At 33.2% G+C, this 57,671-nt stretch carries 69 protein-coding genes and 1 riboswitch (1 of these 70 running past the window's edge); of the genes, 4 read left to right on the top strand and 65 right to left on the bottom strand.

Going from position 1 to position 57,671, the window contains the following annotated elements; all coding sequences use genetic code 11:
* The 32 genes from BW929_RS10460 to BW929_RS10315 form a co-directional block, all read right to left on the bottom strand.
* Positions 1-210, bottom strand: the 5' portion of a protein-coding gene (locus tag BW929_RS10460) for a FecCD family ABC transporter permease (protein WP_076545437.1). 798 nt of this gene lie to the left of the window's left edge; 210 of the gene's 1,008 nt are visible here — the first part of the coding sequence; its start codon is at positions 208-210; its stop codon lies off the left edge, out of view.
* On the bottom strand, positions 210-1,214 hold the full coding sequence (locus tag BW929_RS10455; protein ID WP_076545436.1) for a FecCD family ABC transporter permease: 1,005 nt from the start codon (positions 1,212-1,214) through the stop codon (positions 210-212). The genes BW929_RS10460 and BW929_RS10455 overlap by 1 nt, the downstream gene beginning before the upstream one ends.
* Before the next feature lie 29 nt (positions 1,215-1,243).
* Positions 1,244-2,125: an iron-hydroxamate ABC transporter substrate-binding protein gene (locus tag BW929_RS10450; RefSeq protein WP_076545435.1), complete on the bottom strand. Its 882-nt coding sequence runs from the start codon at positions 2,123-2,125 to the stop codon at positions 1,244-1,246.
* Positions 2,076-2,918 carry an ABC transporter ATP-binding protein gene (locus tag BW929_RS10445; RefSeq protein WP_076545434.1) on the bottom strand — a complete coding sequence of 281 codons (843 nt, stop codon included), beginning with the start codon at positions 2,916-2,918 and terminating at the stop codon, positions 2,076-2,078. Before BW929_RS10445 ends, BW929_RS10450 begins: the two co-directional genes overlap by 50 nt.
* Positions 2,919-3,275: 357 nt before the next feature.
* Positions 3,276-3,614, bottom strand: a complete 339-nt coding sequence (locus tag BW929_RS10440) for a cytoplasmic protein (RefSeq protein WP_076545433.1) — start codon at positions 3,612-3,614, stop codon at positions 3,276-3,278.
* Positions 3,615-3,650: 36 nt separating this feature from the next.
* A complete protein-coding gene (locus BW929_RS10435) occupies positions 3,651-5,075 on the bottom strand; it encodes an aspartate ammonia-lyase (RefSeq protein WP_076545432.1) in 1,425 nt (474 codons plus the stop codon).
* A gap of 64 nt (positions 5,076-5,139) precedes the next feature.
* Entirely contained in the window at positions 5,140-6,378 is a 1,239-nt protein-coding gene (gene hydF / locus BW929_RS10430) for a [FeFe] hydrogenase H-cluster maturation GTPase HydF (RefSeq protein WP_076545431.1), read from the bottom strand.
* A gap of 45 nt (positions 6,379-6,423) precedes the next feature.
* Positions 6,424-7,410, bottom strand: a complete 987-nt coding sequence (locus BW929_RS10425; RefSeq protein WP_076545430.1) for a YhdH/YhfP family quinone oxidoreductase — start codon at positions 7,408-7,410, stop codon at positions 6,424-6,426.
* 118 nt (positions 7,411-7,528) lie between these two features.
* Positions 7,529-8,638: a chorismate synthase gene (gene aroC / locus BW929_RS10420; RefSeq protein ID WP_076545429.1), complete on the bottom strand. Its 1,110-nt coding sequence runs from the start codon at positions 8,636-8,638 to the stop codon at positions 7,529-7,531.
* Between the two features lie 65 nt (positions 8,639-8,703).
* Positions 8,704-9,168 carry a pyridoxamine 5'-phosphate oxidase family protein gene (locus tag BW929_RS10415; protein WP_076545428.1) on the bottom strand — a complete coding sequence of 155 codons (465 nt, stop codon included), beginning with the start codon at positions 9,166-9,168 and terminating at the stop codon, positions 8,704-8,706.
* A 130-nt stretch (positions 9,169-9,298) separates the two neighbouring features.
* Positions 9,299-10,336: a S66 family peptidase gene (locus BW929_RS10410; RefSeq protein ID WP_076545427.1), complete on the bottom strand. Its 1,038-nt coding sequence runs from the start codon at positions 10,334-10,336 to the stop codon at positions 9,299-9,301.
* A 102-nt stretch (positions 10,337-10,438) separates the two neighbouring features.
* Positions 10,439-10,879: an NUDIX domain-containing protein gene (locus BW929_RS10405; RefSeq protein ID WP_076545426.1), complete on the bottom strand. Its 441-nt coding sequence runs from the start codon at positions 10,877-10,879 to the stop codon at positions 10,439-10,441.
* Between the two features lie 210 nt (positions 10,880-11,089).
* Positions 11,090-12,157 carry a serine hydrolase domain-containing protein gene (locus tag BW929_RS10400; protein WP_076545425.1) on the bottom strand — a complete coding sequence of 356 codons (1,068 nt, stop codon included), beginning with the start codon at positions 12,155-12,157 and terminating at the stop codon, positions 11,090-11,092.
* Position 12,158: 1 nt separating this feature from the next.
* On the bottom strand, positions 12,159-12,563 hold the full coding sequence (locus BW929_RS10395; protein WP_076545424.1) for a class I SAM-dependent methyltransferase: 405 nt from the start codon (positions 12,561-12,563) through the stop codon (positions 12,159-12,161).
* Positions 12,535-12,672: a hypothetical protein gene (locus BW929_RS15270; RefSeq protein ID WP_159437161.1), complete on the bottom strand. Its 138-nt coding sequence runs from the start codon at positions 12,670-12,672 to the stop codon at positions 12,535-12,537. The genes BW929_RS10395 and BW929_RS15270 overlap by 29 nt, the downstream gene beginning before the upstream one ends.
* A 211-nt stretch (positions 12,673-12,883) precedes the next feature.
* A complete protein-coding gene (gene rsgA / locus BW929_RS10390) occupies positions 12,884-13,915 on the bottom strand; it encodes a ribosome small subunit-dependent GTPase A (RefSeq protein WP_076545423.1) in 1,032 nt (343 codons plus the stop codon).
* Between the two features lie 51 nt (positions 13,916-13,966).
* On the bottom strand, positions 13,967-14,365 hold the full coding sequence (gene speD / locus BW929_RS10385) for an adenosylmethionine decarboxylase (RefSeq protein WP_076545422.1): 399 nt from the start codon (positions 14,363-14,365) through the stop codon (positions 13,967-13,969).
* Between the two features lie 769 nt (positions 14,366-15,134).
* Positions 15,135-15,632 (bottom strand): GNAT family N-acetyltransferase, encoded by a 498-nt coding sequence (locus BW929_RS10380; RefSeq protein ID WP_076545421.1) that lies wholly within the window; start codon positions 15,630-15,632, stop codon positions 15,135-15,137.
* A gap of 68 nt (positions 15,633-15,700) precedes the next feature.
* Complete coding sequence (locus tag BW929_RS10375) at positions 15,701-16,147, bottom strand: GNAT family N-acetyltransferase (RefSeq protein ID WP_076545420.1); 447 nt, start codon at positions 16,145-16,147, stop codon at positions 15,701-15,703.
* Positions 16,148-16,173: 26 nt separating this feature from the next.
* Positions 16,174-16,431: a DUF2164 family protein gene (locus BW929_RS10370; protein ID WP_084566170.1), complete on the bottom strand. Its 258-nt coding sequence runs from the start codon at positions 16,429-16,431 to the stop codon at positions 16,174-16,176.
* Between the two features lie 211 nt (positions 16,432-16,642).
* A complete protein-coding gene (locus BW929_RS10365; RefSeq protein ID WP_159437160.1) occupies positions 16,643-17,320 on the bottom strand; it encodes an MBL fold metallo-hydrolase in 678 nt (225 codons plus the stop codon).
* A 17-nt stretch (positions 17,321-17,337) separates the two neighbouring features.
* Complete coding sequence (locus BW929_RS10360; RefSeq protein ID WP_076545419.1) at positions 17,338-18,357, bottom strand: C45 family autoproteolytic acyltransferase/hydrolase; 1,020 nt, start codon at positions 18,355-18,357, stop codon at positions 17,338-17,340.
* A 100-nt stretch (positions 18,358-18,457) separates the two neighbouring features.
* On the bottom strand, positions 18,458-19,249 hold the full coding sequence (locus tag BW929_RS10355; RefSeq protein ID WP_076545418.1) for a GNAT family N-acetyltransferase: 792 nt from the start codon (positions 19,247-19,249) through the stop codon (positions 18,458-18,460).
* Between the two features lie 5 nt (positions 19,250-19,254).
* Complete coding sequence (locus BW929_RS10350) at positions 19,255-20,109, bottom strand: aminoglycoside 6-adenylyltransferase (protein WP_076545417.1); 855 nt, start codon at positions 20,107-20,109, stop codon at positions 19,255-19,257.
* Positions 20,110-20,170: 61 nt separating this feature from the next.
* Positions 20,171-20,536 carry a RidA family protein gene (locus BW929_RS10345; protein WP_076545416.1) on the bottom strand — a complete coding sequence of 122 codons (366 nt, stop codon included), beginning with the start codon at positions 20,534-20,536 and terminating at the stop codon, positions 20,171-20,173.
* A 105-nt stretch (positions 20,537-20,641) separates the two neighbouring features.
* Positions 20,642-20,947, bottom strand: coding sequence for a hypothetical protein (locus BW929_RS10340; protein ID WP_076545415.1), 306 nt, complete (start codon positions 20,945-20,947; stop codon positions 20,642-20,644).
* Positions 20,948-21,265: 318 nt separating this feature from the next.
* Complete coding sequence (locus tag BW929_RS10335; RefSeq protein ID WP_076545414.1) at positions 21,266-22,750, bottom strand: S41 family peptidase; 1,485 nt, start codon at positions 22,748-22,750, stop codon at positions 21,266-21,268.
* Between the two features lie 228 nt (positions 22,751-22,978).
* A complete protein-coding gene (locus tag BW929_RS10330; RefSeq protein WP_076545413.1) occupies positions 22,979-23,392 on the bottom strand; it encodes a pyridoxamine 5'-phosphate oxidase family protein in 414 nt (137 codons plus the stop codon).
* Between the two features lie 35 nt (positions 23,393-23,427).
* Complete coding sequence (locus BW929_RS10325; protein ID WP_234978093.1) at positions 23,428-24,012, bottom strand: GNAT family N-acetyltransferase; 585 nt, start codon at positions 24,010-24,012, stop codon at positions 23,428-23,430.
* 61 nt (positions 24,013-24,073) lie between these two features.
* A complete protein-coding gene (locus BW929_RS15265; RefSeq protein WP_159437159.1) occupies positions 24,074-24,244 on the bottom strand; it encodes a hypothetical protein in 171 nt (56 codons plus the stop codon).
* A gap of 20 nt (positions 24,245-24,264) precedes the next feature.
* On the bottom strand, positions 24,265-25,056 hold the full coding sequence (locus BW929_RS10320) for a thymidylate synthase (protein WP_076545412.1): 792 nt from the start codon (positions 25,054-25,056) through the stop codon (positions 24,265-24,267).
* The gene (locus BW929_RS10315) at positions 25,056-25,568 is read right to left on the bottom strand and encodes a dihydrofolate reductase (RefSeq protein WP_076545411.1); all 513 of its coding nucleotides are present in this window, start codon (positions 25,566-25,568) and stop codon (positions 25,056-25,058) included. The genes BW929_RS10320 and BW929_RS10315 overlap by 1 nt, the downstream gene beginning before the upstream one ends.
* Before the next feature lie 195 nt (positions 25,569-25,763).
* Between BW929_RS10315 and BW929_RS10310 the strand changes: the two genes are divergently transcribed.
* Positions 25,764-26,273 (top strand): nitroreductase family protein, encoded by a 510-nt coding sequence (locus tag BW929_RS10310; RefSeq protein WP_076545410.1) that lies wholly within the window; start codon positions 25,764-25,766, stop codon positions 26,271-26,273.
* A 9-nt stretch (positions 26,274-26,282) separates the two neighbouring features.
* On the opposite strand, the gene BW929_RS15260 is transcribed toward BW929_RS10310, so the two are convergent.
* From BW929_RS15260 to BW929_RS10245, 15 genes are all read right to left on the bottom strand, one after another.
* Positions 26,283-26,441 (bottom strand): hypothetical protein, encoded by a 159-nt coding sequence (locus tag BW929_RS15260; RefSeq protein WP_159437158.1) that lies wholly within the window; start codon positions 26,439-26,441, stop codon positions 26,283-26,285.
* A gap of 64 nt (positions 26,442-26,505) precedes the next feature.
* Positions 26,506-27,228, bottom strand: coding sequence for a class I SAM-dependent methyltransferase (locus BW929_RS10305; RefSeq protein WP_076545409.1), 723 nt, complete (start codon positions 27,226-27,228; stop codon positions 26,506-26,508).
* Between the two features lie 154 nt (positions 27,229-27,382).
* Positions 27,383-27,679 (bottom strand): YciI family protein, encoded by a 297-nt coding sequence (locus BW929_RS10300; protein ID WP_076545408.1) that lies wholly within the window; start codon positions 27,677-27,679, stop codon positions 27,383-27,385.
* A gap of 5 nt (positions 27,680-27,684) precedes the next feature.
* Positions 27,685-28,251 carry a flavodoxin family protein gene (locus BW929_RS10295; RefSeq protein ID WP_159437157.1) on the bottom strand — a complete coding sequence of 189 codons (567 nt, stop codon included), beginning with the start codon at positions 28,249-28,251 and terminating at the stop codon, positions 27,685-27,687.
* A 23-nt stretch (positions 28,252-28,274) separates the two neighbouring features.
* Positions 28,275-29,183, bottom strand: coding sequence for a cation diffusion facilitator family transporter (locus BW929_RS10290; protein WP_076545407.1), 909 nt, complete (start codon positions 29,181-29,183; stop codon positions 28,275-28,277).
* A gap of 316 nt (positions 29,184-29,499) precedes the next feature.
* The gene (locus BW929_RS10285; RefSeq protein WP_076545406.1) at positions 29,500-30,612 is read right to left on the bottom strand and encodes a methylated-DNA--[protein]-cysteine S-methyltransferase; all 1,113 of its coding nucleotides are present in this window, start codon (positions 30,610-30,612) and stop codon (positions 29,500-29,502) included.
* Positions 30,613-30,696: 84 nt separating this feature from the next.
* Positions 30,697-31,416: an HD family phosphohydrolase gene (locus BW929_RS10280; protein WP_076545405.1), complete on the bottom strand. Its 720-nt coding sequence runs from the start codon at positions 31,414-31,416 to the stop codon at positions 30,697-30,699.
* A gap of 155 nt (positions 31,417-31,571) precedes the next feature.
* The gene (locus tag BW929_RS10275) at positions 31,572-32,672 is read right to left on the bottom strand and encodes an iron-containing alcohol dehydrogenase family protein (RefSeq protein ID WP_076545404.1); all 1,101 of its coding nucleotides are present in this window, start codon (positions 32,670-32,672) and stop codon (positions 31,572-31,574) included.
* Between the two features lie 35 nt (positions 32,673-32,707).
* Entirely contained in the window at positions 32,708-33,880 is a 1,173-nt protein-coding gene (locus BW929_RS10270) for a pyridoxal phosphate-dependent aminotransferase (RefSeq protein WP_076545403.1), read from the bottom strand.
* 67 nt (positions 33,881-33,947) lie between these two features.
* Complete coding sequence (locus tag BW929_RS10265) at positions 33,948-34,763, bottom strand: MetQ/NlpA family ABC transporter substrate-binding protein (RefSeq protein WP_076545402.1); 816 nt, start codon at positions 34,761-34,763, stop codon at positions 33,948-33,950.
* Between the two features lie 246 nt (positions 34,764-35,009).
* Positions 35,010-35,111: riboswitch (SAM riboswitch) on the bottom strand.
* 80 nt (positions 35,112-35,191) lie between these two features.
* The gene (locus tag BW929_RS10260) at positions 35,192-35,578 is read right to left on the bottom strand and encodes a DUF302 domain-containing protein (protein WP_076545401.1); all 387 of its coding nucleotides are present in this window, start codon (positions 35,576-35,578) and stop codon (positions 35,192-35,194) included.
* A 42-nt stretch (positions 35,579-35,620) separates the two neighbouring features.
* Positions 35,621-35,902: an SHOCT domain-containing protein gene (locus BW929_RS10255; protein WP_200805234.1), complete on the bottom strand. Its 282-nt coding sequence runs from the start codon at positions 35,900-35,902 to the stop codon at positions 35,621-35,623.
* A 79-nt stretch (positions 35,903-35,981) separates the two neighbouring features.
* Positions 35,982-36,533, bottom strand: coding sequence for a DUF305 domain-containing protein (locus BW929_RS10250; protein ID WP_076545399.1), 552 nt, complete (start codon positions 36,531-36,533; stop codon positions 35,982-35,984).
* Between the two features lie 383 nt (positions 36,534-36,916).
* Positions 36,917-37,042: a hypothetical protein gene (locus tag BW929_RS15545; RefSeq protein ID WP_268762634.1), complete on the bottom strand. Its 126-nt coding sequence runs from the start codon at positions 37,040-37,042 to the stop codon at positions 36,917-36,919.
* Positions 37,043-37,140: 98 nt separating this feature from the next.
* Positions 37,141-38,160, bottom strand: a complete 1,020-nt coding sequence (locus BW929_RS10245; protein WP_076545398.1) for a YeiH family protein — start codon at positions 38,158-38,160, stop codon at positions 37,141-37,143.
* A 107-nt stretch (positions 38,161-38,267) separates the two neighbouring features.
* Here BW929_RS10245 and BW929_RS10240 point away from each other — a divergent pair, with 107 nt between their 5' ends.
* On the top strand, positions 38,268-39,155 hold the full coding sequence (locus BW929_RS10240; RefSeq protein WP_076545397.1) for a LysR family transcriptional regulator: 888 nt from the start codon (positions 38,268-38,270) through the stop codon (positions 39,153-39,155).
* 65 nt (positions 39,156-39,220) lie between these two features.
* Here BW929_RS10240 and BW929_RS10235 read toward each other — a convergent pair whose 3' ends face one another.
* Genes BW929_RS10235 through BW929_RS10210 form a run of 6 tightly spaced genes read right to left on the bottom strand, consistent with a single transcriptional unit; the run spans position 39,221 to position 44,567 of the window.
* Positions 39,221-40,300, bottom strand: a complete 1,080-nt coding sequence (locus BW929_RS10235; RefSeq protein WP_076545396.1) for an ADP-ribosylglycohydrolase family protein — start codon at positions 40,298-40,300, stop codon at positions 39,221-39,223.
* A 49-nt stretch (positions 40,301-40,349) separates the two neighbouring features.
* Positions 40,350-41,786, bottom strand: coding sequence for a nicotinate phosphoribosyltransferase (locus BW929_RS10230; protein ID WP_143414034.1), 1,437 nt, complete (start codon positions 41,784-41,786; stop codon positions 40,350-40,352).
* 56 nt (positions 41,787-41,842) lie between these two features.
* On the bottom strand, positions 41,843-42,808 hold the full coding sequence (locus BW929_RS10225) for a zinc transporter ZntB (protein ID WP_076545394.1): 966 nt from the start codon (positions 42,806-42,808) through the stop codon (positions 41,843-41,845).
* 14 nt (positions 42,809-42,822) lie between these two features.
* Positions 42,823-43,161, bottom strand: coding sequence for a phenylpyruvate tautomerase MIF-related protein (locus BW929_RS10220; protein ID WP_076545393.1), 339 nt, complete (start codon positions 43,159-43,161; stop codon positions 42,823-42,825).
* A 35-nt stretch (positions 43,162-43,196) separates the two neighbouring features.
* Positions 43,197-43,949: a hypothetical protein gene (locus tag BW929_RS10215; RefSeq protein ID WP_076545392.1), complete on the bottom strand. Its 753-nt coding sequence runs from the start codon at positions 43,947-43,949 to the stop codon at positions 43,197-43,199.
* 57 nt (positions 43,950-44,006) lie between these two features.
* Positions 44,007-44,567, bottom strand: coding sequence for a sugar O-acetyltransferase (locus BW929_RS10210; RefSeq protein ID WP_076545391.1), 561 nt, complete (start codon positions 44,565-44,567; stop codon positions 44,007-44,009).
* A gap of 172 nt (positions 44,568-44,739) precedes the next feature.
* Here BW929_RS10210 and htpX point away from each other — a divergent pair, with 172 nt between their 5' ends.
* Positions 44,740-45,576 carry a zinc metalloprotease HtpX gene (gene htpX, locus BW929_RS10205; protein WP_076545390.1) on the top strand — a complete coding sequence of 279 codons (837 nt, stop codon included), beginning with the start codon at positions 44,740-44,742 and terminating at the stop codon, positions 45,574-45,576.
* A gap of 62 nt (positions 45,577-45,638) precedes the next feature.
* Here the strand turns inward: htpX and BW929_RS10200 are convergent, their stop codons facing one another.
* From BW929_RS10200 to BW929_RS10150, 12 genes are all read right to left on the bottom strand, one after another.
* Positions 45,639-45,914 (bottom strand): metal-sensitive transcriptional regulator, encoded by a 276-nt coding sequence (locus BW929_RS10200; protein ID WP_076545389.1) that lies wholly within the window; start codon positions 45,912-45,914, stop codon positions 45,639-45,641.
* A gap of 102 nt (positions 45,915-46,016) precedes the next feature.
* Complete coding sequence (locus BW929_RS10195; RefSeq protein WP_076545388.1) at positions 46,017-48,503, bottom strand: heavy metal translocating P-type ATPase; 2,487 nt, start codon at positions 48,501-48,503, stop codon at positions 46,017-46,019.
* A gap of 74 nt (positions 48,504-48,577) precedes the next feature.
* On the bottom strand, positions 48,578-48,709 hold the full coding sequence (locus BW929_RS15540) for an LDCC motif putative metal-binding protein (RefSeq protein WP_255417023.1): 132 nt from the start codon (positions 48,707-48,709) through the stop codon (positions 48,578-48,580).
* Between the two features lie 29 nt (positions 48,710-48,738).
* Complete coding sequence (locus BW929_RS10190) at positions 48,739-49,173, bottom strand: SoxR reducing system RseC family protein (protein WP_076545387.1); 435 nt, start codon at positions 49,171-49,173, stop codon at positions 48,739-48,741.
* A gap of 66 nt (positions 49,174-49,239) precedes the next feature.
* Positions 49,240-49,449 carry a heavy-metal-associated domain-containing protein gene (locus BW929_RS10185; RefSeq protein WP_076545386.1) on the bottom strand — a complete coding sequence of 70 codons (210 nt, stop codon included), beginning with the start codon at positions 49,447-49,449 and terminating at the stop codon, positions 49,240-49,242.
* Positions 49,450-49,533: 84 nt separating this feature from the next.
* Complete coding sequence (locus tag BW929_RS10180) at positions 49,534-50,184, bottom strand: class I SAM-dependent methyltransferase (protein WP_076545385.1); 651 nt, start codon at positions 50,182-50,184, stop codon at positions 49,534-49,536.
* A gap of 137 nt (positions 50,185-50,321) precedes the next feature.
* The gene (locus BW929_RS10175) at positions 50,322-50,990 is read right to left on the bottom strand and encodes a Crp/Fnr family transcriptional regulator (RefSeq protein ID WP_076545384.1); all 669 of its coding nucleotides are present in this window, start codon (positions 50,988-50,990) and stop codon (positions 50,322-50,324) included.
* A gap of 93 nt (positions 50,991-51,083) precedes the next feature.
* Positions 51,084-51,299, bottom strand: a complete 216-nt coding sequence (locus BW929_RS10170) for a cation transporter (protein WP_076545383.1) — start codon at positions 51,297-51,299, stop codon at positions 51,084-51,086.
* A gap of 85 nt (positions 51,300-51,384) precedes the next feature.
* Positions 51,385-53,226: a heavy metal translocating P-type ATPase gene (locus BW929_RS10165; protein ID WP_076545382.1), complete on the bottom strand. Its 1,842-nt coding sequence runs from the start codon at positions 53,224-53,226 to the stop codon at positions 51,385-51,387.
* A 181-nt stretch (positions 53,227-53,407) separates the two neighbouring features.
* The gene (locus BW929_RS10160) at positions 53,408-55,342 is read right to left on the bottom strand and encodes a copper-translocating P-type ATPase (protein WP_076545381.1); all 1,935 of its coding nucleotides are present in this window, start codon (positions 55,340-55,342) and stop codon (positions 53,408-53,410) included.
* A gap of 105 nt (positions 55,343-55,447) precedes the next feature.
* A complete protein-coding gene (locus BW929_RS10155) occupies positions 55,448-56,656 on the bottom strand; it encodes a permease (RefSeq protein WP_076545380.1) in 1,209 nt (402 codons plus the stop codon).
* Positions 56,657-56,754: 98 nt separating this feature from the next.
* On the bottom strand, positions 56,755-57,204 hold the full coding sequence (locus BW929_RS10150) for an RrF2 family transcriptional regulator (RefSeq protein ID WP_076545379.1): 450 nt from the start codon (positions 57,202-57,204) through the stop codon (positions 56,755-56,757).
* A 190-nt stretch (positions 57,205-57,394) separates the two neighbouring features.
* On the opposite strand from BW929_RS10150, the gene BW929_RS10145 reads away from it, so the two are divergent.
* A partial coding sequence (locus BW929_RS10145; protein WP_143414031.1) for an ATP-binding cassette domain-containing protein occupies positions 57,395-57,671 on the top strand: 277 nt, incomplete at its 3' end.

The following is a 57,671-nucleotide window of genomic DNA, read 5'->3' as shown; positions in this document are numbered from 1 at the left end:
CAGAATTGTAATTATAAGCCTGGGAAGGCGAATAGAAAACAAAATAAAATTTTCATTAAAATTACCCTCCCCCATTAGAACTGGTAATATTCTATCAAGTGATAAGATAGAATTTCCTAATACCAGATTTAGGACTGAGGTCAAAATTATTAATGAAAACAAAATTAAAATTATTAAACGCTGTTTTTTTATAGTCTCTGGATGAATCATTAAAAATCGCTTCTCCTTCTGTTAACAATAATTAAAAAAAACGGCAGTCCAAGTATAGCAATAATTGCAACAACTGGGGTTTCGTAAGGTGCATTTATAGTACGTCCCAAAAGATCTGCCAGCAGCATAAAAGTGGAGCCAAAAACAGCAGAAAGTGGAAGAACATATCTATAATCTCTTCCTGCAGCAGCTCTTACAATATGTGGTATCATTAATCCTAAAAAGACAATATTACCCACTAAAGCAACAGCAGCGCCAGTTAAGATAATAATCACCAAAAATAAAATTACCTTTGTTTTTAAAACTTTCTGTCCCAGACCGATTGCAATTTCCTCTTTTAAACTTAAAATAGTCAGCTGTCGTGATAAAAAGAAAGCTGCAGTCAGACCCAGAATAATAAAAGGAGTTATTGTAAAAACTTGACTCCAGGATACTCCCACCAATCCTCCTGCTGTCCACATTGAAACATCTTTAGAAATCTGAAAATAAATTCCAACTCCTTCAGCTACAGCATAAAGAAAAGTAGAAACTGCTGATCCTGCCAGAACAATTCTAAAAGGTGAAAATCCCCGTTTATTAAGAGATGCTATTCCAAAAACCAGTCCAGCTCCTGCAGCTGCTCCGATAAAACTGGCAAGCATTGTTCCAAAATAATTAAGAGCTGGAAAAAGTGCAATAGCAAAAGCAAGAGCCGCATTTGCTCCTGCTGTCAATCCAAATAAACCAGGATCAGCCAGGGGATTTCTTGTCATTCCTTGCATTACAGCTCCAGAAACCGCAAGTGCTGCTCCAACAATAACTGCTGCTGTAATCCTGGGAAGCCTTATTTCCTGGATCATTAAAATATTATCTGAGCTGCCAGTAAAAGTGATTGCCTTCCAGACCTGAGAAAAAGGTATTTCAGCTGCTCCAAGTGCTGCTGCAGCAAAAAAGGATAAAATGAGCAGGACAAAACTACTCAATATAAGATATTTAAATTCCATTCTATTCTTTTCATTTTCCATTAAAAACCCTCATTATATAAAAATTAGTCTTAATTTAAAAAACTATCCTTGATAAATTCAAGCTGATATTCAAGTGTTATTGGATCATTAAAATAGAACTTTTTTGCATCTGCTTCAAAAACTCTGTCATTTTCAACAGCCGGAATATTTTCATATGTTTCAGTTTCCTGAAAAGATGTGTCAGAATCAGAGTTTTTTGAAATTATTAGATAGTCACCGGCAATTTCAGGTAAAACCTCAAATGAAAGTGCATGAAATCCAGTTTCTAAAGCAAGCTCTTTAACTCTATCCGGCATTTTCAGTTCCATTTCCTGATATAATATTTCAGTACCTCGGGCCCAATTTTCTCCAAAAACATATAATTCTTTATCAAAGTTTTCAATAACTGTTACAGTTGCATCTTCTCCAATTTTATCTTTAATTTTTTGACCAGCTTCTGCTGCTCTTGCTTTAAAATCGTTTATCCATTTTCTTGCCTCTTCTTCCTTATTAAGCAGTTTAGCTATTTCAAGATGCTGTTCTAGATAATCAAGCCTGCCATATGTAAAGGTTACAGTTGGTGCTATTTGCTTTAATCTACTGATGTTTTTTATATTTGACAGCCCAATAATTAGGTCAGGATTTAATTCCAATATTTTTTCCAGATTATCATCACTTACTGCTGGAATTCCCTCCAGATCATAATTTGGATTATTTTTAGACCAGGAGTCCACTCCTACCAAGTTAACATCTAAAGCCAGAACATTTCCTGTAAAAGTGGACAGCACTATAACTCTTTCCGGATTTGCAGGCACCTCTATCGGGCCATTTTCTGACTGATAAGTAATTGTATTTTTAGGCTCAGCTGCGAGCATTGTAAAACTAGAAACCAGAAGCAGTATCACCGTAATCGCTAAAATTCTCTTTTTCATCATTATTACCTCCATTTATAATATTATATGTTACACACATCGGTTTATCTGTTACAGGGTCTTTACCAATAAGAGCATCAATATTGAAAATTTCTTTTAATACCTCAGCTGAAATAACCTCTTCTGGACTTCCAGCTTTAACCACTTTACCGTCTTTCATTGCAATAATATAATCAGCAAAACGGGCCGCATGGTTTAAATCATGTAAGACCATAACAATCGTACGTCTTTCCTTTTGATTTAAACTATCAAGCAGTGTTAATACTTCCAATTGATGAGCTAAATCAAGATAGGTTGTTGGCTCATCTAAAAAAATTGTATCTGTCTCCTGCGCCAGTGCCATCGCTATCCATACTCTCTGCCGTTGACCACCGGATAAAGCCTGTAAAGATCGATATTTAAACTTTTCTGTACCTGTAACCTCAAGTGCCCAATTAATTGCCTCATAGTCTTCTTTTTTAAGCCGGCCAAATCCACTTTGATGTGGAAAACGTCCATAGGAAACAAGTTCCCCTACTGTAAGACCATCAGCAATCTCCTGAGTTTGAGGCAAAATTGATAATTTTTTTGCAAGTTCTTTTGTATCAATAGTAGAAATATCTTTGCCATTTAAAATAATATTTCCTGAACTATAGGGAATTATCCTGGTAATAGCTTTAAGTAAAGTTGATTTACCACTTCCATTTGCTCCAATAATAGCTGTAACTTTATGTTCAGGAATCTCTATATCTAAACCTTTAACAACAAGATTATCATCATATCCAACTTTTAAATTCTTTGTATTTAGTAATATATAAATGCACCTCCATAATTTTTCAATTCAGCGAAAATGAAATTCATTCTCAATGCAGAATAAAAAAAGACTACTTATTAACTTTAGCAGTCTTTTCTAGTATAAATTAATTCTGTTTCATTTTCAAATGGATTATCTAGCCAAAAATTTAAATATAAGTTGATTACTCTGATTTATTCTTTAATACTCTAAATTACTTCAAACCTTAAATTCTTTTTGACTCCACTTACACTCATAAAGCCTGTCACGATAATTCAACATCAATTAATGGAGTAGAATTTGTTATGGTTGAGATACTTCCCAGACCATTGTAAAAACAACTACCTGTTAATCTAATGGCAGATAGCTGTTTTTATCTTAAAGTGTAATGATTTCAAACCCAGCTTCTATGTAAGATTTCATCGAAGGATGACCGCTCATATCTCCTTTTAAGGGAATCTCAGTGCTTTGATTATATTTAAGAACTCCAAGTTTAGCAGAACAGGCCCTGCAAATACAATCAATAAGTCCTTTTTCTTTTGCTTCAAAATAAAGTTTGTTATTAGATTCTTCAAGTTTTTGAATTAAGGTTACAGCTTCCCCTTCAATTATCACCTTTGTTTCATGACCCTTTTCATCTAAATCAAGAACATTAAGGAGCACATGCTGAAAACACATTAAATTACCGTTAAACGCAAAAAAAGCAAATTTTTGCAATTAAATAACCTCCCTTTAATATTTTAAATCAAATTTTTATTTTTTTCTCCCTGGAGAAGTCATATTCTCTATTTTTAATATTTCTTCCAGTTCCGATTTGCTGAATATATTCTTTTCTACAATTAACTCCCGCAGTGTTTTATCACTTTCCCGTACTTCCCTGGCCAGAATACTCGCCTGATCATAACCTATGTAGGGAACAAGGCTGGTGATCACAGCCAGACTATTATCTAAAATTTGCTGGCATCTATCCTGGTTTACCTCAATCCCCTTAATACATTTATCAACAAACTTATCTATCCCATTTTTCATCATCTCTAAGCTTTTTAATATTTTACTGGCAATAAGAGGACCAAAAGCATTTAATTCTAACTGGCCATCTCTGGCTGCCATAGTTATAGCCTGATCACAGCAGATAACTTCAATAGAAAGCTGGTTGATCATCTCACAGATCACTGGATTTACTTTCCCCGGCATTATTGAAGAACCCGCCTGTACTGCAGGAAGTCTGATCTCTCCAATCCCACCAGCTGGACCTGAAGCAAGCAGCCTTAAATCACTGGCAATCTTATTTAAATTTACTGCAGCTGCCTTTAATAATCCTGAGACTTCAACAAAAATATCCATATTCTGAGTAATATCAATCATATTTTCAGAATGAGAAAGACTTAAGCCACTGAAATTTCTAAGCTGTTTGGCAATTTTAAAAATATAGGAATGAGATGTATTAAGTCCGGTACCAACAGCTGTACCGCCAAGATTTATTTTTTTCAACCTATCAGTAATCTTATAAAGACGCCAGCGATCTCTATTTACAGCTTCAGCATATGCTGAAAATTCCTGTCCTAAAGTAATAGGTACTGCATCCTGAAGTTGAGTTCTCCCAAGTTTAATTATTGAAGAAAATTCTTTTTCCTTTGCCTGTAAAGCACTCTGCAGTTTTGATACCGATTCTGTCAGAGGTACAAGCAGCTTTAGAACAGCAATTCTTAGTGCTGTTGGATAAACATCATTTGTAGACTGTCCTTTATTAAGATCATCATTGGGATGAATAATATGATAGTCACCTTTTTTATGCCCCAGTATTTCCAGAGCCCGATTGGCAGCTATCTCATTTACCAGCATATTTGTTGAAGTTCCTGCACCACCCTGAAAAGCATCAAGCTTTAATTCCTCAGCTACATTTGAATTTATTATCTCAGAACAGGCCTCTAAAATAGCATCCTTTTTTCCTTCTTCTAACAACCCCAGCTCATAGTTTGTTGCTGCTGCTGCCTGTTTAATAACAGCAATTGACCTAATCAGTTCAGGATGAACATTTTCCCTGCTAATATTAAAATTTTCCCGGGCTCTAATACTATTGATCCCATAATAAGAATCAGCTGCTATCTTCTTTTCACCAATACTATCTTTTTCTACCCGGGTAGAACCGTAATCTTCTTGATTTGTATCTTTAAACATCAATCCATCTCCTAAATTTTTATAATATAAAATATAAGCTTTCGCAATTTAACAGTATATTTTATTAAAATTCTTCTTTTTCAGCCAGCCACATTCTGTAAGCAGAAGTAAATGGTTTTAAAGCTCTATCTAAAATACCGTGCAGTTGAGCAATTGCCATCCCGTAATTAATAACTGGAACACCAAGCTCATCGGCCTCTTTAAGTCTGGACAGCACTTCTTTTTTATTTAACATACAGCTGCCGCAGTGAAGAATAAGATCATAATCTGTTAAGTTATCCGGATATTCTCTTCCCGAAACATGATCAAATTCTAGCTCTCCACCTACTCTTGATCTTAACCAGCGGGGAAGCTTAACTGTACCAATATCGTCTGCTTGCCGACGGTGAGTGCAGGCTTCTGCTATTAGAACTTTATCTCCTGGCTGTAAATTCTCCATTTTCTTTGCCCCTCTCAAAAAGATTTCAAGATCACCTTTATAGCGGGCAAATAAAATAGAAAATCCGGTTAAGAGTATATCATCTGGTACGTCAGCATCTACTTTCATAAAAGCCTGTGAGTCTGTAACAACAAGCTTGGGAGGTTCTTTTAATTTATCCAGAGTAAGTTTTAGTTCTCTTTCCTTACAGACCATTGTTATTCCGTCATGATCAAGAATGTCCCTGATTGTCTGCACCTGAGGTAAGATTAACCTCCCCTTGGGAGCAGCAAGATCAATAGGAGTAACCAGAACAATAGTATCACCTGGATTGACTAAATCACCAACAATAAAAGATTCTTCTGTATCTGCTGGCATTTTATTAACTATCTCTTCTCTTAAAGCTTCTATTCCTTCTTTGGCAACAGTGCTCACAAAAACAGGCTTAATTTCAGTTTCAGTTTCAACACTGCTGAATATCTCAGCCTGATTAAAATTAAGATCAGTCTTATTTACTACAGCTACAACAGGGGTATTTGCATCAGAAAATTTAGCTAATAAATCTTTCTCATAGTCTTCAATTCCATGTTCAGGATCTATAACCATAACAGCTAAATCAATTTTACGAATGACCTCCATGGTTTTTTTAACTCTCAGTTTGCCAAGTTCACCGCTATCATCAATACCGGCTGTATCTATCATCATTACCGGACCAAGCGGCTGCAGCTCCATTGCCTTATAGACCGGATCAGTTGTTGTCCCGGGAACTTCAGAAACAAGTGCCAGTTCCTGATTTGTTAAACTATTTATCAAACTTGACTTTCCTGCATTTCTTCTACCAAAGACGCCAATATGGGGACGATTCCCCTTTGGTGTTTCCTGCATTATATATTCCACCTCTTATAATATTTACAAATCTAAAACATCTATTTACAATTTAACAACAATTCTTCCTTTTGAATTTCCAGCAAGCATCTTATCAATATTCTTACTTAAATTATTTAAACCAACTTCCTTACCTATGGAAGCCAAACTTTCTATCTTCCAATCTGCTGCCAGCTTATCCCAAATTTCAGTTCTCAATTTTTTATCACATAAAACTGAATCAATACCATGTAAACTGACACCTCTTAAAATAAATGGATAGACATTAATCGGTAATTCTGCCGAAGCAACATTACCACAGCAGGTAACTGCTCCAGCATATTTAGTTGATTTAATAGCTGTTGCCAGCATATTTCCACCAACAGTATCAATAACCCCATCCCATTTTTCTTTAAGCAGCATTCTACCAGATTTATCATCAATTTCAGACCTACTAATAACCTCATTTACTCCTAAATTATTAAAGTAATCTCTGGCATCAGTTTTTCCGGTAGCTGCAGTAACCTGATAACCTTTTTTGGCTAAAATACTGCAGGCAAAACTGCCAACTCCACCACTAGGACCAGTAACCAGAACTTTTTTTCCAGGAAGTTCTGATGCTAACAATTTATATACAGAAAGAGCTGCTGTAAAACCTGCTGTCCCATAAATCATGCTCTCTTTTAGAGTTAAATTTTGGGGCAGTTTTACAGCCCATTCTGAAGGAATCCTGATATATTCTTCAAAACCACCATCAGTATCCATCCCCAGATCATAACCAGTAACAATAACTTTATCTCCTTCTTGAAAGTTGCTGCTCTGATCTTCAACCACCACACCTGCAGCATCTATCCCGGGAGTGTGAGGATAATTTTTTGTAACTCCCCTGTTTCCGGCTGCCGAAAGAGCATCCTTATAATTTAGGGATGAATATTTAACTTTGACAAGCATATCCCCTTCGGGAAGATCATTTATTTCTTTTTCTATAATATTTCTTTCAAATTTATTATCAACTTCTCTTATTTCTAAGGCCTTAAAATTTATATTATCCATAGCTAAACACCCCTTGTTTTAATAATAATTTATAATAACAATAATATCAGAATTTAAGGAAAGTGTTAAATATAGGCCGATTACTTTTACTGTAATTTATAGTTAGAAAATTTTACTTTTAATTTTCAGCATTAAATACTTTTTTAATATAATCTATTCTTGAGGTCATATTTTTCAATAGTAAATCAACTAAAGTTAAAGCAACCATTGATTCGACAACAACAACTGCTCTTGGAACAATAATTGGATCATGTCTGCCGTGAATATTAAGATTAATATTTTCCCCGGATCTATTGACTGCAAGCTGGGTCTTCTCTATAGAAGGAGTTGGTTTTACAGCAACTCTAAGCTGAATTTCACTGCCGTCAGTAATACCTCCTAAAGTCCCACCAGCATTATTTGTTTCTTTTATAATTTCTCCACTATCATTATATCTATAAAAATCATTATGTTCATAACCACTCATTTCAGCAGCTTTAAAACCTTTTCCCATTTCTACACCTTTGGTTGCTCCAATTGACATAACTGCCCTGGCAAGAAGAGCCTCACATTTATCGAATACAGGATCACCCAGACCTGCAGGTACATTTTTAACATTACATTCAATAGTTCCACCAGATGAATTATTTTCGTCTATCATTTCAGTTAAATATGCTTCTGCTTTTTTTACAGCATCCTGATCAGGCATATATAAAAAGTTATCCATTATATAATTCTGGTCAAAGTTATCAGGGTCAACCTCTATTGGACCAATTGAAGCTGTATAGGCTGTTATTTCAATTCCTAAAACTGAAAGCAGTTTTTTTGCAACTGCTCCTGCTGCTACTCTTGCTGCTGTTTCCCTTCCAGAAGAACGTCCACTTCCCCTATGATCTCGATGTCCATATTTTAAATCATATGTATAATCTGACTGCCCCGGTCTATATACATCTTTTAGAGCAGAGTAATCCTTTGATTTCTGATTTTTATTATATATTATTAACGAAATTGGTGTTCCTGTTGTTCTACCTTCAAATACTCCGGATAAAATCTCAATTTTATCTCCTTCTTTTCTTGGAGTAGCAAAGGGAGACTGACCCGGTTTTCTTCTATCCAGATCTTTTTGTATATCTGCTTCACTTAATTCAAGTCCTGCCGGACAACCATCTATTACAACTCCAAGGGCCTTACCGTGAGATTCTCCCCAGGTTGAAATTTTAAATATATCACCTAATATTGAACCTGCCATTATTAAAACACCTCATATTATGTTTAAGTTTAATTTTAATTTAAAATTCAATCTAAGTTAAAATTTTATGCTCTTTCCTTACCAGATATGTGATCACTTTCAATTTTAATAACTTTAGCCGCACTGCCTGTTTTTTTAATATATTGGCTGCCCTCTTCAACATAATCTGGAGAATATTTTTTTATCAACTCTAAAAGTGCTTCCTCTTTTTCATTTTCAGATACTTCAACAGCTCTACCAAAGATAATTACACTTTCATATTTAGTAGTAAACTTTTCGGCTACAACATCGGTCTTACCAACAACTGTAAATGAAACTTTATTATTGTTTTCAATATTAGCCAGCTTCTGACCTTCAGTAGCACTGTGAAAATAAATTGATCCCTTATAAAAAACATAACTTAGAGGTACTCCATAAGGATAACCGTTTTCGTTTACTGTTGCTAAAACACCATATTCTCCATTTTTTAAAACTGTTTCTGCTTTCTTTTTTTCAATCTGTCTGTCTTTTCTGCGCATTTCTTTAAACATCAAAATCCCTCCATCTATTTAATACTTTACTGTAAAACTGTTAATATTTCAAAATATATTCTTTAACTTTTATCTAATTTATGTTCTAATTTCCTCTAACTCTAAGTAGCAAATCTTTATACTTCTAATATTAAACAGTTCCTGATTCAGTTATTGCAAAAGACCTATCAGAACAGTTTATTTCTGCTTCTACTCCATACGGTAAAATACACATTGGAGCAGTATGGCCGAAGTTTAGATTATAAAGAATCGGTAAATCATCCCGTCCAGCTTCATCTCGAATAACTCTTAAATATTCTACTTTATATTCTTCATAATATTTTTCAGCATAGGGCTTTGCTATAATTAATGCTTTAATTTTATCAAAAACTCCCTGAGCCGCCATTGCTCTCAGGTACCAGCGTATATAGTCGGGAGATGGTTTATCTTCACTACTTTCTAAAAAAAGTATCTTATCTTCCCACTCATCGAGTTCAGGCCAGAGAACAGTTCCTCTTAACCAGTCCAGCACTTCTATACAGCCCCCAATTAATCCACCTTTAACTTTCCCTTCTCCCTGCAGAAGTTCATATCCTTTTCGGTTTTCGGCCATTTTTCTTTTTATTTGGCTATTTTCCTGATCATCCCAGGCTAAAAATTGAGAAGTCCAGTTTTGACTGGGATAAATTTTACCAGGAGCACTGTCTGTAAACAGTGATTTTTTAAGCCATTCTACAGTATAATCATGCATTTCTACATTTTCAGCAAATTCTCCCAGTATACTCGGACCATAAAAGCTTGTCAGTCCTGCCTTATAGCACATAAAATGATTAACAGTTGTATCCGAATACCCCATAAAAATTTTAGGATTATTTTTTATGATATCAAAATCGATATATGGCAGTAATCTTAAAGTATCATCTCCACCTATATTAGAAAATATTGCTTTTATTTCTTTATTTTCGAATGCGTTCATCAAATCTTCAGCTCTGGCTTCTGGATTTTGATATAAATACTCACTACCCTTTAATGTATTTGGCATTTCAACTACTTCTAAGCCAAAAATATCTTCTATTCTTTTCTTTCCTATTCTATATCTATAATTAAATTTTTTATCACCTGCTCCACCCCAGGAAAGGCTGACAGCTGCTATTTTATCTCCCCTTTTTAATTTCTCTGCTTTAATCATTGAGAACACCTTTCTTTTATAAAAATTCTAATCTATTTTCAATAAGTTAATAACTAAAGTATACTTCGACGATTAAATTAACCTCTGGATAGTGGATAGTTATTAATATCCATAAAAAACTTCTGTTTTAAAATCTGATCCCTGCCCATTTTTCAGTTCATCTAAAAGTGGCTTAATAAATCCACCTAATTCGTAATTATCTGCTTCGTTTAAATCAACCCACACATATTCTTCCGCCTCATCATTTAAAATCACGCTGGTGGAATCTGTTCTGCAGATATAATCTATAAAAATAAAATGTTTTTCTTCATGAAAAGTCTCATTATAAACACTTTCTTTAATACTGATTAGGTTAATATCATATATTTCCAGACCAGTTTCTTCAAGAATTTCACGCCTTAATGCTTCTTCCATTTTTTCTCCAAGTTCAATATGTCCTCCCGGAATAATATACTTGTCACCCCATTTGTGAGATTTACAGAGAAGTATTTTGTCATCAGGGTTAAATATTACTGCTCCAACTGTTGGTTCTGGATAACTCATTATCGGCTCCCTTCTTTAAATTAAATATATTTATCAGCTAAAATATTTAAACATTAATTCTCAGTAAGAACAAAGCACTTAATATCTCTATTATAACAGTAAAATTAACTTTTTTCTAAAATAAATACTTTTAATCTTCTTAAAGAACCAAGTATGACTAGATCTATATTTTAAATCTATAATTTATAATTTAAACAATAAAGTTTATTTTTATGCCGCCTTTAATAATTTTTTTATTACATTTATCATAAATTTAAGCCCTTTACGCTGATAAGATACATCATTAAAATTCCCAATTAAATATGTGTCTAACTGAGGATGATAAAACATAAAGGCTCCTGTTGCCCCAACACAACCCCAGCAGTAATATTTTTCTGGCATTAAAATTGGAATAGTTTTAAACTTCCAGATACCATAGCCATAATCTACACCGAAAAATAATTTATTAGAATCACTAATCATCTGCTTTAAGGTTTCTTTTTTGATCAATTCACCAGCATTTAAAGCCTGCATAAATTTAAGTAAATCTTCAGTAGTTGCCACAACTCCACCCCCACTGAAATCAAGTCCGGCAAAAGCCTTAGAATCATTAAGCACCTTTCCGTTAATACTAAAGCGAGCAGTCGGGAAGGAATATGCTTTCAGAGGTTCAGAATAATGAAGCATTGATGATTTTTTCATTGCAAGTGGAAGAAAAATTTCATCTTTTAGTACCTCATGAAATGGTTTTTTAGTTATATTTTCGATTATCAGTCCTAAAATATGATAATTAGTATCTGTATATTTAGTCTTTCTACCAGGGGGTGAATAAGATTTTAAATTGTTTTTAGCCCAGATAACAGCTTTTCGCGGACTCATATTAAAATTGCTATCTTCAATTATTTTATCAAGTAATGGCCAAAAATCGTCATATAAACCAGAGCGTTGTTTTAACAGATGTTTAATAGTAATACTATCAGTATAATCTTTTCCTTTATAGATATGCAGTCCACTTAACAAATCATCATCTAAATAACTGCTGATTTTATCATTAAAATCAAGTTTTCCTCTTTCATATAAAATACTTATAATAGTTGAAGTAAACAATTTGCCAACACTGGCCATATAATTGGGCTGTTGAGGGTCTGCATCTAAATCAGCAGTTTTTCCCTCTGCAATATTTAAATGAAAATTTAATTTATCAGAATGAAGCAGCAAATAAGCATTTTTAACTTTTGAGTCTTTTTTTACTCTTTTTCTGAACGTATTTTCAATTTCGTTTAACTTTTCTTTTTTCATTTTACTCTTCCTTTCTGAGCACATAAACAGCTACCTCATCTTTTTTAAAAATCAAATTAAAATTATGGAAACCAGCTTCATTTAACAGTTCTTTTTCTGTTTTTAGTGAGAATGGAATATCAATATGAAAAAAGCCATCCTCTATGCTTTTATTTTGATTGCTTAACTCAAACTTTTCTAATAAAATCTTTTCTTTTTCTTCAGAAACTATATAATCTCCTTCAATATATTTACCACCAACTTTTAACGATTTGCAAATTTTAGTATATAAATTCTTTTTTGAACTGTATAATAAATGATGAAAAGTCATTACTGATATTACATAATCAAATTCCTTTTGATGCAAATCTACAGTTAAATATGAATCATTAATTATTTTAATCTGTTCTGCTAATTGGGCTGGCAATACTTTTATAAAATTCTTCAAAATTAACAACATTGTTTCTCATATGTTCATCATAGGAATTTGCTCTTTCATCAAATAAATTATCCATTTTTTCTGCTTTTTTACTCATTTAATCACTATCCTTATCTTGAAGTCTGTCTTTATAATTATATTTTTAGCTTTCACTTTATAAATTTAATTTAATGAATAATTATTTAGCAGCAATACTAAACTATCAAATACTTATTTTTTCAATTTTTCAATCTAAGATATATTTCCATTATAAAGTAAAAAATCCTCCAAAATAATTTAATAAATTTTGAAGGATTTTTCTTATAAGTTTAAAAACCAAATATGTCTTTATTCATTAATTTAGCAGCTCGTACTGTACCATATTTTTTCTTGCGTTCAATAAATAATAATTCTCTTTCTAATTTTCTATAGCTTTCCAATCTCTCCTCAGTTAATTCTCCCTCTTCTATTGCTTTTTTAACAGCACAGCCCGGTTCTGAATCATGCTGACAGTCATTAAATTTACATCTCTGGGCCAGAGCTTCTATATCTTCAAAACTCTCTTTGATTCCCTCACTTCCATCCCAGAGCTGAATTTCCCTCATCCCGGGAGTATCTATTACAATACCTCCTGTTTCCAGAACAATTAATTCCCGGTGAGTTGTAGTATGCTTACCTCTACCATCACTGACTCTAATCTCATTAACCTCCATTTTTTCGCTGCCCATCAGCTGATTAATAATCGTGGATTTTCCAACTCCAGAAGATCCTAATAAAGCTGCTGTATATCCAGTCTCTAAATATTCTTCCAGTTCATTCAGTCCTTCTCCACTTAGTGAACTAACTATATGAATTGGAACTCCAAAAGCTACAGTTTCCACTTCAACTTTTTTTGCCTCCGGATCTTCACATAAATCCGCCTTACTCAACACTATTACCGGTTTAGCACCACTATCCCAGGCAATTGTTAAATATCTTTCCAGTCTTCTTAAATTAAAATCCTGGTTCAAGGAAGTAACAATAAATATCGTATCAATATTGGCAGCTACTATCTGTTCTTTAGTGTCATCTCCTGCAACCTTGCGTGAAAATTTACTTTTTCTGGGCAGTATATCATGGATAATTGCTCTTGCTCCATTATCCTGCAGATCTATTACTACCCAGTCTCCTACTGCAGGAAAGTTATTATTATAGCGCATCTTACCCTTTACCTCAGCTAAAACCTCTCCTGCTTCAGTATATAACTTGTACATTCCTTTATATTCTATAGCTACTCGAGCTATTTGAAAATCATCCCGTTTTTTAGTTTGGGCTAGTTTATCTTCAAAATCCTGATTCCAACCTAAATCTATTAAATTCAATCTTATTTCCTCCTATTTAATATAAATTAAGTTATTCAAAGCTGCTCTAACTTAGCAAAAATGAATTAAACTACTTAATTTATTCTCTTTTATAGTTCCCCTTTTAATTTCTTCAACTTCAGTTCTTTTTGCTTCAAATTTCTCTTTAATTAGATCTACAGCAGCAAAAGTATTAAAACTTTGACTGCAGGTAAATAAATCAACTGCCGCATATCCCAGTTCAGGCCAGGTATGAATAGTCAGATGAGATTCTGCTATCATGACTACTCCTGTTACCCCTTGAGATTTGAACTGATTAAATACTACATCACTAATCTCTAATCCCGCAGTCAGAGCTGCTTTAACCATTATTTTTTCAACAAATTCAACATCATTCAGTTTTTTATTATTACATTCACTGATTTCAAGAACAATATGTTTTCCTAAAATCTCTTTTTTAGTTTTTATCATATATATTACCTCACCATTCAAGTATTAATTCGTAAATTCAAAGTCATTATTTCAGTCGTTATCTCTATTTCAACTATTTTAATTTTCCCTCTATTATTATAATCATAATGACCGCCCCCTTTTAATAATTAAAATCTCCTAGAATTTAAATACCTCTTTTAAACTTTTCCCATTTTTAAGTACCAGTGTATAATCCATTTTATTTCCCCCCATTCTTTTAAATTTAAACATAAAAAAGCCATGGGCTAGTTAATAAACCCATGGCTTAATTGATATATTTATAATTTAATATAAAAATCCCATTAATAAAGGTGATTTTTCAAAATTCTAAATACAAAGTTAATTTTAAATGCTAGTAAAAATCATTTATATTATAAAAATTAAAAACTATGGGCAATAATCCCATAGTATCCAATAATATGCTATATATAATATATCTATATTTAATATTTACTATTATACTAGAGTTTATTAATTTAACTGTACTCTTTAAAATTCACTCCTTAAGGATATTTTAAAATTGGACAGAAAAATCCCCAGGAATTAATTTTAAAATTTTAAAGAAGTACAAAATATTCAGTTGACTGATTAAATTAATAAACGCACTTTCATCAAACTTCTCCCCCTATAATTTCACTGTAGATAATTATAACAATTACTTAATTATTTGTCAATAGAAAAATTAAATATATTCAAAATATTATTATCAATCAATATATTTTTCTAATTTTTTAAAATTTAGAAAGTATTTCTTAGCAAATAATAACGATTAGGTTCCCACTTTTTTACTTCTTCTTTCCAGTAAAGCAACATCTCTCCAGGAACCATTTTTCATTTTACCAATCTTTTCCCGGACACCAACTTCTCTAAATTCGAACTTTTTATGAAGTTTGAGACTGGCTTTATTTTCAACAAAAATTCCAGACTGCAGAGTCCAGAAACCCTCTTCTTCAGATAATTTAATTATTTCTTTTAATAAAGTCTTTCCAATTCCGTTTCCTCTGTAATCCTGGTCAATATAAATACTTAATTCTGCAACTCCTCGATAAACACACCTGCTAGAAATAGGGCTTAAGGCAGCCCAGCCGATTACGCTGCCGCTGCTTCTGGCAACTAAACGGCATTCTTTAATATGTCCCTGATCCCAATTCTCCCAGTCAGGAGCTTCAGTTTCAAAAGTTGAATTTCCTGTTTTGATACCCTGAATATATATTCTTTTTACATCTTCCCAGTCACTATTTTTCATTTCATCAATTGTAAAGTCCATTTCCTACCTCCAGATTATTTTAATATAAAACTTTATTTTTAAAAATTTTATCTATTTTTTAGATTAGTTCAGATATATTTTCTCATTTCTATTGAATCATCTTCTCTATCATATTCTTTAAATCCAGCCTTTTTATAAACTCTTCTTGCAGCTTTGTTATTAATATTTACATTCAGCTTAATATATTCTTCCTGATAAGCAAAATATTCTATTCCAAAAGCTATTCCCTGTTCTACAAAATCTTTTCCATATCCTTTTCCGACAAAAGCAGGGTTTAAAGCAAGACCAATTTCTATAATTTCTCCCCTAAAATAATATTCAAATAATCCTGCCAATTTATTTTGAGTTAAGGCTACAAAACCTATACAACCGCCTGGACCCCTTAATTCAATATTATTTTCATCAGTATTTTCAAAATAAGGATCTACATAAATTTTTTTAATAAATCCATCATATTTCCAGTCTTTTATTTCTGCTAGATATTCTAAATTAATAGCTACAAATTTAAAATCCATCAATATACCCCCCTCCAGGGATAAACCTAATATTTATAAAGTGCAAAAAAATCGGATTCCAAATTTTCCATCCGCTGGTCATACCACTGTTTTGTATTATCAAGGGCTCTATTATAAACATAATCTCCCATTGTTTCTAAAAAGAATTCTAGTATTTTTTCAGAAGCTATAATTCCAAGCTTTTCATCTCGTTCTACTTCAAAATAATACTTTATTTCTTCAAGCAATTTTTCTTTATCTTCTTCAGTTAAACCATATTTCTTTATTAGATCATCTTCTTTCATAATTATTCTCTCCCTTTTATCACAATAATTTTTATATATCCTGTTCTAACCATGAAACAAAATATTCATCTGCTATTTTATACGCTAATTTTCTATTCATATTACTTCCTCACCTATTATTGTCCCCTGATGAAAAATCATCTTCCAACTCTTATTTTGATATTTCCAGAGCGAACTTCGAAGTGAAAATATTTTTTATCATTTAATTTATCTACTGCAACTTTTTCTCCAGAGTTTTGATAAATTTTTCTTCTGTAAAAATACTGCCGTGGCCGGGATAAAATCTTTTACAGTTGTAGCTTTTTATTTTTTGCCAGCTTTCTATTAACTCATCTTTATTATTGGCAAATGGAGGATATACAGAGTGAGGCATAAAGTTAAATAAAGTATCTCCACAAATTATATCTTCTCCATTTATTATAACACTTATAGAACCGCCTGTATGTCCGGGAGTATGGATAATCTCCCCTTTGATTCCATACTGCTTTAAATCATAATAATCATCAACTGTAATATCCGGTGTCACTGCTTTAAACTTACTTTCTGAAATCAAATTGCTCAGCTTAGAAATTATCTTTGATATAAATACTGTTCCTTCAGGAAATTCAGTTTTACCATTTTCTAATAGTTCTTTTTCTTTTTTATGAACCAGTACCTCAGCATTTGTTTTTTCCTTCAGAGCTGCTAAACTGCCTACATGATCATAATGAACATGGGTTATTATAATTAAAATGATATCTTCTAGATCAGCATTCTTTTTAGATAAAAACCTGCTTACTATATCTACCTGATCCGGCATCCCTGCATCAACTAAAATATATCCGTTTTTTGCTTCTATTAAATAAGAATTTGCTTTTCCCATTTCTATCTGCTGTATTACTGCACTCATATTCTCACTCCTAACTATTACCATTCCCATTCGATTTTTTGCCAGTTACCCTTACTTGCAGCTGGAAATCCATCATAGGCAAAATAAATTAAATTATCAGCTGGACAGACTATATTAGAATAAACAGTACCTGATAAATTGTTATTTTGTTCAACCTCAGAATTGGATAAAATATCTATCATTTTCTGGAGAGATAAGCCTTTCTTATTTTTTAACAAAAGATTTTCAACTTTTTCCTGTCTTTTAATTGAATCTTTAAAATCAAAATTACAGCCAGCAGGCACCTTGATTTCAGAATAGTGATTGGCTCCTGCAATATATGAGCTTTCTATTCTCCTTTTTTTATAAAGCTGAGAACTGCATTCAAAAACAGAGCTTTGATTGTTTTTTCCATCAACAACAAATAAATTCATTCCACCATCTCTAACCGTATTCTGCAGCAACCTTTCTACTTCATCAACTGATTTACAGCTTTCCAGTGCTTTTCTTATAAAAACAAATGGAGAAAGTTTCTTTCTATACTCCAGAGGAATATCCCAGACAGGTAAGTGATTATAGTGAATCCATAATTTTTCTTTATTAAAACCTGTCCCCGAAAATATATCCCCCTCTAAACCAAATAGCATAACTGGAATTTTGTTATCCACTTCAATAATATTTATATGGCCCCATGATTCTGGTAGCAAATAATCATTATTTCTACCTATCCAGCAAGAATCTTTAGTTTTAGTAATAAAACTTGTACAACCATTATCTGTACACATACTGCTAAAATACCACTGAGCTATTTTTTCTATTGGAAAATTTGCTCCCCGGGAAATGCCCTCCAATTCTTTTTGATAATCTTCAGGTAAATTTTCAAACCAGAACATTGATTCATTTTTAAGTTTTTTATAATTTATTCCATAACTATTATTAACCGCTTCAATCATTTTCGAAATATTATTCAGGAATTTTTTGCCCCCAATAGATTTACCAATTAAAATACCAATTTCTTCTGCTGTCCCGCTGAATCTATTAATTAAATCAGATTCCATCTTTTAACCTCATTTCAAAATCTTTTCCCATTTTTCTCTTAGACAAATAGTTTCGAAACCGATTGCTTGATGAAAATCAGAAATTCCACCAAAACAATATTTAGCGCCCAATTTTTTGGTTTTTTTTCATTGCTTCAGTAAGTGCAATTGTTGCCAGTCCTTTTCTCCTGTGTTCAGGTACTGTTGCCAGGGGTTCTAAATAAGCATATTTATTCTGACTATCAAACCACATTCCTGCATAACAGACATATTCACCATCAGGTGATTTAATAACTGTAGTTAAATCCTTTCTGAAATTGGGTCCACTCTGCATCAACAGCCTCCCATCATAATTATTATCTGGTTCAGGTCCATGATTAAATCCCTTCCAGAGACATGAATGTATCTTTTTTATGTTATTTTCTTCTTCTAATGAAAACATTGAATAACCTGCTGGCAGATCAAGCTCAATAAAATCCTTTTCATAAGAAAAGATAGTGACAGGTTCAGTGTATATTTTTTTATAACCTTTTTCTGATAGAAGCTCTCTTATTTTCTTTTCGCTATCTGTAGTCCAGACATTTAATTTTTTCTGATTATCAGTCAAAGCAGCTAATTCTTCTTCTGCATAATCAATCATCTCAGCTAATAGATGATTATATCCTTCTCTCACACTTAAAAAACATTCGCCAGGCTCCATCTCATAACATGCTAAAGCAACAAGTTTATCTCCATCTTCCCAGAGACCAAAATGATGAGTTTTCTTATAATTAAAATAAGGATGAGTATGAGCATACTCAAAAAACTGTCTTAAGAGATAACTATTTAGAGTCTTTAAATTATAGTTATCATCTAAAAATTGACTTACCTTTTCAAAATCAGCTAAAAGCTTATACCTTCTCAAGTTTATCAAAGTCTTCACTCCCTTTTCTTTTCTCGTATTTCCCTACAAAAATTACTAACCCGTTTATCTACCTCCTCTGGATAAGTGTAACCTAACTTTTTAGCAATATTTTTTGCAAGTCTTCTAAAAAAATCAATCATCTTAAAAAATGCTTCCCAGTTTTCTTCAAGATCAGCACCAGCATATGTTTTTTTCCATTCTGCCCATAGTTCGTCATCTAAATATTCCTTAAACCTTTTGCCAAAAATCCCAGTTTCTACTGACCAGTCATTTTTTAGACCGATATGCCACTCAATAACCTTATGTAGAAAAGAATATCTGAGTGAATAATCAAGCATGTATTTAGCAAAAGGAAGCTGTTCTCTCCAGAGATATTTGGGAACATAATAAGCATCCCACCAGAACTCATTTACCAGAGTTTCATATTCTAATTGTTCAGGTTTGTTTATAATATACTCTGAATAACTTGGTTCCAAAAGCCCTTCAGTTATTCCATCTTTATCTAGCAAAACCTTATAGCCGCTGTCATAAACATCTTCTTCTATTTCCAGCTGATCTGTAATCTGAAAATCAATCCTGACCCCATCATTGAATAAAACAAGCCGAGTTAGCCAGGAAGCATTTTTAAATCCTGTCGAACGAGGCTTAAAAGGCCAGCGGACCATAATTGATCCAAACTCTTTAAGCCATTCGTCATTTTTTTTAAAGCTGCTTAAATCAGATACATAGAGCTCAATATCATAGTCAGATAAAAAATCAGTTTCTGAATCAGATTTGACCCTAGAACTTGTTAAAACTGCTGCTCTAATCAATTCATTATTTCTGGCCCATTTTTGAAACTGAGATAAGACTTCTTTTTCAGTTCTCATCATTAATCACCTTAATTATTTAATATCATCTTTTTTTAATTTTGCCTGAGATTTTATAAGCTTATCCTTTAAAAGCAACAGCATCAAGTTGAAATAAAAGGCCTTCCTGACCACCGCGGTGAGCAAACTCTGTCTGAATTGATTTTCTGGCTGGATATTTACCTGCAAACCTTTCTTTTATTACTTTTTCCATTACAGGAATATTCCAGATATCTCTAAACATACAATCAATTTTTACTACTGACTCTAATGTCAGACCTATGCTCTCCAGGCGGCTGCTTAAATGATCAAAAGATCCATTAATTTGCTTTTCAATATCTTTTCCAACATTACCAACACAATAATTTATAAAAACAAAATCCCCTGCTTCAACAATTCCAGAATGTGCCCATTCCTCATTGATATCACTTCTTTTGATTTCCCCCATTAAATTACCTCCTTATTTATTTTTTATAAGCTCTGAGATCAGGCAGAATCTAAATGCCTGTCTAAATAGCTTCATAAGTCAGTTTCAATTCTTACTACCCACTAACTACACAAGACCATTAATAAAATAATTTATTAATTCATAATCATCTTTATTTATTTCTCTATTTAATTTTTCTTTTACCTCTTTTTCTATTTTTTTAAAACTACCTTCATTTCTTCTGGTTATATATGCAATCAACTTCATTTTATCTATATAACTAAAAAACTCTTCTTTACTTTCGGGTTTCCAGTGAGATTCTACATATTTTTCTGCATCATAACTTTTCAACTTATTAAATAAAGAAAACAATCTATCAATATCATAACTTTCTTTATCTTTATATATATCCGGTCCCAGACAGTCACCCAAAAATAGAACTTTTTCCTCTTTTACATATATTACTGTAGAATCTGGGGAATGATCTCCTCCAACATTTTCAATTATGCAGGTTATTCCACCTAAATCATTGGTCTATCTGTATCATAATTTGCCGGCATATACAAAATATTATCTGAAATTTTCTTTAATCTACCTTCCATAATCTGCCCCCATAGAATTACTAACTTTTTTTCTTATATAATCCAGTACAATATTCTACAATAAATATTAATTTATCAATTATTACTTACTTCATTCAAAATAAAAAAATCCCTTCTTATTGAAGGGAAGTTTTTAAAATAATAAACTTTATATTCCTAAAACTTCTAAAGAACGTTCCAGCTGAAAATCTCTTTTATTAATAATATCATTAATATTGTTCTTAGTAGTTATATCTGGCTCAATTCCATGATTCTTTGGCAGACCTTCTACTGCAAGCTCATATGCCAGGGTAGAGTAATGGAGACGCAGCCGGGTATTAGTTAAGACGGTATCTTTTGAACTATCTGTACAGATATATGATCCACCGGTTCTACTTCCCACTAAAGTACCAAGTTTGTGGTATTTAAAAAATGCACAGAAATGAGCAGACGTTGAAAAATTTGCTCCATCTGTTATAAGAACAACTTCTCCTTCAAAATTATTTTTAGCAAATTTAATAGGATCTGTAAAACCTAATAAACGCTGGAGAAAAGGAAGTTCTTCGGTAAAATATTTACTTTCTTTATTAACCAGATAAGAAAGTAATTTTTTTGACATAAATGGATTACCTCCAAAGTTACCCCTGAGGTCAATAATCAACTTTGAAATTTCTTTTTCTTTTAACTCTAAGAAAAAATCCTCTAAAAATGGCTCAAACTTCTCTTCTTTTTCCTGCATAAAAACATTTACATCGAGTAGAGCATAATTATCAAATATTTTTCTTTCATAATAGTTGCCATCTTGATAAGCTTCAAAATGAAGGCTCCAGGAATTTAAATTATAATCACTATTATACTCAGCATTTAAATTAGCAGTAATTCTATTTCCTTCACTATTTTGATATTCAACTGTAAATTCATCTGAATTATCAACAAAATCATAAAATCTGCTGTTAAAATACCTGCTTATAATATATCTCTGTTTTGCTTCACCATTTCCATCTCCACTAATATTTGTAATTAATTTTTTAATAATCTGTTCACTGCTTAAACCATTAATTGCTTTAATCTTAGCGCCTGCTTTAATTCCACTTTTCGGATCATTTTCTAATATAAAAAGTTCATCATTTACAAGTGTTATCTGCAGCGGAAAAAATCTTGCCTTTTTTTCTCTATTTTTTTCTAATGCCTCAGAAATATATAAATTTGTATGACCGCAGTTAACATCAGCAATTAAGGGATTAATCAACCTGTAAAATTCTAACTCTGTCATACCCTCATCAATCAGACTATAACTGTCAGCAAAATCAGATTTCAATTTTTCTCTATTAGCAAAAATAAGAGGATTTTCATCCATAATAATATTTTCAAGCTGTTTTAAATCCTGAACTAATTCTTCTCTGCTGTAGTTTTTATTTTCAGCAGCCTGTACATCAATATAATTTCCAAAAAAACCTGCATTATATAATAGCAGTGCTGTAATTAAGCAAAAAGCAGTCCAGATAGCAAATATTTTAATTCTTTTTCCCTGTAAAAGTTTTTTTAAGACAATAAATAAAAATAACAAACCCAGTGAACAAAAAACAAAAACTGCTGAAAATAAAATGATTGTCTTAACTGACAAAAAATTTGACTGGTTTAATAAAAACATCATATAATACCCCTCCTAAAGATTCATTAAATTAATAATATATTATAAAATAAAAAAATACACCTATCTAAAGTTAGGGATTTAATTATATTTTATTACCAGGGGAGTCCTATTTACTAACTGATTGTTACAGGATTCAATCTAATTAATTTCTAAAGCTCCTGTTCAAGTGACTTACTTTCTTAAAATTTTATACTATTTCAATTTTATGATTCCAATATATTATGATTATTAACCAATATACTTAACATTATCCTGACTGTCAGAAATAATAACCTCTTCAATATTAAAAATTATTAAATTAATATTCTCTCCTAAAATAAATTGAGGCATCTCACAATTTTTCAAATGTATTTTTCTATAATACTCTTCTTTTTCATCTTCTAAAGTTATAATCTGAGCTGTGCCCAAAAATGTAGCACTTTTGTTAAGTGAATCTGAAGACACCAGTAGTGAAATATTTTTGTTTTTTTGAATATTATTATATTTTTTGCTGTTTTTTCTACTGCTCAATATCACTATATTTTCTTTTTCTAAATAAGTGAAATTCATTAATGATAAGTAAGGCTTTTGATTCCAACAGGTTGCCATACTGCACAATTTATTGTTTTTCAATAAAGTTTTAATTTCTTTGGAGATTTTCATAATTACCTCCTTTTCTGATAGTTAATAACACTTTTTTAAGCATTATAATACATATCATAGACCACATAACCTTTAATGTCTGCAAGTGAACCCGGAAAAGTTTCCTGACACATCATACACCTTGGATCTTCCATAGGATAGCCGCTGGTTGGATAAATATCATATTTACCTGAAGTCTTAAAGCCGAGCCTGTTGTAAAAATTAAAATCACCTTCAACTGTTATTCCCCGATATCCTAACTCTCTTACTTTTGCAATTCCCTGAGTCAGCATAGCAGTACCTATTCCCTGCTTAAAGTAATCTGCATGTACTGCTACCGGGGCCAGCATAACTATTTCAGTTTCAGCTTCATTTTTATATCCGCCTTCTTTTGCTGCAGATAAAGGAAAATGTGAAAATAAAAAGTGTCCGACAATTTTATTATCAAGTTCAGCTACAAATGATAGTCCCGGTATATAATATTTGGAATCTCTAATTTCTTCAATTAATGCTAAAACATCAGTACCATCTGAATATGGTGTTCCTTCTGCAAAAGACCGGAGTACAAGCGATATAATATCTTGATAGTCTTTATGAGTTTCCGGACGAATTTTAATATCTTTTCTAATTGATTTAGTCATTGTGTCCTCCCTGTTAAAAAATAAAATATAGTTTATAAATATTAACTTGCCAAAATTCTGACTATTTTTTATCTGAAAAGCTTCCCCCTGCTACAGAATCTTTTGCTATTAAAGGAAATGCAAATAGCAAAAGAACTGCTAACAGCAGAGAAGTTATAATTGAGACAGCTTTTAAAAATAAAGTTTTTAATTTCAGGGATAAACCCCAATTTTTAAGTCTTAATAGTCTCATTAACTATTCTCCTTTTTCAATTAAACTGAAACTTCTCCCTTTATAGTAGGATGAGGGTCATAGCCAATCAGCTCAATATCTTCAAAGTCAATATCAAAAATATTGTCAGTTTCTGCATTAATTTTAATCTGGGGCAGTGGTCTTGGTTCTCTGCTCAACTGTTCTTTAATCTGATCAAAATGATTCTGATAAATATGCACATCACCACCAGTCCAGACGAATTCACCAACTTCTAGTCCCACAACATGAGCTATCATATGGGTCAGCAGACTGTAGCTTGCAATATTAAATGGTACTCCTAAGAAAGTATCACAGGATCGCTGATATAACTGACAGGAAAGCTTACCATCAGCTACATAAAATTGAAACAGCAGATGACATGGTGGTAAAGCCATCTTATCTAAATCTCCCACATTCCAGGCATTAACAATTAATCTCCTTGAATAAGGATTATCCTTAATCTGTTCAATAACCTGAGAAATCTGATCTACTGTACCTTCTCTTCCTTCCCAGCTCCTCCACTGGTGACCGTAGACATTACCTAAATCTCCATTTTCATCAGCCCATTCGTCCCAGATATGGACATCATTATCATTCAGGTATTTAATATTAGTGTCTCCCTTTAAAAACCAGAGCAGCTCATAAGCAACTCCCTTCCAGTATACTTTTTTGGTTGTCATTAAAGGAAAACCCTCCTGCAGATCAAATCTCAGCTGATGGCCAAAGATACTGCGGGTGCCTGTTCCTGTTCGATCTTCTCGATCCACTCCATTGTCTAAAATATGCTGACACATTTCAAGATACTGCTTCATTAAAAATCACTCCTATAATTTTTATTTTTACGCTGATAAACATGATAGGAATATTGATAAGGATTGCTGCTGTCAGTCTTGCCTTCCTTTTCTGATATCTGATCCCAATTCTGCCGGTCAAACTCAGGGAAATATGTATCACCAGAAAATTCATGGTCAATAATTGTTAAATATAATTTATTACAATAAGGTAAAAATTGTCTATAAATTTCGGCTCCGCCAATTATAAAAGCTTCTTCTTCTATTTCTAAAAACTCAGCTAATATTTCTTTCTGAGAATGAACTACCTCACAGCCTTCAGCTGCATAATCTTTATTTCTGGTCAGAATGATATTTCTTCTACCTGGTAAGGGAAAGCCAATTGACTCAAAAGTCTTTCTCCCCATAACTACGGGTGCTCCCATAGTTGTTTTTTTAAAGTATTTTAAATCCGCCGGCAAATCCCAGGGTATTTTTTCATCTTTCCCTATTAATTGATTCTGATCCATTGCTGCAATAATTGATAAACTCATCTAATCACCTTTCCAAACTGATAAAAATTTTAATTACTGTAATTATTATAGCAAGAAATTGACTTTTAAGAAAGGAAAAGTGATTATAGATTTTAAATATTAAGCTCCTATTTTATAATTATAACAAATTTGCAAAATCAGTCTATTTAATGATAATCTAATATAAAGTATAAATTTTAAAAGGAGGAATAGATTATGTCAAATGAGACTATTAAAAATATTAAAGAGCGGAGAAGTGTCAGGAAATATATTAATAAAAAAATACCGGAGGAAATTCTTGAGGAAATAATTGATTGTGCTCGACTTGCACCCACCGGTAACAATAGACAGGCCTGGTCTTTTTTAGTTATTACTGATCAAAAAACCAAAAGCAAAATTGCCTCCCTTGCTCGGTATGGTAGATTTATTGAAGAAGCTGGAGCCTGTATAGCTGTTTTTATAAACCAGGATAAAGCTACTACTCCTCTACAGGATGCATCAGCTGCTACCGAAAATATTATGATAGCTGCTAAGTCACATAATCTTGGTACCTGCTGGGTTAATTCCTATCAAAAAGAACATTCAAAACAGATGGAAGAAGTGGTTAATTGTCCCCAGGATATGGAATTAATGACCTTGATGTCTGTTGGTTATTATGATGAAGAGAGTGTAAACATGCCTTCTAAAAAAGCTCTATCTGACGTGCTGGTCTGGAATAAATTTTAGAATAGCCCATCAAGCTTTATATTTCTTTAAAATACCAAGACTGGTATTAAAAATCTCGCCATTATCTGGGTTTCTGGGAGAATGAATATTATAAATATATCCTGTGTCACCATATCGTCCCTTTTTATTTTCATCATAATAATTTTCATCCATAGCTATATGGATCATTTTCAAACAAGCAACAACATCGTTACTGTCTTTAAGTTAAACCAAGATTATTTGTTCATCAAAGTTAGGTACGACTTTTTTTCATTAAAGCAGTCCACAAGAATTCTTCACCAAACAGATCTGTTTCCATCTTTTTCATTTCTCTAAATTCAATAATATCAAAAAAAGGGCTTAAAACTTTTTTCAACTTATATTCACTAAAACCTAACCCACCCTTCATTGAATAATTACGGTAAACATCATAATCTGATATGTTAGCACCACCCTTAAGGTTAAAGCAAACTAAAGCAAAATAAGAATTAGGTTTAAGCAGTTTCCATATTTTTCTCAAATATTCAAACCTTCTGTGTGGTTTTATATGATGTAAAACTCCTGAATCATATATAAAATCAAACGTTTCTTCTGCTGTATCATAATCAAAAAATGACAGACATTGAAAATCTACTGACACATCTGCTGCTTCTGCTCTATCCTCTGCCCATTCAATAGAAACTTCCGAGTAATCTATAGCCTCAACAGCAAAATTATTTTTTGCCAAATAAATTGCATTTCTTCCCGGGCCACAACCAATTTCAAGCGTTCTCCCAGGTTTTAAATAGTCATTTTTAATATAATCAACTAAGTTTTCATCTACTTTATTCTTAAAAAAAGGTATTTCTTTTTCTCGATCTGAATAAAATTTATCCCAAAATTCACTTTCTCTTTCCTCCATCAAAATATCTAACATATCGAAGACACCATCTCTGGAGTTTATAATTTCTGTATTTATTATTTTTTTATTACTCAAAAGTAATCCCTCCCTTTAAATTAAAAATTCGGCATAGTTCTGCCGCATTATAATCTTACTTAAGCTGATTAATAATCGTGATTTTATCAGAAGTATTTATTTCTGTCAGGGCATTTTTTAAGGATTTCCATCTGCACTTTCTGTTAACCGATTACTAAAGCTTGCCTGATTCCTCAGATATTAAAACTAAATTCCATTCATATATCTCATAAGTATATAATCCTCTTTTTATTAAAGGATCATTTTTGGCTATTTTCTTTGCCTCTTTTAAATTTCTAGCTTTAAAAATTATCATCCCGCCTTTCTTATTTTCAAACCCTCCACCAATAAAAAATCTTTCTGCCGAAATTTTCGTCAGGTAATCTATATGATCATCAAAATCATTATTCCCAAAATCTTTATTATTATTTGTATAATCTATTCTCACAAATAACCTATCAACATTTTTCACTAAATTCACTCCTCTATTTTTCTAATTAACCAAGCAAAATTTTTCGCAAATCTTTTTAGATATGATAATCCATTTTCCTCTTTTAATACATCTCTCGCGTTAACTACAGTACCTATATTCCAATAATTCGAACTTGGTATTATCATTTCATTAACTAAATAAAAATCAACTAAACAATTTATTGCAGTAAGGTGCCCCGTTTCCCCAGCTATTGCAATTGGTCCTCCAATTTTTTTTGACAATGTTTGATTATTATTAAACGAAACATATGTCATTCTTTGCAGCAGAGCCAATATTAATGAGGTAGGAGCACCTACATAAACTGGACTTCCAATAATTAATCCCTTATTTTGTAAAACTAATTTATATATATTATTAAAGTCATCATTTTGAGTACAGCTATTTATACCTATACATTTGTCACAATGCAAACAATGATTTATATCCTTATCTGACAAACTAATCATTTTTGTAGAAATGCCATGATTTTTTAATTTATTTTCAAACAAAGACAGTACTGCTTCTGTGTTTCCCTTTTTTCTTGGGGACCCACTAATAATTATTGCTTTCATTATATCCCCCCATATTATCATATTTAATCATCTTCAGGTTCAGTATGAATATTTATAATAGTATCATTACCATATACTGCTTTAATTTTTCTTTCGATTTCATCATTAATTTTATGAGCCTCAATAATATTTAAAGTATTTTCAACATTTATATGAATATCAATTATGATTTTATTTCCAACTTTTCTTGTTTTTAGTTCATGTGGTGATCTAACTTTATCAACATTTTCTATAATTTCTAATATTTCTTTATTAGTGATAACATCAAGGGATTCTTCGAGTAATTCTTTGATACTACCTATTGAAATGTCATAAGCGGTTTTCATGATAAATATACTAACAATTATTGCTGCAATCGGATCTAATATTTCCCAATTATCTCCTAATAAAATTGCTCCTCCTATACCTAGAAAAGTTCCAATAGAAGAAAATGCATCAGATCTGTGATGCCATGCATTTGCAATTACTGCAGAGCTCTTTATCTCCTGACCTATTTTTAATGTAAATCTAAATAATAGCTCTTTTGTTATCATTGATAATAATGCTGTAATTACTGCAATAATCCCAGGTGATTCTAGATTATTTTTTAATATAATTACTAAATAAATATTTTTTATACTAGAATATAAAATTCCTAATCCAACAATAAATAATGCGATACCAATAATTATTGTTGCAAGAGTTTCAAATTTCCCATGACCATAATTATGGTCTTTATCAGGTGGTTTTCTAACTATTCTAAAACTGATTAAAACAACTATATCCGTTGTGAAATCTGATAGAGAATGAATGGCATCAGCAATCATTGCAGTGCTATTCCCTAATATTCCTGCAATTAATTTAATTACTGTTAAAATAAGATTTACAAAAAATCCAATCCAGGTAATTTTATTTGCATTTTTAGCACGGATATCTTCTAATAATATATCCATTTCACTTCACCCACAATTTTTGCCAGTAAGCATTTAATTAAGACTTTTCTCACTTTATAATTTTACTTTACTCAGTTTATAAAGTTTCTCTAAATAAAATATTACTAATATAAGATTCAATAAAATAAATGTTTTTCCTTTATTATTTTTAATATTATTATATTATGTTTCCATACTTGAGATTAATTACTTTAATACAAAATATCAAAATAAAATAAAAAAATAATTAAATATACAACTTTTTAATTTTTTTCTTCTAATAAAGTAAAAAACTGATATTTTCTACTTTTAAAAGTAGAAAATATCAGTTTCATCATTAAAAATATAAATTTTCTTTTTCATGTTTAAGCAGCCATTTCTTTCGCCAAATTCCTGCTCCATAGCCACCTAACTTACCATTACTTGCAGTTACCCGGTGACAGGGGATAATAAGTGGAATACTATTTCTATTATTAGCATTCCCAACTGCTCTATATGCTTTATCATTTGATATTGCTTCTGCCACTTCCTTATAAGAAAAAGTATCTCCATAAGGAATCTCTATTAACTGTTTCCAGACTCTTTTTTGAAAATCAGTGCCTTCAATTTTAAGTGGAAGTTCAAACTTTTTTCTTGCTCCTGCAAAATATTGATCCAGCTGCTTTTTGGTCTCTAATAAAACAGCTGTCATATCCTGCTGATAAGGCTTTTTATCTTTAAAATGAAGACTTATTAGTTCACCTTTATCAGCCTGAATTTCTATTAATCCAATAGGAGAATCATAATAAGCTACTTTATTATCAGTTTTTAGTTCTGCTGCACTCTTAAAATCTTGATCTAAATTCTGAGTAGTTACCTCCCAGATATAAAAAGAAGCTGCCGTATTATAGGGAGAAAATGTACTTTTAAATTTTTTAAAATCCTTTTCATCTGGTTCAGATTTCAAACCATAAAACCACTGAATTCCCTTCCTGATGCCTAAATCATTATAACTAATTACATCTCTTCTAACTAAAGAAAAGATTAAAAACATCTCTGCAGTCCAGCGGCCAATCCCTTTAACTTCTACTAATTGATCAATAATTTCCTGGTCTGACAGCTGATCAATATTTGCCAGCTGAACTTTATCTTCCAGAACAGCCTCTGCCAGATTATTAAGATAATCAATTTTCCTTTCAGAAAGTCCAGATTCTTTAAGCTCTTTATTTGAGACAGAAGCAACAGCCTCCGGAGTTAATTCAGGAAGAAGATCAGTTACTTTTTTCCAGATAGAATCAGCAGCCTGGGCAGAAAGCTGTTGATAGACAATACTCTGAGTTAAAGCAGTAAAATAATCAGGATTGTACTGTCTATTAATTTCGCCAACATATTCAATTAAATCTGACATACGCTGGTCCTTAGCTTTAAGATAATCAATCTCTTCCTGGGATATTTCTATTCTCTTTTTCATTATTAAAAACACCTCAATTACAAGGACTATAAAAATTGATAGCTATAATTAGTAATCTAGTTTTTAATTTTTAATACAAATTATTTATTTCCCGTTTAAGTCTTCGGTAATATCCTCTTTTTTAGTTGCAATAGAATCAGCCAGATGAAGAAGTCTTACGTCAGGATAGAGTTCTTCAGCCCTGCTTCTTTTACGCTCATCAAAAGGGCCATATGGTCCCATATGGTAAGTAATAGCAAGCACATCTCTTTCTTCTAAATCAATAAATTTAGATGACTCGAGAATTGCCCGCATTGAGTGATTTAAGGGAAGATTATTTTCATTATAATCCCAGTCACTTCTCACCTCTGGTGGGGCAACATTTCTGCCGTCCTTAAACCATTTAATTAAATCACTGGCATACTCTTTAGAAATAATAAACTCCTTATTTTCTACATATTTATCAAGTCCATAAGTGTTATACATATCCATATTGTCTCTAACCAGACTTCTCAAAAAGTTATTTTGACCTGGAGTAATTGTATGCTGCATCTCTGAAGTATAGGCAAAACATTTTTCTAAATCATGGAGTGAAGCTTGTATAATTATATTTTCCCGGGGGATTCCCGCATCTATCTCTTCATTTAATTTTAAATATTCTCTTTTTACATTTTCTGTGTGTTCTAATAACCCACCACTAACATTAAGATGATGCCTGATACTGGCAGGTTTTTTGTAAAAATCTATCTCCTCCAAAAATATTAGTAGTTCTTCTATACCCTTTTTCCCGGTCTTTTTTAAATCACTGATAAATTTATCCTTCATTTTTGCACCTTCCTGTATCTTAAAATTTAATAATTTTTTATTTTTCTTGTCTATCAAATTTTAACATTTCGACTGTAATAAAACAAGCAAATTAAAAGAATATTTATCAAACTCTATAATTAAGACCAGGAAGGCTGTTATATTTAAAAGGAAATTTATTTTATTTGACTCAGGTATTTTCTGGCTTTTAAATCAACATTTTTAATAGCCTTTAAAACATCTGCTTCAGTTACTTTAAAAGGAAGGTTATGAATAGATTCTTCTGGACTGCAGCTTTTGGCAGCTACTTTTGCCAGATCACTTTCCTTTACATTATCTATACCAAGTTGAGCAAGAGTTATTGGCTGGTCAATTTTATTAAGTAAAAAGATAAGTTCATCAAACTCAGTGCTCCTATTTTCCAGTTCCAGCTGAACCAGATTACCAAAGGCTACTTTTTCCCCGTGTAAAAAGTCATGGGTTCCCGGAAGAACTGTTAGTCCATTATGAACAGCATGGGCTGCAGCAATCCTGCAGTTATCACTACCGATTCCTCCTACCATTCCCCCCAGGGCAATAATACTATCAACAGTTTTTTCTACTGCTTTAGTAGCTTTTCTGGCCTCAAGGTCCTCTGCTGCCCTGACACCAAATTCAAACAAAATATCCTTGCACTCTTCAGCAATCTTTAAAGCTGTTCTTGTTGGAGAATTTTTTTCTTTATTTGAGGCAGAGGCTCTGGCTTCATAAAATTTAACTACTGTATCTGCAATTCCAGCTTTAAAATAATCAATTGGAGACTCAGCAATAATTACTGTATCTACAAGTACCAAAGTCGGACTGTATTGAAAAATAATATATTCATCAAAAGTTCCATTCTCATCATAAAAAACAGATAATGGAGTCCAGGCAGCACAGTTTGAAGCAATAGTAGGAATTGTAATTAGTTTGCGATCAGCATAAGCTGCCGCTGCTTTTGCTGTATCAATAGCCTTACCTCCACCAATACCTACAATCAAATCAAAATTTTCTTTTTTAAGTAAATCAGCAATTCTTTGAGCTTCCATTTTCGTTACTTCTCCACCAAAAACTTCTTCTCTAAATTTAATTTCACTTTCTTTTAAACTCTTATGGAGTTTTTCTCTGACCACTTCTAAGGTAGTATCATCTCCCACAAGTAAAGCTTTATTTCCCAGGGGAGAAATATGCCGGCCGGCATCTAATAAAATATTTTTTTCCTGCATATATCTATTTGGAGATCCCATTACTAAATGCATATCTTTAAAACACTTCCTTTTCTTTTAAGATTTAATTATATATTTCTCTGTCTTACTTTTTCAGGTAATTTTTCCAGTCTGCTTAATGCTTTTTCTAGGGTAGCTTCTGTTTTAGCAAAATGAAATCGGATTAAATGCTGAACATCTTCTTTAAAGAAACTGGATCCGGGTACTGCTGCAACCCCAATTTCTTTAATCATCCACTCACAAAATTCCAGATCACTATCAAAGTTAAACTCACTGATATCAACCAAAATATAGTAAGCACCCTGAGGTTCAGTATATTTTAATCCAATCTCATCTAAACCTTTCAGAAAAAAGTCTCTTTTCTCTTTATATCTCTGCTCCAATTCCTGATAATACTTATCATCAAAGTTAAGGGCAGTGACAGCTGCTTCCTGAAGAGGAGCAGCTGCTCCAACGGTTAAAAAATCATGGATCTGTCTGGCACCATCGATTATCTCCTCTGGAGCTATTAAATAACCAAGTCTCCAGCCGGTTATTGAATATGTCTTTGATAGTGAGCTGCAGGAAATAGTTCTTTTAAACATTCCTGGAAGTGAAGCAAAATATGTATGCTGATGAGGTGGATAAACAATGTGTTCATATACCTCATCTGTGATCACGAAAGCATCATATTTTTCTACCAGTTCTGAAATTATCTCCAATTCTTTACGACTAAATACCTTTCCACTTGGATTGGATGGATTACATAAAATCAGGGCTTTAGCGCCTGCTTTTAAAGCCTGTTCTAGTTCTTTTGAGTCAAAATTGAACTCAGGTGGCCTTAGGTTTACATAAATAGGTTCTGCCCCTGAGAGGATAGCATCGGCAGCATAATTTTCATAGAAAGGAGAAAAAACGACCACTTTATCTCCAGGACTGCAGACTGTCATCATTGCCACCATCATTGCTTCTGTACTACCACAGGTTACAACTACCTCTTTTTCCGGGTCAATTTCTAAGTCCATAAACTTAGACTGTTTTTCTGCCAGAGCTTTCCTAAAATTAGGTGCTCCCCAGGTAACTGCATACTGATGCATACTTCCTGCAGCTACCTCTCTTAATGATTCTTTTAATTCAACTGGGGGGTCAAAATCAGGAAAGCCCTGGGATAAGTTTATGGCGTCATATTTATTGGCTATACGGGTCATTCTTCTTATTACTGAATCACTGAAATTATTTATTTTTTTATTTAATTCTGGCATAATTGCAACTCCTTTATTCTATTTGCTCCTGAGTTAATAATCTGATTTTCCTTTATTTGATTCAAACTTAAAATGCAGGTATTACAGATCCATTGAACTCCTCATTAATGAAGTTTCTTACTGTTTCAGAATGATAGGCATCTATAAATTTCTTGATTAATGGATCATTCTTGTCTTCGGGTCTTACTGCTACAATACATACATAAGGAGAATTTTCATCCTCTATATAGATAGAATCTTCTCTGGGATTCATTCCCAGCTCCAGTGCATAATTCGAATTTACAGCTGCTGCAGCTACATCAGGTATAACTCTCGCTGTTTGAGCAGCCTCTACTTCGTGAAATTTGAGGTCTTTAGGATTAGAGGTTATATCAAGAACAGAAGCTGATATCCCAGCTGACTCATCTAATTTAATTAGCCCTACTTTTTCAAATAACAGAAGGGCTCTTCCTCCATTTGTCGGATCATTGGGAATTGCTATAGTAGAACCAGCAGGTAATTCATTTAGTGATTCATATTTATCAGAGTAAATCGCAATTGGTATTATAATTGTTTTTGCCACTGAAATTAGATCTAAATTACGATCAGATTTAAAGCGTTCAAAGTAGGGAATGTGTTGAAATGTATTTGCATCTAAACTTCCATCTTCAAGTGCTATATTTGGAGTTACATAATCACTAAACTCTACAATATCCAATTCCACTCCATCTTCTGCCAAAACAGGTTTTACTGCTTCTAAAATCTGAGCAAAAGGACCAGCAGTTGCACCAACTTTTAGAACTGGGTCTGCTGCCATTACAGTATTTACCGCTAAAATCAAGTATAAAGCCACTACTAAAAATACTCCACTACTAATTAAAATTGATTTGATTGTTTTTTTCATTATTTAAATTCTCCTCTACTTTTTTAAATATTATAAATTTTTTTCTCTATCTCTCAACTGCTAAGCATTTCTTTACTTATAAATAATTTAGCTTATCACCTCCATCATAAATTATTAACTTTCTTCTTAATTTTATCCACAAAAATTACTCTACCTTTATTTCTGGATATAAAAAAACCACTTCTACATAAATAAAACTGCAAAAGTGGTAAAAAAATAAACCCTCGTGAGAGGGCTTTGATATTCCTCTCATCTATCATTTCTTTGAAATGCAGGATTTAGCACCTTACCTTATAGGTAGGTTGCCGGGTTTCAAAGGGCCAGTCCCTCCGCCACTCTTGATGAAAATATTTATTTTTTTATTAATCTAATATACTAATATTATTTAATTATAGAGAATATCACTTAACTTAAGTTTTGTCAAATTTTCAAACACTTTCTATAACTCTTTCCAGCCTTGAATTTATTTCCTCGGCAATCTCATTTACTTTTTCATTTTCTGACATTCCCAGTGCTTTTACAGGATCAATCGCTGCTACATTAACTTTCTCATCATCTTCAAAAACTATAACATTACAGGGAAGCAGCAGACCAAGTTCAGGCTCTTCTTCAATACCTTCAAAAGCAAAAGCCGGATTACAGGCTTCAAGAATAACATAATTATTCATATCTTTTTCCAGCTTATCTTTAAATGTTTTTTTCATGTCTATTTCAGCAAGAACCCCAAAACCTTCAGTTTTTAACTCATTTTTTACTTTATCAACAGTATCCTGATAAGATAATTCTACACTTTTTTGAATTCCATATTTACTCATAATTTTCCTCCTTTAAATTTTAGATAATCATTTATTTATCTCTTAATTATTTAAGTTATCAATAATTTCTTTTAACTCTTCCTTAGTGATTTCACCTTTTGCATAGCGCTCTCTGGCTATTTGTTCTGCTCTATCTTCATTTCTTCTGGATTCAATCTCTTTTCTATTTTCAAAATCTCTATGCCGACTATAGTCAGAATTCCCATTCCTTCTATTATTATTTCTATTATATTCTTTAAAGAAATAATAAACAACACCAATAATTACAATCCAAAAAATAAATGAAAAACCTCCACCCATCATTCCAGGGCCAAATCCCATCATCATTACCCCTCCTGCTTTATTATTTTAATATAAAACTAATAAATTCTTCTATAATAAATTGACTTATATCTATATCTCTTTAATACCACTGATTAAGCCAGTCTTGCATCATAAAAATTTCCTGTCGCTGACTGTCTCTAATACTTCTGGCAAGTAAATATACTGAGCGATGTTCAGCCAGATCCTGCACAATTAATTGCTGGGACATCATAACTGCTCCCATATGATGAAAAATCATATCCTGTAAAAATACATAATCTAATTCTTCCCCACTAAGTCCTTTATAATCTCCCATCATCGGCTGATACTGGTAATTATTTGTTCTATCTGGATACCACTCAGCCAGATATTTTTTCATTTCTTTAATCTCTTGAGTTTGTACCTTTATAATATCTCTAGCAAACTTCCTCATCTCTTCCCTATTTGTATTATATCTCAAAATCTTTGCTTTAGAGACTGCTTCTTCATGATGTGGTATCATCTTAACCAAAAAATCATACTCACTGTCAATTGATTCCATCATTCCTGGTCCCATCATTGCTCCCGGACCAAATCCCGGTTGAGCAAAAACAATGGATACCGCGCCAAAGATTAAAAATATAGTTAAGAATAATACTAATCTTTTATTCATTCTGAATTCCTCCTTTTAACCCCTGGATACCCCTGTAATGTATCTTAAACATAGTATAACACTCAGGTTTATCTCTGTCAACAATAATATCGCAATTGTTAAATATTAAACTGTGCTACCCAGAGTAACTTTCTTCAATATTTATTATAGAAAATAAATATGAATAAAATATGAATTAATTTAAATAATTTTTGATTAAAAAAAGAGCAACTGCAGCAGCAACTACTCTTTCTAAAATAAATATTTATTTAACTAAATTTATAATTTCACAATAATTCTTCCTTTTGATTCCCCAGCCAGCATTTTATCAATCTGGTCTTTTAAATCTTCTAAAAATATCTGGGGTGAAAAACTATCTATTTAATCTAATTTCCAGTCTGAAGCTATTTTTTGCCAGTAGCTGCTGTAACATTATAGCCAGATTTTGATAAAATAGCACAAACAAAACTACCAACACCCCCATCAGTATTCATTCCTAAATCATAACCGGTAATCTGTAAATTCTTCATTAACTTCACTTACTTCGAATGCCTTAAATCTTATATTTCCCATTTGCTTATTATTTCCCTTAAATTATTTTACCATATACATTTTTAATATGAAATAATTACAGCTGACCAATAAATAACTGCACTGTAAATGAAACAACTACAACCAGAGAAGAAACTATAAAACCATGAAATAATGGTTTAACACCGGAAGCAGATACTTCTCTAAAATTGGTAGTTAGTCCAATGGCACCTAATGCCATAACCATCATAAATTTAGATATTGAAGCAATATTACTGCTTAGCTCAGCCGAAATAAAACCCGTGCTTTTAATACCCACCATTAATAAAAATAGTAAAATAAAATATGGAAAGATATTTTTTACACTTACATTTTCATCCTGATAATCTGATTTTATTCCAAGTTTTTTATTTTTACGAGCATTAATAATCGAAAAAATCATTACTATGGGCACTATTGATAAAGTTCGTGTTAATTTTACAATAACTGCAAAAGCACCTGCAGCATCAGAAAATGTATAAGCTGCTGCCACTACTGATGAAGTATCATTAACTGCTGTTCCCGCCCAGAGTCCAAAACCCAGATCACTCATACCAAAATATTTTCCAGCTATTGGAAAAAGAATAACCATCATAATATCAAAAATAAAAGTTGCTGAAATTGCATAGGCAATATCACTATTATCTGCTTCAATTGTTGGAGCAACTGCAGCTATTGCAGAGCCTCCGCAAACACCGGTTCCAGCAGAAATTAAACTAGAGAGCTTCCAGTTCATATTAAATAAACGGCCAAAAACATAACCTCCCCCAAAAGCTGTCAGCAGAGTAAAGGTCATTACTATCAGAGAATAACCTCCAACTGATAAAACCTGAGAAAAACTTAAAGTAAGCCCCATTAATACAATTGCCGTTTTTAGAATCTTCTTTGAAACAAATTTGATCCCAGAATTAAAAATAGGGATTTCTTTAATAATCGGATTTAATAACATACCTAAAATTAATGCAAAAACACTGCCACTAATCAAATGCATTGGTATGTAAGTACTTACCGCTTTAGCAGATAAAGCTAATAAAATTGTAAGGATAATTCCTGCTATGTAATCTGTAATATTTTTCATTATATCTCCCCCTTATTGATTTCACACTTGATTTTATAACACAAAACCAATAAAATAAAATTATAAAATTTTATAAATCAATAAATTAAAATTATAGGTGAGATAAAATGATAAATTTTAGACATCAAACTTTTTGGCATTTATGTAGAATAAAAAACTATACTCAGACAGCAAAAAAATTACATATTACACAACCAACTGTAACTCAACATATTAAATATTTAGAACAAAATTATGGAGTCAAGTTATTTAATTATAACGGTAAAAGTTTAGAAGTTACTGAAGCCGGCAAAAAACTATATAAGTATACAGAAAGAATGATTGCAGATAGCAAAAAAATAGAAAAAGACATTAAAGCTAATTCAAGAATAAAAAATATCAAATTTGGTGCAACCCTTTCAATTGGCGAATTTGTAATGCCTGAAATATTAAATAGAGTAATGCAAAATTATCCCGAACTTAATTTTGATATGCTGGTTGAAAACACAGAAAATCTAATCCATAAATTAAAAGATGGAGAAATTAATTTTGCAATTCTGGAAGGGTTTTTTGATAAGTCAAAATTTGGTTATAGGCTTTTTAGTAATGAAAAGTTTATTGGTATCTGCTCTCCAGATTCAAAATACACAAAGAGGAAATTTAAACTCGAAAATCTCTTAGATGCTCGCTTGATTTTAAGAGAAAATGGTTCCGGTACGCGCGAAATTTTAGAACAAATTCTTTACACAAATAATTTAAGTACAGATAGTTTTAGCAGCACAATAGAGATTGGTAATTTAAATGCAATCAAAGAGCTGGTTACACATAATAAGGGAATATCATTTATGTATCAGACAGCAGCTAAAAAAGAATTAAAACAAAATATAATCTCTAATTTACAAATTAGTAATTTTAATATTGAAAGAGAATTCAATTTTGTTTATTTAAAAAATAGTGTTTTTGAAGATCAATATCATAAATACTTTGATTTATTTAATCATTTAAGAAGAATATAGCAAAACTGCTCTGAAATATTGAATAAACAGAGCAGTTTCTTTAAGTTATATTTGATTTTTAAATCTTATAAATGTTCTACCATTCTATCACTTAAAGAAAGTAATGCAGTTTTCTGCTGCAGTCCCTCAATAAATCTTTCTGGGATTCTGGAAAAACCAACTTGAGCTCCGATTAAGGCTCCAGTTAACATTGTTCTAACCTGGTTCTGGCCACCTCCATTGAGGGCATTCAGCACTCCCGCTTCAAAATCATCTTTAAATCTGGCAGATAGATAGTAAACAGCAGGCAGCATATGATAAATTGCACAGGGCATGCCATAAACAATTGAAGCTTTCCAGGCCGGCTCAATAACTATCTCTGGGTCTTCAACTGCTCGTGCCATATAAGATGGTGAAAGCAGTGCATCCGGGGAGGCAAACATCCCCTCACCATAGAGGTCAGATTCTTTAACCATATTATCTCTAGCTGGTGGATTTAAATTATCAGAAGTTACTTTGTGAAAAGGTAATTTTCCTTCATCCACAGCCTGCATAAGTTTTGCTGAAATTTCTGGATCAAGCTTTTCTCCCTGAACCAATAGAGCCAGAACTGAGCTATAAGCCACAGTTAAAGAACCAATTAAATTATCTGCTTGAGTTAAAGCCGTATTATCAGTTATATTAAGGCTCAAAGCCTCAAGATCATCAGCATAGAAAATTGCCATAGCAATATTTCTTTCAATGGCCTCAGTTGTATCAGCATTACCGGCAACCTGATCCCAGGGTAGTCCTTTTTTAACTCGTGTCCGCCAGAGATGCCTCATTGACTGGCTCGTATATCCTCCCGGGCCAGCCATCGCCTTCCCGGAGATTTTTGGCAAAAAATCGTTGTCCATCATTTTACAGAAAGCAGCCTGATCATACCCCTCATTTTCAATTAAATGCTCAGCCATCATTTTCAGTAAAATCCCAGCCTGAGATATTTCTCCAGCCTCAAGGCCACCATGATATCTATCCGACTTAGGCTCAGTATAATCATCAATCCACTCACCATATTCTTTACGCATCTCTCTCAGGTCATAATACCAGTGGGGTCCAACACCAAGAGCTTCTCCAATAAAAGCACCCATTAAAGCACCTTTTGCCCTTTCTTGCTTAGTAACCATAATTACAGCCTCCCCCTTTTAAATTAGCCAGAATTTAAAAATTAAAATTCTATTTTTCTATTTTATTTTCTTTAATCAGCTTTTGTTTTAGCTCATATAATTTATCCGAAAGATCAACCTTCATTATATGAGGATTGGTCAGCCTTTTATATTCTGCTCCTAGACTCTCTTTTTCCTTCTCTGCATATTCCTTAATTTCAGCAACCTGTGGAGAATCATAAACTAATTTACCCGTTTTAAAAATTGGTTTCATCATTTCTCTAAGTTGATAATTCCCTTTTTTCAGAGTTGTGGTTTTCCAGGTGTCTCTGGCATCAAAAAGAACTAAATCTCTGTCAGCACTAATTACTTCATCCTTTAGGGCAATCAAATCTGCTCTAATTTCTCCCGATCTTTGATCATAAATTCTAATCAATTTTTTATTGCCGGGATCAGTCATCTTTTCAATATTATCAGAAAGCTTAATTTTGGGCTGGTCATTATACTCGCTCATCTTATAGACTGCTCCAAAAGCGGGACAGTCATAGGAAGTAATCAGTTTTGTTCCTACACCATAGAGATCGATCTGAGCTCCCTGCAGATTAAGAGAGCTAATAATATCCTCATCAAGATTATTAGAAGCAACTATTACAGCATCCTCCAGACCGGCCTGATCAAGCATTTTTCTGGCTTCCTTAGAAAGATAGGCGAGATCTCCACTGTCCAGTCTAATTCCAAAAAGTTCTGAGTCAATTCCTTTATCCTTCATTTCTTTAAAAACCTTGATTGCATTGGGTACTCCTGATTTTAATGTATCATAGGTATCAACGAGGAGTATAGCACTATCGGGAAAATTATCCGCATAGGTCCGAAAAGCTTCCAGTTCACTTTCAAAGCTCATCACCCAGCTGTGCGCATGGGTGCCGCTGACCTTAACTCCAAATTTCTTACCGGTTAAAACATTGGAAGTCCCCGAACAACCACCAATTACAGCAGCCCGGGCTCCATAAACGCCCGCATCCGGGCCGTGGGCCCTTCTAAGACCAAATTCCAGTACACTCTTACCCTGAGCTGCCTCTGTGATCCTGGCTGCCTTTGTTGCAATCAAAGCCTGATGATTAATAAAGTTCAAAAGTGGAGTTTCCAACAACTGGGCCTGTAAAATAGGCGCCTCTACTTTAAGTAAAGGTTCTTTTGGAAAAACAACACTCCCTTCAGGCACTGAATAAATATCACCTGTAAATTTAAAATCTCTTAAATAGTCTAAAAATCTTTCCTTAAAACCCTGAGTCCTCAAATATTCTATATCCTCTTCTTTAAACTCTAAATTCTCTACAAATTCAATTACCTGTTCTAAACCTGCAAAAACTGCATAACCATTATCACAGGGATTTTCTCTGTAAAAAAGATCAAATACTGCCTCTTCGGTTTTTCCCTTTACACAGTATCCCTGGGCCATTGTCAGCTGATAAAAATCTGTTAAAAGACTTAAATCTCTCATTCTAATCAACACCAACCTTATTTTTTATTTACTTTTTTATAAGATTTTAACATTTAAAATAATCAAATCCAGTCATTTCTTTTAAACAGCCAGTATTCAATACCAATAATAGCCAGCATTAAAACTGAAAAAATTCCAAAAGCAGCACTGCTTTCAGTTCCCGGCATTCCACCAATATTAATCCCAAATAAACCTGTTAGAAATCCTAAAGGTAAAAAGATACTCCCAACTATAGAAAGTATATACATTGTTCTATTCATCTGATCATTAATCTTATTATTTAGTTCTTCCTGAACTAAGGCAGCCCGATCCCTAATAGTATCCAACTCTTCAATCTGGCGAATTGAACGGTTAGAAAACTCATAGATATATTCTTTATCATCTTCATCAAGCCAGCCAATTCTTTCTTTATAAAGGCGGGCCATAGATTCCCGCTGGGGAACTATATAACGCCGGATGATAACTGCTTCTCTTCTCTTTTCAGAAATCATCGAACGCAGTTTAGATCTTTCTGCAGTTAAAACCTCTTCCTCCATCTCATCAATCTGTTCTTCAATATCATAGATATAATCACTAATCCGATCTATTACACCATCAAGCACCCTGATTAAAAAATCTGCAGTATTCCTGGGACCATCACCACTCTGATAACTTTTATCGATATCATCAATGGTAAAGACTCGCTCACTGCGGGTAGTAATTATTCTGCCGGGTTCGATCCACATATGCAGAGAAACCATATCTTCTTCATCTGAGTCAGGATTTAAATTTAAGCCCCGCAGGTTGAGCAGAATCCCGTCTTCATCTTTTAAAACTCGGGGTCTGGTTTCTTCGGAAATCAGTTCTTTAATCACAATATCAGATAAACCGCTTTTTTCTCTTAACCACTCTTTTGCTTCTGACTCGAGCACATTGAGGTGATACCAGCTAAAAGAATCTTCATTTTTATTAGAAATTTCTTCAGTTAAACTATCCATTTTTTTAATATATTCTTTTTCGACATAATAACCTGTGATCAGTGCAGCCATAAATACCTCCCTAACTAAAAGGTGCCTCCATCCCAGCCCCACATTGCACCCGGAGCATCGGCAAATTCAATATAGATTCTATCCTGCTCAATCTCCAGCTCTTTTTCCATGAATTCACAGATGAATTGAGAAAGTTCTTCAGTCATTGACTGCTTTAAACCAATACTTTTAACTTCAATAAAGGCTGTTTTTTCAGTACTGCCGCCAAAAGTCATCTTTAGCTCAGCCTCCAGAGCTGTCATAATATATGATTCTGGCTTGCCAAGCTGTTCTGCCATCTCAGCTGATAATTTCTTTAATAACTCTTCTTCTTTTTTTACTTTTTGATTAGTCTGAACTTTAATAAATGGCATTAAAACCACTCCTTTTGATTTTAGTTTGATTATCTCTACTCACTTAAATTGCGAACTATACCATATTTTCTTAAAACTATTAAATCTGCATCAATTCTGCCGCTTGTCTCCGGGGCATAATCTACATCAATCAGCTCAATAAACTCTGCTGTATAATCCTTTAAAACTCCATTATATTTAACCCATTCACTGCCTTTTTTAAGTTCTAAAATTACCCTTTCTCCAATATAATCCTCAAGCAGCGGTTCATAGGATGTTTCAACCAGACCATAAAGCTCATTTTTCATTTTATTAACTTCGCGGTCATTACTGCTGATAGCCGCACCAACTGGAGTTGTTTTTGAAAAATGGCTTGTCAGCAGATTAATTATTTCAATTACAGCATCTTTAATAATTTTTAAGAAATTTAAAATAGAGCGCCTGATCCTGCGCCAGCGGGAAGAATGAAATGTTTTTTTGAAATCTTCTTCTCTCAGCTTCTTACCTTCTTCAGTTAAATCCTTGTGATAGCGGACAACTGCTTGAATATCTGGATACTCATTTTTATAAAGCAGAAAACTCAAGAATTTAAGATTTTGATCATCCTGAATTGACTCTGAATAATTAAACTTTAAGCCTGAACTTTTTAAATTTAATTCTCCCTTATAACACTGACCATTTAAAAGTTCTAGAGTAACCATATCATTTTTAAAATCTTTAAGGCATTTATCTTTTTTTATTTTTCTGAAGACGACTGCCAGCAGTGCTGAAAGAACAATAAATATAATTGTTATTGTTGTAGCATCCAAAATTTAGCCTCCTCAGTCATAAATTTATTTAAGCAGCTCAAAGATTAAGTTTAAAATTTAGCTGTTATCAATTTCTTTAATTACCCGGGCTGGATTACCACCAACAAAATGATCTGCAGCTACATCTTTAGTTACCACTGCTCCAGCTCCGATTACAGCATTATCACCAATTTTAACTCCCGGCTGGATAACTGCTCCCCCACCAATCCAGACATTATCACCAATCTCCACAGGAAAACCAAGTTCCCGGCCTGAATTGCGGGCCTTTTCTTCCAGTGGATGTGTGGCTGTATAGATCTGGACTGCCGGTCCCAGCATTACATTATCACCGATAGTTATTGTATTTACATCCAGTAAAACACAGTTGTGATTAGCATAAAACATTTCTCCAACTTCGATATTATAACCATAATCACAGTAAAAATTAGGCTCTATGTAGGGTGCCTTGTCTGTCTGCAGCAGTTCTTTTAAGACAATCTTTTTCTTTTCTCCCTCCTGTGGTGCCAGATTATTGTACTTATAACATAAATCCTTGGCTCGAGCTCTATCTTCCATTAATTCCTCACAGTGAGGATTATACATCTCTCCTGCCAACATCTTTTCTTTTTCTGTTTTCATAATAACCACCTTTTATATTTATTTCATCACTATATCAATATTTAAACAAAGAGAAAGAAATTCCTCTATTTAGAAGGCCTAATTTCTCATCAAATTTTAATTTGTATTAGTTATAATCTTGCTGTAGAATTAGATTAGAAATAGATATATTTTACTCTAAGGAGGAGAGCTTATGCACCGCACAAAAACATTTTTATTAATGTTTTCTTTAATAATAGTCTTTATGTTTTTTGGAGGAATGATCGCCGGAGAAGATGGAATTGTAATGGCTTTTATCTTTGCCCTGGCAATTAACTTTATCAGCTACTGGAACAGTGATCAGCTTGCAATTAAAATGACTAAATCCCAACCCTTAAGTGAGGCAGAAGCACCTGAAATCTACAGAATTGTTCGCAGGCTGAGTCAGAATGCTGAACTACCGATGCCTGAGCTATATTTAACACCATCAAATCAGCCCAATGCCTTTGCTACCGGTAGAAATCCCGAACATGCAGCTGTTGCAGTTACTCAGGGTTTAATTAACTTATTAAATGAAGATGAATTAGAAGGAGTAATCGCTCATGAGCTGGCCCATGTAAAAAACAGGGACACTCTAATCAGCACCATGGCCGCTGTAATGGCAGGAGCACTTGCCTTTTTAGCCAGAATGGGAAGGTTCAGAATGATTTTTGGCGGCCGCCGCAATAATAATGGCGCTGGAGCTTTACTGCAGCTGGTTGCTATTATCTTTGCTCCTCTGGCAGCTATTTTAATCAAAATGGCAATTTCCAGATCAAGAGAGTATACTGCTGATGAAACCGGTGGTAAAATTTCTGGTAATCCGGAAGGACTGGCCAGTGCTTTGGAAAAAATGGAGCGCTATAGTCAGGGAGCACAACCAATGCAGGTTAATGAAGCTGCAGCTCATATGTTTATTTTAAATCCACTTTCTAGTAAAGGAATGGCTAAATTATTTAGCTCTCATCCACCTACAGCAGAAAGAATAAAAAAACTACGTCAGGTTAAATAAAAAAGTGTAGTATTTTACAAATCATTAAAAGCCAGGGAATATTCCCTGGCTTTTTCTAGCTTTTAATCAGTAAACTTAGCCAGAACTTCCATTAACTCATCAATAACTTCATCGCCTTCCTCATTTTTTACCGCTCGCTGAACACATCCGTGCACATGTTTATCTAAAATTTTAATTCCAACCTTTTTCAATCCACCCTGAACAGCATTAATCTGATGCAAAATATCAACACAATATTTTTCTTCATCTACCATTCTCTGCAGACCCCGAACCTGACCCTCTATTCTTTTAAGACGGGTAATTAAATCTTTTCTGTCTAATTCGCATAATGAATTCATAAAAATCCTCCTCACATAATATAATTAACGATTTTAAAATATTCAAAAGATAAATTTGATTAAATAATTCCAGCCGATCAATATTAAGCTGGAATTATTATTTTATTTGTAATCTGCCTGAACATTTTCTCTTCTTAATAAGTTAGCATTTGTAACTACACTAATTGAACTTGTAGCCATTGCCATCTCAGCAATCACAGGATGTAATAATCCCAGAATAGCTACTGGAATTGCAATTAAATTATAGAAGAAAGCCCAGAAAAGATTCTGCTTGATCTTCTTAAAAGTTGCCCGAGAAAGCTTAACAGCTGTAATTACTGATGATAAATCTCCTCTGACCAGGGTAATATCAGATGACTCAATTGCAATGTCTGTACCTGTACCGATTGCTATACCCACATTGGCCTGAGTTAGAGCAGGTGCATCATTGATTCCATCACCAACCATGGCGATAACCCCAAATTTTGACTGCAGTTCTTTAACTTTATCGACCTTACCATCTGGCAGAACTTCTGCAACTACATGGTCAATTCCTACTTCTCGCGCAATAGCCTCAGCTGTACGCTGATTATCACCGGTTATCATAGCTGTTTTTAAACCCAGTTTTTTAAGTTCAGCAATTGCTTTAATCGAATCTTCCTTTAAAGCATCTGCAACAGCAACAACCCCCAGCATTTTACCATCTGCAGCTGCCAGCATTGCAGTTTTCGCTTCATTTTCCAGCCTCTTTAGATCTTCCTCAAAACTGTTTGTATCTATTCCCGCTTCTTCCATCAGTTTGCGGCTGCCGACCAGTACTTCTTTTCCTTCAACTTCTGCTTTAACACCTTTACCTATAACAGAGTTGAAATTTTTAATTTCTTTAATATTAATTTCTCTATCTTTAGCTCCCCGAACAATCGCTTCTCCCAGGGGATGCTCAGAACCAGCTTCTACGCTTGCAGCCAGCTGCAATAATTTATTCTGACTGCTGTTTTCTGCTGCAATTAAATCGGTCACTTCTGGTTTACCTTTAGTAATAGTACCGGTTTTATCAAAGACAATAGTATGCACATCTTTCATTGTCTGAATAGCCTCTCCTTTACGGATTAAGACTCCGTTTTCAGCTCCAATACCACTTCCAACCATTAAAGCAGTTGGTGTTGCAAGTCCTAAGGCACAGGGACAGGCAATAACTAATACAGCTATTGTAGCGAAAATTGCCAGAGTAACTGTTCCCAATTCCGGACTAACCCAGGGTAAGAAACTCTGAGCCCAGAAGCCAACCTCTCTAAAAGCATCAGGAAAAATCAGCCAGGAAACAAAAGTAAGAGCTGCTATAATTAGAACAGTCGGTACAAAAATACCTGTTATTTTATCAGCAAATTCCTGAATGGGAACTTTTGTACCCTGAGCTTCTTCAACCATTTTAACTACTTGAGAAAGGAAAGTATCTTTACCAACTTTAGTAGCCTTAACCTTTATCAAACCATTCTGATTTACAGTTGCACCAATAACTTCGTCTCCCACTTTTCTTTCCACTGGCATTGATTCTCCTGTTGCCATTGATTCATCGACAGAAGTTTTCCCTTCTACAATTTCACCATCAGTCGGAATTTTTTCTCCCGGTTTGACCAGCATTATGTCTCCAGGCTGTACATCCTCTATTGCAACTTCTTTTTCTTCACCCTTTTCTATAATTGTTGCTGTCTTAGCTCCAAGTTCAAGTAATTTTCTAATCGCCTGGGAAGCTCTACCTTTAGCAGTCTCTTCTATATAACGTCCGGTCAAATGGAAAGCCATAATCATTGCTGAAACTCCGGCATAATTAGCAATCGGGGTAAAAAATACAGCCGGACCAGTAATAAAAGCAGCTCCAGTCCCCATTGCAATTAAAACATCCATATTGGCACTACCGTGACTAACTGCTCTGTAGGCAGTAACAAAAGTTTTACGACCAAAAATAAAAAGTGGTGGTATAGCTAAAACAATCATTCCTAAATTAAAAATCGTCATATTTGGCCAGGCAACTCCAAAAAACATCTCGGGAATCATCCAGAGCATAATTGGAATCGTAAAGGCCCAGGTACCCCACATTTTCTTTTTCGCTTCTTTTACTTTTCTCATGTCATCACTTAACTCATCTTCAGCACCTTCAGCAGAATTTTCTGCTTCCTCATCTTCAAAACGGCTGAGTTCATAACCAGAATTTTTTACAATCTCACGAAAATCATTTTTGCTTAAAACCTCTGGATCGTATTCTACTGTTCCTTTTTCTGTAGCAATATTTACATTAGCTCCATAAACACCTTCACTTTTATTTAAAGCTTTTTCAACAGCTGCTGAACAACTAGCACATGTCATGCCATCGATCCCAAAACTAACTTTTGTCTTTTCTTCTTTAACACCATAACCTGTATTTTTTACTATCTCTATTAATTTTTCTCTACTGCTTTTGTCAGGGTTAAAAGTAACATATGCCTTTTCAGCAGCAAAATTAACCTGTGCCTCTTTTACTCCGACAGCCTTATTTAAAGCTTTTTCTACTGTCTGAGCACAGCTGGCACAACTCATATCTGTTATCTTTAAAGTTATTTTCTTATCTGCCATGATATTCGCACCTCCATAATTATTGTTTCAAATCATTCTATTTTAAAAACCTTTAATCAGTTTTAAATTTAAGATTATTTTCCATTTTCTTTTTTGGTTTTTCCATCTCCACAGCAATCTGGAACATCATTTCCATACTGTTTCTCATTTGCTGAAGCCAGTTTATCAACAAACTTTTGCCACCAGCCTTTTTTATTTTTTCCCATTATATTTCCTCCTAAAGCATAACCTTTTTTTAATTAATTACTCTCTTTATTGTCGGCTGAAAAGAAGATATTTTTTCAAAATAAGAATTTAAAATTTTATTTAGTAAGAATGAAATAATTAAAAAAATAAAAGTTCCGGCAATACCTGCTAACTCAACCGATTTTATATTTAATATTGCTGCTACCCAGCTACCAAAAAAATATCCAGAAATCATTAAAAAAATCGGAAGTAAATAAACAATTAGAGTAGCAAAAACGAGATTACCCTTTTCCATTTCCAGTAAAACTCTATCACCTTTTTTAACACCAATTTTATCTTCAACTTCTAAAAAAACCTGATCCTGATCGTGACTATTACCAGCAAGTCCACAATTTTTATCACATTTACTACAGGCAGAATGTTTTATGATTCTTACTTCAACTTTATCATTATTTTTTTGAACAACAGTTGCTAATTCTTCCAATAGAGTTACCCCCTATTTCACTTAATATACCCCTTACATGTATATTGAAATTAAAAATTTTTAAATTTACACAGTCTTTATATAATTATAGCCAGCTTCTTCAACAGCCGCTTTAAATTCGCTTTCTGCAACTTCCTTTTCCAATTCTACAACTGCTTCTCCTTTATCAGAATCAGCTGTTGCCGAAATAACACCATCAATCTTTTCTAATTCTTCTTTAGTATGCATTTCACAGTGCCCACAGGACATTCCTTCTATAATAATTGTTTTTTTCACTTTTTAACATCTCCTTTTTATACTTTATACGTGTAAGGGGTATAATTAATAATAGCATTACATATTCTTTTTGTCAAGTTTAATTTATTTTTTTAGTTCAATTTCTTTTACAATATCAGACATCAGATTATTAACTTCGACCAATTCCAGACCCGCCTTTTTTATATTTTCTATTGTTCTGCGATTAATGTTAGCCCCCCAAGTGTAAAGGCTGACCCAGTTAAACCAGTCCATAAATTTTCCTACCATTTTATTCCGGCTCCGCATATGCTCAAGCATCAAGATTCGACCATCTTCTTTTAAAACTCTTTTTAACTCTTTTAATCCCTTAATCGGATCTGGAACCGAACAGAATACACAGCTTGTAACAATTAAATCAAAGTAATTATCTTCAAATCTTAAATTTTGAATATCCATTTCCAGTAATTTTATCTTTTTATTATATTTATCAGCTTTTTTCTCTGCTTCCTTAATCATTTTGGGGCTGAAATCAACAGCAAAAATTTCAATTTCTTCTGGATAATATTCAATATTTTTACCGCTTCCTACTCCAGCTTCTAATAACTTGACCTTTTTATTATTATTTTCTTTTAACTGTTCAATTCTATTACTTACCTTCTGCCAGAGATTTTCCCGCCAATCCCCCATTTTACCTTTTTCCATAAAATATTCCAGAGAATCATAAACAGGAGCAACTCTGTTATATCTTTTTTTAATTTTATTCTTATTACCCATAATTAATTCTCCTTTTTAAATACTACATACCCCTATTTAGTATCTTAAGTATAGTATAACACTCAGGATTAGTTCTGTCAAAAAAATATGCTTATTCCGCCCGGAACAAGCATAATAAGAATTGCTAAACAATTAATTTAATTATTTTTAATTAAAATTTTCTTTTGTCCCTGTAATAAAATCAGTCCTTCTTTCTGCAGTTCTGACAATTTTCTACTTAATGTTTCCTGAGTTGTTCCAATTAAATTTGCCAGTCCTTCTCGACTCAGGGGTAAATTTATTAAAATTCCATTATCTTTTTCTATACCACTTTCTCTGGCAAGTTCCAGCAGCAGCCGCATAGTTTTTTCTTTTGCATCTTCAAGAGCCAGAGACTGCAGTTTGTTTTCTGTTTTATTTAGCCGGCTGGTAATTGCTGATAAGAGTTTATAGGAAAGTTCTGGAGATGATTTAATTAATTTCTCAATTTCAGCTTTCGGAAGCAGACAAATATTACAGTCGCCAACCGCTTCTGCACTACTGCTTAACTTTTCTTCCTTAAATAAAACCAGTTCTCCAAAAAAATCTCCTTCATTTAATAGTCTTAATATATACTGATTCCCCTCTTCATTACTTCTATATAATTTAACCAGGCCGGACTCAATAATATAAATATTTTTTCCAAGCTCTCCTTCCAGATAGATTAATTCACCTTTTTTAAATTTTTTCTGTTTAACCAGATTATTTAATTTAGCTATTTTATCATGATCCAGATCAGAAAAAATTGGTACTTTTCTCACACATGATTCGTGCTCACATTTTTCCATACTATCACCCTTTAATATTAATTAGGTACCTGCTTTCTCCATTTATTATAACTTTATAGTATAATTTGGGCGAAAACAGATACCCTTTATTATCTATTTAGTCCTTTCTACCTTATATCCTGTTTTTGCAACCGCTTTTTTTAAATCTGCTACTTCTATTTTTTCTGAATCGTATTCTACATTGGCTTTACTGGTTGTATAATGAACATCAGCTTTTTTGACTCCCTCAGTTTTATTTAAAACCTGTTCTATTTTATTTGCACAGTCAGGACAGCTCAGTTCTTCTAAATAAAGTTTAATTTTTTTCATTTTTATTACCTCCAAATTTTATATTATGGTTATTCCTAAAATATTTCTTAAGCCTAATTTCTTTAATTAACTTAAACTTTCATTTTTATTCAGTACTATATCTTAATAAACGCATAGCATTAAAAATTACAATTAAAACGCTTAACTCGTGAACCAGCATTCCGGAAGCCAAAAATACTTTCTGACCTAAAACCCCTGCCAGCAGAGCAAAAACTACCAGAACAGCAAAGGCTACATTCTGCTTTATATTTCTATTTGCGGCTTTACTCAGGCCTACAGCATAAGGTAATTTGTCTAAATTATCTGCCATCAGAGTAATATCTGCTGTATCAATTGCAGCATCTGTACCGGCTGCTCCCATGGCTATACCAATATCGGCTGTTACTAAAGATGGGGTATCATTAATTCCGTCTCCTACCATGGCAACTTTATAACCTTCTTTTTGATATTCCTCTACTGCTTTTACCTTGTCTTCAGGTAACAATTCTGCTTTATAGCCGTCAAGATTCAGTTCTTCAGCCACAGATTCTGCGATTCTTTCATTATCTCCAGTTAACATTACAATTTTTTTGATACCAACCCGCTTTAATTTTTCTGCTATCTGATAGGCATTTTCTCTTGGTCGGTCAGCAATAGAAATTAAAGCTATAATTTTCTCAGCCTCTGAGACAACTACAACTGTTCTACCCTGTTTTTCTAATTTATTCTTCTTTCTTTCAATTTTTTCTGGAATTTTAATTCCCTGCTCTTTAAATAATCTGCTGTTTCCAATCATAATTTCTCTGCCATCGATTCTGGCAGTTACACCTTTACCAGTATGAGTTTCAAAACTAGCTGGAGATTTAACGCTTTCTTTCAGTTCAACTTCTGCTTTATTCTTGATGGCCCGGGCCAGGTGGTGCTCAGAATTAAATTCAGCTGCTGCAGCCAGTCTTAAAACCTCAGACTCACTTTTAGCATAAGTTATAATCTGATCAACTTCTGCTTCCCCTTTACTTAAAGTTCCAGTCTTATCAAAAGCAAGCAGATCAATCTCACCTGATTTCTCTAAGTACTCACCTCCTTTGATCAAAATTCCATTTTTGGCGCCATTACCAATTCCAGCTACAATAGAAATCGGGGTTGAGATAACAAGTGCTCCCGGACAGCCGATAACCAGTAAAGTTAGAGAAAGTCTGATACTGCCGCTGATAAAATAAGAAATTACTGAAAGCAGTATAATTCCCGGAGTGTAATACTTAGAAAAACGCTCCATTAATTTTTGAGTTGGGGCTTTTTCTTCCTGAGCTTCCTCCACCAGTTCTATAATTTTTCCAAAAGTAGTGTCATCTCCTACTTTTTCAGTTTTTATTTCCAAATATCCATTCTGATTAATGGTTCCACTAAACACCTCATCTCCCTTTTCCTTACGTACAGGTACTGATTCACCAGTAATGGCCGCCTGATTAATCTCACTCTCACCTTTAATTACAGTACCATCGACAGGTATTTTTTCTCCAGGTCTAACAATTACTTCCTCCTCAATCTCTACTTCCTCTGCCGCAATTTCCTTTTCTTTACCATCTCTAATCACTGTAGCCAAATTTGGTGCCAGATCCATTAAATTTCTAATTGCATTTCTCGCCTTAGCTGTTGTTCGGCTTTCTAAATAGGAACCAAAGGCAAAGAGAAAGGTAACAGCTGCAGCTTCCCAGTATTCTCCTATAATTACTGCCCCTACTGCAGCAATTGTCACCAATAAATTAATACTAATTACCTTCATTTTTAAAGTATTATAGGCACTGATCGCTACCTGATAGCCAGCAATAACCGCTGCAATTATCATAGCTGTCTTAAAAATTAGTGGATTATAATTTAAGAAATTGCTTAACCAGGCCAGTATAATTAAAATTCCTGATATAATAACTATTTTTAGTTTCTTTTTCATCTCGAACAACCTCCCTGTTTAATTTGTAAGACCAGTATAACTGTTTTTTAAAAGGTCAGCTATGATATAAATCATTTTTTACAAAAAAATCCCCAGCCAACTTCAAAATTTAAATCTGAAGTTAACTGGGGTTATGGATATTAATTAATATTCTTTTTTTATTTATCTATCCTGACTAAATTTAAAACTTGAGTAATTTGGCGTTAATAGCTACAATAACTGTACTCATTGACATCAGAATTGCACCCACAGCAGGAGAAATCATAATACCAAAACTGGCTAGAACCCCTGCAGCAAGTGGAATTGCAAAAGCATTATATCCTGTAGCCCAGAATAGATTTTGCAGCATCTTTTTGAAGGTTAAACTACCAAAGTCAATCAGTTTGAGTACATCAAGTGGATCACTTTCAACCAGAATTATATCTGCTGTTTCGGCAGCCACATCTGTACCAGAACCAATGGCTATTCCAATATCAGCTTTTGCCAGTGCTGGTGCATCATTAACTCCATCACCAGTCATTGCCACAAAATCACCCTCTGCCTGCAGTTCTTCCACTTTCTGCTGTTTCTGATCAGGTAGTACTTCAGCAAAGAAATCAGTCAGACCGAGTTCGTTACTTACATATTCTGCAGTTTTCTGATTATCTCCGGTCAGCATCTTAACTTTAATTCCTTTGTCCTTAAGTTTTTTGACAACCTCATAAGAACTTTCTCTAATCTGATCAGCCAGTCTAATCATCCCGACTAATTTGTCATTTTCTAACAGAAAAACTTCTGTAAATGGACCTTCCTTTAAAGCATCATTCGGTATTTCTATATTATTTTCTTCCAGATAACCTGGAGAAACGGCCTTCATATCAGTATTATTAATCTTTCCAATCACGCCTTTACCTTTCATTATTTCAAAATCATCAACCTTAAGCAGTTCAACTTCATCTGTTTTGGCTTTTTTTACTATTCCATTTGCAATGGGATGTTCTGATTCCTGCTCTAAAGAAGCTGCTTTCTGTAAAATCTCTTCTTTATTATAATCATCGGTAAAAGTCTCAACTGCTTCAACTCCAAATTCTCCTTCAGTTAAAGTACCTGTTTTATCAAATAAAACTGTATCTATTTTACGGGCATTCTCAAAAGCAGTTCTATTGCGAATCAACAGACCATTTTTGGCTGATAGGGTTGTAGACACAGCTACCACAAGTGGTATTGCAAGTCCAAGAGCATGGGGACAGGTTATAACCATTACTGTAGCCATCCGTTCAATTGAGAAAGCTAAATCTCCCGTAATATATAACCAGCTGCCAAAAGTAAGAGTACCAGCAGTAATCGCAATCAAAGTCAGCCAGAAAGCTGCTCTATCTGCAAAATTCTGAGTTTTAGATTTTGCTGCCTGAGATTCCTTTACCATCTCAATTACCTGAGATAAGTAACTATCCTCACCAGCCTTTTCAATTTTAATCTTAATTGAACTATCCCCATTAACTGAACCTCCAATGACTTCTTCATCTTTTCCTCTCTCAACAGGTTCTGACTCACCAGTTAACATTGATTCATCTATATAAGAATCTCCCTCATAGATTACACCATCAGCAGGGACTTTTTCGCCTGGTTTGACCAGAACCTGGTCTCCTTTTTTAAGCTCTTTTATCTTAACTTCCTTGACTTCTCCATTAACAATTTTATGTGCCTGATCAGGCATTAATTTTGCCAGTTCCTCTAAAGCCTGCGAAGCACCCATTACCGAGCGCATCTCTATCCAGTGTCCTAAAAGCATAATTACAATTAAAGTTGCCAGTTCCCAGAAGAAAAATCTACCTTCCAGGCCAAATACAACCGCTCCACTGTAAAAATAAGCGACAGAAATTGCCAGAGCAATTAAAGTCATCATCCCTGGATTTTTATCACTCAACTCATCTTTAAGCCCTGTTAAAAAAGGCCAGCCACCATAGAAAAACATAACGGTAGAAAGTAAAAATAACAAATATTTACTACCTGTAAATTCCAGTGTATAACCAAAAAAGCTTTGAATCATAGGTGAAAGTACTAAAATCGGTGCAGTTATCAGCAAAGATATTTTAAAGCGTTTTTTAAAATCTTCAAGCATTTTCTGATGATCCATTTTTAATACCTCCTCATTCAACTATACCCCTGTCATGTATCTTAATCATAGTATAACACTCGGAATTGTTTGAGTCAAATCTGTCAAAAGATAAAATAACTCAATTTATAACAAAAAATTTATGATTAAACCCAAAAATAAAACCGCAATAAAGGTAAAAGCAATGAGCTTTTTAAATTTTCCATTCCCTTCCATCTCCATTTCGTTTGCTGAATCGCTGTGATGTTTATTAAACTTCTTTCTGAGAAAAACTAGCCATCCAGCCAGAAAAGCAAAAAACACATTTAAATAAAAAGTATAATCTATTTTAAAACGAGCAACTTCACTTACAACTCTCCCGCTGTCGGGCAATATATTGAAAACATCAAAGATTCCATTTAAGATAAGGGCTGTAAAAACAATGCTAATATACATAATTACAGCTATATAGAAAGCTACTTTTTTGCCATAATATTTAATATTTACTGCTACTAAGGGGGGGACCATCAAATCCGAATAAATAAAGCCCATTATTCCTGCAAATAAAACTCCATTATTATTCAAAATTGTAGCAAGTGGAATATTTCCCATAGAACCTATAAAAGTTAAGGCAGCAACAAAGGGAGCTACCATAGCATTTTCAACTGCTACAAGCCAGTCAGGCAGGGAGCCGGAAAGTTCAATCAAAAATATTTTATTCCATACTTCCGTTGGTACAAATACTGCCACAAAACCAGCTACAGTAAAACCAATTAAAATTTCTTCCCAGACCATTTCCCACTCACTTACAAAACTATTACCAACCATTCTCCAACCTTTTTTACTTTTCAATCTCTCTTTCCAGTTAAAATCTTCTTTAATATCAGGGCCTTCTTTTTCAACCTTCTTTCTGGCCTGTTTTAACCATTTTTGGGGATATGTTAGTTTAAATAAAATACTGCTGATAATAATTAAAACTAGACCACCAATAATTTCTGCCGCTAAAAATTCCCATCCCAGAAAAATAAAAATTAAAATTCCAAGCTCTATCACAAGATTGGTAGAAGCAAACATAAAAGCAACAGCAGCTATAAAATTTGCTCCTTTTTTTACCAGAGCCCTTGCAGCTGCAAGAGCTGCAAAAGAGCAGGAAGAAGATGCTGCTCCAAAAATAGTAGATAGAGATATACTTTTAAAATTAGCTTCTCCCATATAACGGGTCAATTTCTCTTTCGGTATAAATGTCTGAATCATAGAGCTGATAAAATAACCTAAAATAAATGCCCAGGCAGATTTCCAGAAAAAGCCGAACGCTGTAATAGTTGCCTCTCCGTATAAGCTTAAGAATTCACCCATTATAACACCCTTTCATTTTTTATATTTATTTTTACTGAGGAATCTAGCCAGCTATAAATTTTTAAGCCTAATTTTTAATTTTTTCTCCTTAAGTTCAATTAAATATAATACATATGACCCTCACTTTTTTCTTTTTGCACTTCGCGAATTCTCTGTTTTAAATCAGCAAGGGTAATCGATTCCATTAAGTTATGCATACCTCTCTCCAGTCTTTGCCAGATCTCTTGAGAAACAGTCTTAAAAACTACTTCCTCACTCTGGTCATCCTGAATTTGAACTTCGGGAGCTATTTTCCCCTCTAATATATTCAAAATATCTGCCAGACTAATTTTTTCCGGTGGTCGATTTAATAAATATCCACCATGAGCTCCTCTGACACTTCTAATTAAACCGGCTTTTTTTAAATCAGCAAAAATTTGTTCTAAATATCTTTCTGAAATATTCTGTCTCTCTGATATTTCTCGCAGTGATACAGCTTCTGTGCCTGCATGGACTGCCAGGTCAATTAAAGCTCTGACCCCATATCTACCTTGAGTTGAAATTTCCATTTTATCAACACCTCACAATGCATTTTAAATGATAAATCTAAAGATTAATGTTTATTATTTTACTAATCTAATTTTACTATAGCAGGAAATTTATATCAAATTAGACTTGACAATTCGAAAAGAGAAATATATAATTTAAACAATATATACGTTAATTCCTATAGATTTAATGTAGATTAGGAGTGGTTAAATGAATTTACTTAATATTAAAGACGTTAATAAAAATTTCAAACAGGAAAATGGCAGGCAATTAGAAGTATTAAGAAATATTAATTTAAAAATTAAAGAAAAAGAATTTATTAGTTTTATTGGTCCTTCTGGATGTGGAAAATCAACACTTTTAAATATTTTAGCAGGACTAATTCCCGTTTCTTCGGGACAGGTAATGATAAAAAATAAAATGATTCAAAATCCTGGTAATGATAGGGTTATGGTTTTTCAGGAAGCTGCTCTTTTCCCCTGGCTTA

It is taken from the genome of Halanaerobium kushneri, assembly GCF_900156285.1.
GTDB lineage: Bacteria > Bacillota > Halanaerobiia > Halanaerobiales > Halanaerobiaceae > Halanaerobium > Halanaerobium kushneri.
The sequence above is the reverse complement of the archived record's forward strand: the minus strand, read 5'-3'. Positions and strand labels throughout refer to the sequence as shown.

Excerpts from the sequence above, each read along its gene's own strand:
- BW929_RS10160 (WP_076545381.1), bottom strand. The coding sequence starts at position 55,342 with ATGGATCATCAGAAAATGCTTGAAGATTTTAAAAAACGCTTTAAAATA.
- aroC (WP_076545429.1), bottom strand. The coding sequence starts at position 8,638 with ATGGCAGGTTCAATATTAGGTGATATATTTAAAATTTCAACCTGGGGA.
- BW929_RS10310 (WP_076545410.1), top strand. The coding sequence starts at position 25,764 with ATGTCAAATGAGACTATTAAAAATATTAAAGAGCGGAGAAGTGTCAGG.
- BW929_RS10275 (WP_076545404.1), bottom strand. The coding sequence starts at position 32,672 with ATGCATTTAGTAATGGGATCTCCAAATAGATATATGCAGGAAAAAAAT.
- BW929_RS10350 (WP_076545417.1), bottom strand. The coding sequence starts at position 20,109 with ATGAGAACTGAAAAAGAAGTCTTATCTCAGTTTCAAAAATGGGCCAGA.
- BW929_RS10195 (WP_076545388.1), bottom strand. The coding sequence starts at position 48,503 with ATGGCAGATAAGAAAATAACTTTAAAGATAACAGATATGAGTTGTGCC.
- BW929_RS10455 (WP_076545436.1), bottom strand. The coding sequence starts at position 1,214 with ATGGAAAATGAAAAGAATAGAATGGAATTTAAATATCTTATATTGAGT.
- BW929_RS10400 (WP_076545425.1), bottom strand. The coding sequence starts at position 12,157 with ATGAAAAAAGAAAAGTTAAACGAAATTGAAAATACGTTCAGAAAAAGA.
- BW929_RS10165 (WP_076545382.1), bottom strand. The coding sequence starts at position 53,226 with ATGAAAAAGAAACTAAAAATAGTTATTATATCAGGAATTTTAATTATA.
- BW929_RS10315 (WP_076545411.1), bottom strand. The coding sequence starts at position 25,568 with ATGAGTTTATCAATTATTGCAGCAATGGATCAGAATCAATTAATAGGG.
- BW929_RS10380 (WP_076545421.1), bottom strand. The coding sequence starts at position 15,632 with ATGGACTTTACAATTGATGAAATGAAAAATAGTGACTGGGAAGATGTA.
- BW929_RS10410 (WP_076545427.1), bottom strand. The coding sequence starts at position 10,336 with ATGATTAAAGCAGAGAAATTAAAAAGGGGAGATAAAATAGCAGCTGTC.
- BW929_RS10330 (WP_076545413.1), bottom strand. The coding sequence starts at position 23,392 with ATGAAAATCTCCAAAGAAATTAAAACTTTATTGAAAAACAATAAATTG.
- BW929_RS15540 (WP_255417023.1), bottom strand. The coding sequence starts at position 48,709 with ATGGGAAAAAATAAAAAAGGCTGGTGGCAAAAGTTTGTTGATAAACTG.
- hydF (WP_076545431.1), bottom strand. The coding sequence starts at position 6,378 with ATGCAGGAAACACCAAAGGGGAATCGTCCCCATATTGGCGTCTTTGGT.
- BW929_RS10405 (WP_076545426.1), bottom strand. The coding sequence starts at position 10,879 with ATGAGTTATCCAGAACCAACAGTTGGAGCAGTAATATTTAACCCTGAT.
- BW929_RS10255 (WP_200805234.1), bottom strand. The coding sequence starts at position 35,902 with ATGATGGGATTTGGCCCTGGAATGATGGGTGGAGGTTTTTCATTTATT.
- BW929_RS10280 (WP_076545405.1), bottom strand. The coding sequence starts at position 31,416 with ATGAAGGATAAATTTATCAGTGATTTAAAAAAGACCGGGAAAAAGGGT.
- BW929_RS10180 (WP_076545385.1), bottom strand. The coding sequence starts at position 50,184 with ATGGGTAATAAGAATAAAATTAAAAAAAGATATAACAGAGTTGCTCCT.
- BW929_RS10290 (WP_076545407.1), bottom strand. The coding sequence starts at position 29,183 with ATGGATATATTATTAGAAGATATCCGTGCTAAAAATGCAAATAAAATT.
- BW929_RS10435 (WP_076545432.1), bottom strand. The coding sequence starts at position 5,075 with ATGTTTAAAGATACAAATCAAGAAGATTACGGTTCTACCCGGGTAGAA.
- BW929_RS10270 (WP_076545403.1), bottom strand. The coding sequence starts at position 33,880 with ATGCCAGAATTAAATAAAAAAATAAATAATTTCAGTGATTCAGTAATA.
- BW929_RS10240 (WP_076545397.1), top strand. The coding sequence starts at position 38,268 with ATGATAAATTTTAGACATCAAACTTTTTGGCATTTATGTAGAATAAAA.
- BW929_RS10365 (WP_159437160.1), bottom strand. The coding sequence starts at position 17,320 with ATGAGTGCAGTAATACAGCAGATAGAAATGGGAAAAGCAAATTCTTAT.
- BW929_RS10175 (WP_076545384.1), bottom strand. The coding sequence starts at position 50,990 with ATGGAAAAATGTGAGCACGAATCATGTGTGAGAAAAGTACCAATTTTT.
- BW929_RS10260 (WP_076545401.1), bottom strand. The coding sequence starts at position 35,578 with ATGAGTAAATATGGAATTCAAAAAAGTGTAGAATTATCTTATCAGGAT.
- BW929_RS10225 (WP_076545394.1), bottom strand. The coding sequence starts at position 42,808 with ATGGCTGCACTGATCACAGGTTATTATGTCGAAAAAGAATATATTAAA.
- BW929_RS10370 (WP_084566170.1), bottom strand. The coding sequence starts at position 16,431 with ATGAAAGAAGATGATCTAATAAAGAAATATGGTTTAACTGAAGAAGAT.
- BW929_RS10200 (WP_076545389.1), bottom strand. The coding sequence starts at position 45,914 with ATGAATTCATTATGCGAATTAGACAGAAAAGATTTAATTACCCGTCTT.
- BW929_RS10425 (WP_076545430.1), bottom strand. The coding sequence starts at position 7,410 with ATGGATAATATAAATTTTAAGGCCTTAGAAATAAGAGAAGTTGATAAT.
- BW929_RS10325 (WP_234978093.1), bottom strand. The coding sequence starts at position 24,012 with ATGACTAAATCAATTAGAAAAGATATTAAAATTCGTCCGGAAACTCAT.
- BW929_RS10155 (WP_076545380.1), bottom strand. The coding sequence starts at position 56,656 with ATGGGTGAATTCTTAAGCTTATACGGAGAGGCAACTATTACAGCGTTC.
- BW929_RS10335 (WP_076545414.1), bottom strand. The coding sequence starts at position 22,750 with ATGATGTTTTTATTAAACCAGTCAAATTTTTTGTCAGTTAAGACAATC.
- BW929_RS10210 (WP_076545391.1), bottom strand. The coding sequence starts at position 44,567 with ATGAAAACAGAAAAAGAAAAGATGTTGGCAGGAGAGATGTATAATCCT.
- BW929_RS10295 (WP_159437157.1), bottom strand. The coding sequence starts at position 28,251 with ATGAAAGCAATAATTATTAGTGGGTCCCCAAGAAAAAAGGGAAACACA.
- BW929_RS10150 (WP_076545379.1), bottom strand. The coding sequence starts at position 57,204 with ATGGAAATTTCAACTCAAGGTAGATATGGGGTCAGAGCTTTAATTGAC.
- BW929_RS10320 (WP_076545412.1), bottom strand. The coding sequence starts at position 25,056 with ATGAAGCAGTATCTTGAAATGTGTCAGCATATTTTAGACAATGGAGTG.
- speD (WP_076545422.1), bottom strand. The coding sequence starts at position 14,365 with ATGATAAAAACTAAAAAAGAGATTTTAGGAAAACATATTGTTCTTGAA.
- BW929_RS10250 (WP_076545399.1), bottom strand. The coding sequence starts at position 36,533 with ATGAATAAAAGATTAGTATTATTCTTAACTATATTTTTAATCTTTGGC.
- BW929_RS15270 (WP_159437161.1), bottom strand. The coding sequence starts at position 12,672 with ATGAGTAAAAAAGCAGAAAAAATGGATAATTTATTTGATGAAAGAGCA.
- BW929_RS15265 (WP_159437159.1), bottom strand. The coding sequence starts at position 24,244 with ATGAGACTATTAAGACTTAAAAATTGGGGTTTATCCCTGAAATTAAAA.
- BW929_RS10375 (WP_076545420.1), bottom strand. The coding sequence starts at position 16,147 with ATGGATTTTAAATTTGTAGCTATTAATTTAGAATATCTAGCAGAAATA.
- BW929_RS10235 (WP_076545396.1), bottom strand. The coding sequence starts at position 40,300 with ATGGTTACTAAGCAAGAAAGGGCAAAAGGTGCTTTAATGGGTGCTTTT.
- BW929_RS10450 (WP_076545435.1), bottom strand. The coding sequence starts at position 2,125 with ATGAAAAAGAGAATTTTAGCGATTACGGTGATACTGCTTCTGGTTTCT.
- BW929_RS10220 (WP_076545393.1), bottom strand. The coding sequence starts at position 43,161 with ATGCCATTTATTAAAGTTCAGACTAATCAAAAAGTAAAAAAAGAAGAA.
- BW929_RS15545 (WP_268762634.1), bottom strand. The coding sequence starts at position 37,042 with ATGAAGAATTTACAGATTACCGGTTATGATTTAGGAATGAATACTGAT.
- BW929_RS10415 (WP_076545428.1), bottom strand. The coding sequence starts at position 9,168 with ATGTTTAAAGAAATGCGCAGAAAAGACAGACAGATTGAAAAAAAGAAA.
- BW929_RS15260 (WP_159437158.1), bottom strand. The coding sequence starts at position 26,441 with ATGATCCATATAGCTATGGATGAAAATTATTATGATGAAAATAAAAAG.
- BW929_RS10265 (WP_076545402.1), bottom strand. The coding sequence starts at position 34,763 with ATGAAAAAAACAATCAAATCAATTTTAATTAGTAGTGGAGTATTTTTA.
- BW929_RS10170 (WP_076545383.1), bottom strand. The coding sequence starts at position 51,299 with ATGAAAAAAATTAAACTTTATTTAGAAGAACTGAGCTGTCCTGACTGT.
- BW929_RS10345 (WP_076545416.1), bottom strand. The coding sequence starts at position 20,536 with ATGGGGGAAATCAAAAGAAGTGATATCAATGAGGAATGGGCACATTCT.
- htpX (WP_076545390.1), top strand. The coding sequence starts at position 44,740 with ATGCACCGCACAAAAACATTTTTATTAATGTTTTCTTTAATAATAGTC.
- BW929_RS10245 (WP_076545398.1), bottom strand. The coding sequence starts at position 38,160 with ATGAAAAATATTACAGATTACATAGCAGGAATTATCCTTACAATTTTA.
- BW929_RS10360 (WP_076545419.1), bottom strand. The coding sequence starts at position 18,357 with ATGGAATCTGATTTAATTAATAGATTCAGCGGGACAGCAGAAGAAATT.
- BW929_RS10285 (WP_076545406.1), bottom strand. The coding sequence starts at position 30,612 with ATGAAAAAGAGAATAGAAATATCCCAGGAAGAGATTGATTATCTTAAA.